Below are 50,195 nucleotides of genomic sequence, written 5' to 3'. Positions count from 1 at the left end.
TATTGAAAGAATATAGAATATGATAAGATGTAATACTTATTGAGCGTTTGCCCTGGGATAATATAACAAAATCCGTTTTATTTATCAGAACGACATAGGGAATAATTGATGCGATGGAAAAAGTGAAAATAACTGCTGCAGATATTATTTATAAGTTTTGCAGTGTATATCTGCAACAGTATTTTAGTTTATCTATTGCCGAATGGTAATCTGAAACGTCTCTGTACATTCTTTCAATGCTTGTTCATGATTGACCGCACTTTCTACACAAATGATTCTTCCATAGCTTGAGTCCTGCCAATGCACGATGTGTTCTTTTACTGTTTCCGCCAAATCCAGTAATTGCAGGCTGTTTTCCAGTTCGTTAGATTCTGTACCTATGATATGCAATCGTATCTGTACATTTCCATTCTGTACACCACCGCATGGAGCTTTCCAGGCAATAGGTAGAAATTCAATGTATATGGCAGGTCTTTTATTTGATATGTCACTTGCCTCGTTCAAGATCTCCGGTTTCCATAATCCGAAATCTTTGAAAACACACTCTTGGATATTTTCATTGGTGATTTCTCGTAAGCGGCTCACCATTGCCTGATAAAGTTCTTTTTTCATGATTCAAGAAATTAATGATAATATGGATACTAAATAATATCTGCAAATTAGGGTATTTATGTGTGGATAGAAAAATAAGTGTGAAGTGCCTGCATAGTTCTATGTAACTGTTGCATTATAATTTGCCGATTGCCAAGGGTGACCCTTATGTTTGCATCCGTATTTGAATTAATAACATAAATGTATGTAATGATGAATGAAGAAACAACTACAATGAAACAGAAAGCAGAACTTCGAGCTTCCGGACTTCTGCTGGATATGGGAATCTCTATCCCTGTTCGTCCTTTACGTTTCATGACAAAGCGAAAGCGGTGTGGGATTACCATGCGTACCCCCGCACTAGGTGGACTTATCCGGATTTCCCGTAAGTATTTGAGTCTGGGGGTGTCGGTCGATGAAATGCGGGAATATACGTTTGACCAGAACATGGAGTTTGTTGCTGAGCGTGGCAAGGAAATCAGTGAATTGGTGGCCTGCGCCATCGTCAGCGGTTATATCACAGGGCGAGTGTTTAATAAAGTAGTAGCTTGGTGGTTGCGTTGGCGTGTGCATCCGGCCTATTTGCAGGAAGCCATGTTGCAGCTATTGCTTTTGCTGGACATAAAGTCTTTCTCGACTACTATCAAATCGGCGCAGATGATGAATGTGATGACTCGCCGTTTGAGCCATGGAACAACAGGGAGTTAAAGGGACATACGGAAGGCCCTCATAGCCCGTTCGGATTAATTTGGCAGATAGCTTCTGCTACAGGTTGGACGCCTCACTATATTATGTGGAATATCTCATATCCCATGTTACTGCTAATGGCGGCAGATGCACCAAGGTATGTGGATGCGAAAGAGGCACAGAAAAAAGCACGTAGGAATTACCGCAAAGGTAAGCAGGCGCTTGACTTTTTTCAGACCAGATTATCAAAAGATGAATAAATATAAACCTAAAATAGAATCATATGACTAGAGGATTGAGAAATAATAATCCGGGTAACATTCGTCATGATGGTACACGGTGGCAGGGAGAAATAATTCCCTCAACGGATTTTGCATTCAAACAGTTCAAAACGATGGCATATGGCTATAGAGCCATGTTGAAGTTACTACGTAATTATTCGTTGTTGCATCATTGCTATACTATCCGTACGATGGTGAGCCGATGGGCTCCACCTTCGGAGAACGATACGAAAGGCTATATTACTACTGTCGCGAAGATAGCGGGCATCGACCCCGACCGGCGGATTGATGTTTATGATCGTCATCTCATGTGTTCGCTGGCCGGAGCAATGAGTCGGGTGGAGAATGGAGTACCGGCTGTTATGGCTGATGTTGAAGCCGGTTGGGATTTACTTTAACGGATAGGGAACGATGGATATGTTCATGCAAATATTGGCTATGCTATTCCCGGCCGGAATAGGCTCAATCGTAACTTGGATGTTTAGCCGTAATCTCTATCGTGCTAAAAAAAAGAAGGAAGTACATGATATTTATCAGGTGATGTACAATGATGTATGTACAACTTTAACTCATATCAAAGATGAAAACAGAAAATTATATCAGATTGTGGAGCGGTTTGAGAAAGCGGTACTCAAAGCTACGGATTGTTGCTATTGGGATGATTGTCCTATGCGGCATGAGTTGCAGGAGTCAGCAGAACTTGCAAGTACAGTCAGATTATCAGGGCGACAGTCTTTGGTCAAGAAAAAGGGTGGAACTGGCACTCATGCCCGTGCCGCCAAGCCGGGCAAAACTCAAATTGATAATACCACAGATTGAATCTCTTCCGGTTGGAGCCGGATATATGTACCAGAGTGATCGTGCCACAATAAACATCACTAAAGCAAAAGGGGATACCTTGTATCTGACAGCTACTTGTGACAGTTTACAACGGGAGTATTTACGGTTGGAAGAGGAGTTGCTCCGGTTTCGTGATTCTTCCACGCACCAGTCGGTTTCTCTTATGACAAGAGGACCGACCGGATGGCAGTCATTTTGGATATACTTTGGAAAATGCTCGGCTATTATTTTTTCTTTTGTCTTGATAGTAAAAGTAAAGAAAAGTAACAGTTTGTTTTGTTGAATGAAATTAAAAAAGGAAGTTCTGTGTAAATGAATTATATTCATAAACGCAGAACTTCCTTTTTTGCTAGACATCGTAATCCGGGAATTTAGTGATTGCGTTGAGGTAGTTATAGAATGTTTTCTCTGAGATATGATAGATTGGGTATTATACCGTCTAAGAATTTCTCTGTTGGATAAACCTGACCGTGAGTACTTGTCATAAATTCGATTTACGTCTTTTACTCTCTCCTCGTAGCTTTTGCCTTTCATTTCGTTTTTCATAATCTAATTTTTTGAGGTTTCTATTCTTTTATTTCAATTCCTTGTCTTTGGTGTTATAAAGATATGGAAAAATAATTATATTATAATAGAAAAAATGAGACTTGTGCAATGCTTACATACATTTATGCAAGCGTTATACTGTTATTTGTTTTCCACTTCTCATCCCTGTATGTTTGCACTGTCGTTTTTATTAATAACTAAAAAATAGATTTATTATGGCACAAATTAATGACGGTCTGACTTTTGGGTTGGACCAGTTTAAATTCAACAATCAAGTATTAGGTTACATTAGTGAGGAAGGTTTGGCTTGGGGAGGTGACAAACCCGAGAAGGTGAAGATTAATGCTGCTCAGGTGAAATCCGGACCGGTGAAGATCATTACCAAGAACAACGGCACTAATGTGATTACGTTTAAGCTTATTCAGCTTGACGGTCCTCATTGCGAAGCGGTGATGGGTGGAAAGACAGAAGCTAATGGTACGTACACACCGCCTGTTGCAGTAACATTGGAAGGTCCTGCCGAAATCGTTTGCAGTAGTGGACATACTATTCGTATCAGTAAAGGTAGTCTGTCTGCCAAACTTTCCGGTAATATCAATGGTAGCGAGGTTCTGGCTATCGAATGCGAACTGGAGATAATGGCTGCTGCTGACGGTGGGGCCGGATATACTATCTGTCCGCCCGCAAGCTCTCCTGCAAATGCTTGATTGAAGGATTGAATGATTACTTATTTTATTAACTAAAAACAAATTAAAATTATGGCACAAGTAAATGATGGTCTTACATATGGATTAGACCAGTTTAAGTTTGGTGAAAAAGTATTGGGTTACATTAGTGAAGAAGGTCTGGCGTGGGGCGGAGATAAACCTGAAAAGGTGAAAATCAATGCCGCTCAGGTGAAAGGTGGTCCGGTGAAAGTGATTACCAAAAACAATGGTACGAACGTGATTACTTTCAAGCTTATCCAGCTTGACGGTGCGCATTGCAAGGATGTGATGGGAGGTACTGTTGCTGCTGACGGTACATATACTCCACCGGCAACGGTAGAAGATTTGGTTGGCGTTGCGGACATCAAATGTGCAAGCGGTCATACTATCCGTGTCTTCAATGGTAGCCTTTCCGCTAAGCTTTCCGGTAATATCAATGGTAGCGAGGTGCTGGCTATCGAGTGCGAATTGGAAGTGCTGGCCCCTGCTGACGGTGGTGCCGGTTACGCCATTTATCCGCCGGCAGTAACTCCTGCATAAGGATTGGTTTTATAAGAAGACCGGAGCTGATATGTCAATCTCTTTAATCAGCTCTGGTCTTTTTTTTACTTGGAATCCTTCTCCGTATTCGGGAATCTTGCACTTGCGTTGAGACAATTGTAAAAAGTCTTCTCAGAGATACGATAGATAGGATAAATGAATTTTCTAAAAATCTCTCTGTTGGTCAAACCTTCTTTTGAGTGCTCGTCGTAAATTCGATTTACATCTATCACTCTCTTTTTATAACTGTTTCCTATAAATTCATACTTCATATATTTGTTGAATAATGGTTAGTTCGTGTGTTGTCCCCTACCTAATACTTAATCACAAAAGTATGAATAAATAACTGAATTATCATCATAAAGCTAAAAAAAATTGTTATGGAAGTCATATTTCAGCTTCATTGACATGAGGCTGTCACTTTGACAAGTAAGAGAGCTTCCACGGGTTGGAAGCTTTTCTTTTAATTTACCCATCGTCAATGTTGTACATTTCTCAATAGAATATTTTGAATAAAGCTTTTTGTTATATAATATTTGACTACTTTTGCATTACAGATAACAAAACAAGTTCTAACTAAAATGGTTATAAGGCATGAAAAACTATTTATTCTTGGCGATAGCTGTTATCGCAATTACTTTTTCCTCTTGTAAGGATGATGATGACAAAGATGCATTGTCTGGTACAACTTGGGTATGTAATGAAGACGACGTTTCGGGTTTCGACGAATGTTCTCGTACTATACAATTTCATACGAATGGAGAATGCTCGGTGGAATTGGTAGAAAAACTGCATGGAGAAGATGAAAGTCGTTCTGCGGCTAGTGGAAAATATAAGTATGCAGATCCTTCTGTATCAATAACTTGGTCTGATGGATATAAAGAGAATGGAACAATTGAAGGTACTAAAATGACTTTGGTTGATGAGGATGGATATTCTGAGATCTTTGTAAAGCAGTGAACGTCAGTAATGATGTAAAATTAAACAATATCAAGTATATGGGAATAATCGATTTGGAAAACATTATGAACAAGTAGTACCTTGCAAAATATACAAGGTACTACTGATAAAGTTAATGGCTTACATTTACACCGTTTATCCGTCGCCAGTAACTTCTACATAAGGACTGGTTTTATAAAAAGACCGGAGCTGATGTGTCAATTTCTTTAATCAGCACCGGTTTCTTTTTGCTTTTTTGTGAGTTGCTGTCATTGATAAATCTTACTTGAACTCTCTATAATTTTTCACATTTACGTTTAATCCGCCGGAGTATCTATTTGAATTTTATTATTCACATTTACATCTATTCCATTATGAGAAACCGAAACAATATTCACGTCTAAGGGTGTCTGGGGAGTCATGTTCATAGAATGTGCACAAGCAGAAGGTATAAACTCGATGTTTCGATATGCTATTATCGACAGTGAAATAGCAATAACTGCCAAGATGAGTTTGGTGTATAAATCTATTTTCATCATAATTGGTAATTTGTTTAAGGTGATTCAATAATAGTCTCGTTGTTCTCTTTCGCCAAATTTAAATGAAGAAAAATCCTATACCAAAGGAAATTAACTAATTTCATGTATGGCTTTTCCTAAAAATATAGATAAGAATAATAGTGATGTTTTTTTATCAATTGATTTTTCTTGAATATAAGGAATTATTTCTGAATCTTTCTTTATCTTTGTGCTATCTATAACAAAACAATTTATTAACTAAAATAGCAACCAATATGAAAAACTATTTATTCTTGGCGATAGCTGTTATCGCAATTACTTTTTCTTCTTGTAAGGATGATGATGACAAAGATGCCTTGTCTGACACAACTTGGGTATGTAATGAGGACGTTTCGGGTTTCGACGAATGCTCTCGTACTATACAATTTCATACGAATGGAGAGTGTTCGGTGGAATTGGTAGAAAAACTGCATGGAGAAGATGAAAGTCGTTTTACGGCTAATGGAAAATATGAGTATGCTGCTCCATCTGTTTCAATAACTTGGTTCGATGGATATAAAGAGAATGGAACAATTGAAGGTACTAAAATGACTTTAGTTGATGAAGATGGATATTCTGAGATTTTTGTAAAGCAGTAAACCTATCAGTAATGAATAGCAAGTGTGAGTTTTTTATAGCAAAACTGGTATTGTTCATGCTATTGTTTGTTTTTAATAATGTAGCAATAGCTCAAATATCGAAGATAAAAACGATTCAGGAAGAGACTCCTGAACAAGAAGTTGTTGCTCCTTATGATAGTTTAAAGAATATTTGTTGGGAGAACTTTCGTAGTCAGGTGGGACAGACTTTGTATTTGAATGATGATGCTGATTATAAAAAAACAGGGGTGTATTTAGGTATTACTACAATGCCTAAGTTTGAGTATTTTGCATTAGTACTTAAGAATAAGAATATGAGGTATTTGCCTGACTCTATAGTGTATAAGTTTACGGTGGGAGAAGGGCAATGTGGCTCAGCTTATGAATCTGTTGTAGGTAAATACTATTATGTGAACCGTCTGATTGAAGATCCAAAGAATAGTCCTAAGAAATCCGGTTTAAATTATTCTTATGAACTTATCATGAAAGATGCTCCTTATGATACTGTATATTATGATTTTAGTTCTTTAGTTAAGTTTTTCGAAACTTTTATTAATACTGGATATATCGAAAAACTGAAACAGAAATATGTTGGTAAGGACCTAATCATTAATAAAGATGATGCCAGTTTGCCCAAAATTGGTACAGGGAAATATGAGGATATTCCTAAGGGGACGCATCTAAAGTGTACAGACATAAGTATTGAGGATGGGAATCGGTATTACATTTTGCTGTTATTACATCACGATAAGTATGGTAACTTTTATGTAAATCTTACTCTTGAAATAGGATTAGAAGAATTGGATACTCCTGAAATGTATAAAGTTCGCTTACAAAAGGAAGCAACTTTGGCTCGAAAATATGGTAAGGTTAATGCAGATCTCATAATAAGGAATCAAGTACGTACCGGATGGAGCAAGGCTATGTGTCGTGAATCTTGGGGTGCTCCAAAATCAGTAAATGTAATGTCTGGTGCGGATGGAACAACAGAACAATGGGTATACTCCTCAAGTTGTTATTTATACTTTAAGAATGGAGTTCTGACTACTATTCAATACTAGTTGATAAATCATTCTTTATTGATAATAAGTCTGTAACGCTTACATATATATATGTAGGCGTTACAGACTTATTTGTGTTATAGGTTTTCCTATGGTATGTTTGTGTTGCTTTAATTGAATAAATGATGTAATATTAAACAATATCAAGTACATGGGAACAATCGATTTAGAAAACATTATGAATAGTAATACCTTGCAAAATATACAAGGCACTACTGATAAAGTTAATGATTTGAGTTCATCAGTCATTAACCTGAATGAAGAGATCCAAAAATTAGAGAACAGTTTGCTTTCAATGCAGAAAGTTTTTGAGCGGGCAATGAGTGCAAAAATAGACCAAACGGAAAATCTAGCAATGATAATTGTACTACGTTCTGAAATTGGAAATTTGAAAAGTGAGTTGGCAGGCTTGACTGCTCAATTGGCGGCAGTAAAGAGTAATGCAGATATTTCGTCTTCAGTATCTCCTGATGATGGTAAACTCTCAAATTTGAAAGCGGTAAGAGAGGATTTGAAATTGATGAGTTCTGGAATGAATGTAGCTATTAATACGGCATCTCTGTTGGGGATAGAGCAGTCTCGACTGACGCAAATTCAAACTAAGCTACAAACAATGATTTCAATTACCAATTCTTTACAGCAGATAGCAAATGTCTTGAATGGCGCAGGAGTCGCTAATACTCTTCTTTTGTCACGAGCAAAACAGGTACTTACTGCGGCAAATATGGCACTTGCCACTTCTTTGGGCATTTCGACAGTTGCTGCACAAGCATTGATGGCTACATTAACTTTAGGACTTTCTGTTGTCATTACGGGGTTAGTTCTGCTATGGGATAATTACACGACTTCGCAAGCCGAAGCTGCTAAGGCAAATGAAGCATTCAGAAGTAAAGTCGCAGATATGTCTGCTTCTACAGTTGCGAATTTCCATAAAATGAGTGGTGAATATGAAGCTCTGGGAGAATCTCTAGAAGATAAACAAAAATATATTGATGAGAATCAAGAGGCTTTCAAACAATTGGGGGTATCTATAACGAGTGTAGCTGATGCCGAAAATCTTTTTAATAGTCAAAAAGATGCTTTTATAGAAAGTATTGAATTGAGAGCTAAAGCGGTAGCAGCTATGGAATTGGCTTCGGAAAAGTATAAAGCATCTATGATTGCAATGATGGAGGCTGAAAGTATGCCTGATAAGAAGACTGTATTTGTTTCACAAGGAATGTTTGGACCGGCTATGTCTTATGAGGTAGACAATTCTGATAAAAGTAAAGCTATAGAAAAAGCTAAAGCACAAGAAGGAGAGGGCACGAAGTATATAACCCAAAGTCTCGCTTTTTCTAATCAAAGTGCGGAAACACTGAAAAAAGCAGATATTAAGGCGGCTGATACAGTAGTGAAAGGATCAATAGAAGCTATTGAAGCAAGTATAAAAAGAAAAAAGGAAGCTTTATCAAAGGTCACAAGTAGGGGGGAATATAATAAACTGATGGCTCAGATAAATGCGGAACAATCTAAACTAGATAAAATAACTGGCGCTAATATCCGTACAGTTACACCGGAAGAACAAACTTCATTTATAGAACAACTCGGACAGGCGGAACTTAAAGCAAGAAGAAAAATAACAGCAATGACTATTGCTGCTATTGGGGATGAAGCTAAAAAAGAAAGAGAGCAGGAGGAATTAAATCATCAATTGGAGTTAGATAGGATTGATAGAGAAGAGAATGATCGTATTCAGGCGATTAAAGAGGCGAGGAAAAAAGGTATTAAGGTAGATAAAACTGTCGAGGACATAGTTAAAAATCAGGCTAATGAACAACGTGCTATAGAGAATAAAAGAACGAAAGAGCAACAAAATAGGATTAATGAAAATGAAAAACAAGGTGTGAGAGACTTGCAGGACGAAATAAACTCCCATTCAGCATCAACTTTAGAAAGGCGTCTAAAAGACATAGACAAAACCTATGATGAATTGGTTAAAAGAGCAAATAAAGATCCGGAAATGATTGAATCCATCAATAAGAACAGGGAAGCTGATAAAGATATAGAAAGGAACCGTTCTAAATTAGATGTGCTGGATAATGCGGAGCAAATAGAACTCCAGCGTCAAGAAATAGCAACTCAAGGCTTGGAGATGGATGAGTATGTAGAGCAGCAGCGTAATGATATTATGTTGAAATATGCAAAAGAACGATTGGCAATTTTGTCCACAATGAATGATGAACAGAGCCTACAAGAAAAAGAACAATTAGAAACTACTATTGCTGGCCTTGAGAAGCAAGGTAAAAAGCCTAAGTCTATAAAAGGAATATTAGACGAGAAGACGATGAATTCATTAGTGAAACATTATCAAAAACTTGGGAGTAGCGAAGAGGAAGCTAAAGAGAAAGCTGCGGATTTTGCTACTACTTTTCAAGGACGGATGCAGACTGCAAGCGAGGTTGTCGGCTCTTTGAAAGGAGCATTTGGTGGACTGGATGAAGGATTGGATATGGCTTTGGATGCTGTTGGCAGTATTGCGGATGGGTTTGCTAATGGGGGACTCGTGGGTGGTATTGCGGCTGCAGCTGAACAAGTAATATCTGTAACTGCCGGATTGATAGGAGCGAAAAAAGAGATGGATGCCGGAATGGTAGCTCGTTATGGTGTCTGGATGGAGGCAATGGATGATTTGATAGATAAACAGATCGGCTTATTGGACAAGTTGGGAGGTAATAACTTCGGCAGTAACATAAGGAAGACCGCAGAAGATATCGGTAAACAGATTGCTGCTAGCCGTACAATGCTGGGAGAAGCTGGTTCTGCAGGCTCTTCGGTCGGTAGTCATTCATATGGTTATCGTTTGAATCGTACACTCAAAGACTATAAATCAGAATTAAGACAAATAGGAATAAATACTACCACTTGGGGGGAGATGAGCGATGACCAGTTAGTGAAACTCCGAGAAATTCCAAATCTTTGGGCGCATATCCCGAGTCAGATGCGAGAGTACATAGAAGCTATGGCTGAAAGTAAAGAGAAACTCGCAGAGTTTAATCAAGAAGTACAAGATACTGTATTGGGTTTTTCTTTCTCCGATATAACCGGTATGATTGTAGATTCCTTCACAGATCCTTCAATTGATAATGCGTTGGATAAGCTATCACAAAATATAGACGGAGCTATTGGGGATATTATTAAAAAGACATTGGCTCGGAATATGTTGACGGAAGAGATGAATAAACTTGTGAGTAAATTATTCCAGTCCATGGATAAAGGAAATTATAATTATTCTCTTGATTCTAAGGCTGCGTCTGATTTTAAGAAACGTGTGATGGAATTAGGCCAACAATACAATACTGCATGGGAAACAATGAAAGAAAGCTTCTCTGAAGCCGGTATCGACTTGGAAGGAAAAGAGAAAGAAGAAAATTCCGAGCAGTCCGGTCGTTCCGGCTCCTTCACCACCATGTCTCAGGAGCAAGGAACAAAACTCGAAGGATTATTCACCTCTGTTCAGGATCATGTGAGCAGCATAGATACTACTGTTTTCGACATCAGCCGTTCTATGTACGAAGCATCGGACTCATTGGTTGCTATTGTACGCAATACAGGCTATTGCTACCATTTGGAACAGATGGCGGCAGATATATCAGAATTGAAACGTGATGGAATTAAAATGAAATAATTATGGAAAAGATTTTAGAGGGATTATTGCTTATCAATAATCAGGATGTGTATCTACAGTATGGAGCTTTCCTTACAGAGGACAAGCAAGGTGATTATAGTAACTACTCGGCATTACTCAAGCCGCCTTCCATGAAGGATTATCCTGCCGTCGTTTATCGTGAACGGGATGGCGAAGAATTGCCGGAAGTATTGCCTCAGCCGAGATTCGAGGCGCGGGATGTGACTTTGTATTTTGCTATCGTAGCGGAGACAACACAGAACTGGTTGGAGCGTTATACCGGTTTTGTCAATCTTCTCAAAAGTGGATGGCTTCAAATACGATTGCCGGAAATTGATAAGACTTACCGGATGTATTATAAGGAATGTAGCAGTTATGATCAACTGACTTTCCTCGAAAAGGATGGTTTGTATGCTGCACGCTTTAAAGTTAAGTTGCGGGAACCGGTTCCGAGTGTATAATAATTGAAAAAATGAAATGACTTATGGAATTAAATATTTATGATGGAGAGGGTATTTTGAAATTTACCGCTCCTGCCTCTTCTTCCTGTACCTGGAGTCATGAACTGATGTCAGAAAATAGTCTTTCGGTCAGTTTTACGTCTCCTGAACTTTTGACTTTCTCGGTCAATGATTATATGGAAGTCGCGGGCATCCGTTTTACTATTCGTAGCGAGTATCGACCACAGCAGAATAGTACGTTGGAGTACAGTTACAGTATGCATTTCTACGGACCGGAGCATGATGCGGAACGGGTGAAGATGTTGAATCTGACAGACGGACAGTTTGAATCCCAGTTCTCACTGGATAATAATGCGGCGGCCCATCTGCAGAAAGTGGTGGATAATTTGAATCGTATCGACGGCTCTGATACATGGAAAGTGGGTGAAGCGGTTGACAACGGCAAACGAAACATTGAATACAGCAACGTGAATTGTTGGGATGCTCTTGGCATGATTGCCGAGACTTTTGAAACGGAATGGTGGATAGACGGACATCACGTAAACTTGACCCGTTGTGAACGTGGAGATGCAGTAAGCCTTGGCTACGGACAAGGACTGACTAAGATGGCGCTTGCTGAAAATAGCAATGATGTGAAATTCTTTACCCGGTTGATTCCTTTGGGCAGTACCCGCAATATCGACCGGAGTAAATATGGCTTTTCCCGGTTACAACTTCCCGGGCGGCAAAAGTATGTAGAACAAAATATTCATTATGGATTATATGAACAGGTGGAGGAAGCTGCTTTCTCCGAAATTTACCCCAAGCGTGTCGGCAAAGTGTCTGACGTCCGCTATGTTGAGAAGAAGAATGAGAATGGACCGTATACAGTTTATTACTTCAAGGATAAGGATTTGAATTTTAATCCGAATGATTATGAACTTCCCGGTTTGGTGAAACATGTCAGTTTTCTGAGTGGTGAATTGAACGGGCGTGATTTTGAAGTGAACTATAATAGTAGTACGCGTGAATTTGAGATTATCACGACGTTTCCTGACGAGAGGACACAGATTCCGGGCGGTCATATAATTCCTGCGTCTGGTAATGAATACATCTTGTGGAATATCAGTATGCCCGATGAGTATTATATACAGGCTGAAAAGGAATATGAAGCCGCCGTGCGTGATTATCTGCAAAAGGGAAGTGTCGATACGATTATTTATCGTTGTGACATGGATTATATTTACGTGGATGCCAATCAGGTACCCCTCGTTCCGGGGCAACGTGTCCGATTGTTGAGTAACGAGTATTTCGGTGAAACGGGATACAGGGATACACGTATAACGAGAATCTCACGTAAACTCGATAATTTGTCCGGCGCTACTATCGAATGTACGAATAAGGTAGGGAAGGGCTGGAAGAAAAGCATTGATACAGGGCTGAATGATTTGAAGTATGTAGTGGCCGAGAATTTTAAACAGGCTATTGTTGAAGTGTTGAAAACTTGGGATACAAAGACTCCGACCAATTATGATGTGTTTTCATCTTTGCGTTCCCGGAAAGAAATTGATGAACGTGCCATCAGCAAGCTGCGTCCGGATGAAAGCAATTATTTTCTTAAACTCTTAGGCGGGTTACTTATAGAACAAGGGCTTTCGGTAACGGGAGGATTGACAACCGATACGTTTACCGCAACGGAAGTCACTACTCAAATCATGCATATTCTTGATAAACTGGTAGGTAAGGAAGCTTCATTCTCCGGTGCTGTTTCTTCCTATGATTATGCTGAAAAGTTTTTGGGATGGCTGATTTCTCCTTCTGGTGATGCGGAATTTGATAATGTGCGTGTTCGTGGCTTTTTGGAATCGGACGAGTTGCGATATAACCGGGTCGAAGTGGTCAGTGGGGAACGTTGGAATGCTTCGGGAGGTGGCATTATCGCTTCTGTGGATGAAGAGAACTGCCGGATTAGGCTGAAACTTGAGCCGGGGGAGGTTGCCTCGGTGGCAGTCGATGATATTTGCAAGGCTACCTTTAATGATGCGACAGGTTTTCAGACGGTTTATTTCCGGGTTACGGAGATAGTGGATGAGGCTACGTTTGCTTATGTGCTTCGTGACGGAACGACGCATCATCCGTGTGCATTGATGCATTTTGTTTGTTATGGCAATTTTACGAATCTTTCCAGACAGTGCTCATGTTATGAGACACAAAGTTATAAACGTTATTTGTCGGGAGTCAATAACTGGGAGATTACAAAAGATTGCATTGTGATGCAGTTGGGAGATTTGTCGAATCTGAAACTGTTTGGTATCAATATGGAAGGACATAGTGCCTATCTGTGTAATGTGTATCTGACAGGAACAATCAGGCAATTATCTTCTGATGGTGTGACAGAAACGCCAGTTCCCTGTTTTAAAGGTGAATATGTAGCAGGAAGTTCCTACTATTATTATGATGAGGTGGTGTATAACGGAAGTACATGGCTTTGTATTTCTGAGAATCCGACGGAACAGGAACCGGCGGAAGATGCTGCTGACTGGAAACTGCTTGTAAGGAAAGGAATAGACGGTAAGGATGGAAGCCTGCTTCGCCCCCGTGGAATATGGCAAACTGGAGTTGACTATGTAAATGATGCCATGTATCGGGATACGGTAATTTATGATGGCAACAGTTATGTTTGTAAAGTTTCCCATACCTCGGGTATTGTTTTTGATTCTGCGCAATGGAGTAATTTTAATGAATTTGTCAATGTGGCTACTCAGGTCATGCTTGCGGAAAATGCTTCTATTGATGTGTTGGGCTCTTCTTCTATATTTGTAGGTGATCAGAATAAGACACAAGGCTGGGAGATGACAAAAGGAGCGATTAAGCATAATGTGAGTGGGCTGGAACTGACAGCAGACGGGCGGCTGGTAGATCCGGACGGATTGGAATTCTCGGTGGGCGGTATTGAAAATGCACTTCAAGACACTATGAAGGGAGGTGAGAATTTAGTTCCTAATAGTGATTATGCCGAACAGGAAGAAGTACACCCGGGATGGGATGAGAGTCTTAATGGTACTGTTTCTGCGGTAGGATGGGGTGATTATGATGCAAGTGTCGTTAATCCGGAGAAAGGGTATCATGCACATTTGAATACGACACGATTTGATTTTCCGGTTTTTGAGTTTAAGACTGTGTACTCTAAGCCGGGTGGTTTAAGCTATGTAAATTTAGATAGTGTTTATGGTTCATGGACAGTTGATGGATTATATCATAAATCGCCAGCAATTACTCATAATCAAATAGCTAGGGAACAAATCTATTTTTATACAGAGTCTCCAAATACTGTAGTTCAGTTTGAGATAAAGACTAGCTCTGAAACAAACTATGATTGGATGTTTATTGGAAAGTTGGATGACGCTGCTGCTACATATTCAACTGCAGCGGGGAAAATCTCAGGTAATCCGGCTTCAACTGTTGTTTCCATAATGGTTGCGGTCCCTGGTAGACATTTCGTTATTGCTGGATATCGAAAAGATAGTTCTACTAGTACGGGAAGTGACTGTGGTTGGTATCGTATTGTGTCCGGTTATATAATTTCAAGTGTTAATTTATCACGAGCTTCAAAAGTGTCTGTTGATATTGAGCGTTATGTTAGAGAATTAAAAGTTGGAGATGAATATCAACTTTGTTTTGAAGTGTATGCCAGTACGACGTCGCTTTGCTTTTCCTATAGTATTGATGGAAATACTGGACAAAAGAGATTTACAACAGATGAGTTGAATAAGTGGGTAACTGTAGTAAAGACATTTACGGTGAGAAGTATAGAGTCTATTCCTAGGTTGGAGTTTATAGTTGATGAAAATACAGGTACCGGATATCTAAAAGGTGTTTCAATAAAAAGACTTAGTGGAGTTGCAAAGGAATTGTTAAAGACTGGCATTGATATTACACGTCGTAAAATTATACTTTCCGCCGATTCGATATTAATGCAAAGTAATTCGGGAGAAGAGTTTGCTTTATTTACTACAGATGAAAATGGTGGTACAAGAATAAATGCGGCTTATATAAATACAGAGAACTTAGTAGTTACTACAGGAGCGGAAATAGGTGGATTTAAGGTTAATGGTTATAATCTGAAAAATATTGGTAATAAAGATTGTTGGATTAGTATAGAACATAAAGAGGGGGATTCAACTAGGTTTTCATCTTTAGGCAATAATATTCCTGCTATAGCAGGATATACTACAGCTGGCTATTTCCAAGCAACAGGTTCTGGTTGGAATAAAGCTCTCATGCTACGTTCTTCAGGAAGTACTTCAAAGGTTGGGATAGTCGGTGGATATCATAATTTAGCAATAGATGCAGTTGGAGGATGCCACTGGATAATGGATGCACAAGATCATTGGTGTATGCCTGGATTATTAGGTATTGTGCGTTTTTTGTGCTCCTATGCTAATAATACATATACTTATTCGATACGAAAAGAATGGGGAAATGGGATACCTGATGTAAGGGTGCTAAACTTTTCTATACCAGATTTATTGATTCATGTTGGTTTTGTTAATACTAAAAATGGATTCTATTCTGTAACAGGACAACCAGTCGGTCCTGCTCCAAAGGAAGGAGTATGGGATTTGAATCTTGTAATAGAAGCTTTGGATCAGAATGGCTTTATATTTTCGTGTTGGTGTAACAATGGAAAGTATATTCCTAGACAAGTTGATTTATATATATATGGAACTCCTCATGCTCAATAATAGTAAATATAATAATGAGAATAGACTTTAAAAATATTCAAGTAAAAGATATCGAAGGAAATAACAGTACCGTCGATATTGCAAAAATGTTAGGTAACGCGATTTATCAGAAAACGGCTGATTTGGGTGAATTAGAACTTGCTCGAGAAATTTATAAAAATGGGGAAGTTGAATTAACACAGGAGCAAGTGGAATGTATTAAGAGTTATGTGAAGACAGGCTTTGTTGCATTTGTCCAAGAAGCCGTTATAGCTATGTTGGAATAGCTGGTAATGTTTGTTATTGGGGGCTGGCAGATTATGTCAGCCTTTTCTTTTATTTGATGACTATCATTATTGTGTTATGTAAGTCTTTTTGTTGTAGAGAAATTATTGATTTTCCATAATAGATTAAACTTGTTTTATTATATTTGCAGTACATGATTTCTAAACAATAATTAAATTATTTATTCTTATGAAAAAGGTTTTGTTATTTTTTGCTTTAGTAGCGATGAGTGTAGTGAGTGTCAACGCGCAAGATAACCTGAAATGGGGTGTGATGGCAGGTATGAATGTCAGTAAATACACTATTACAGGATTTGACAGCAGGATAGGTTTTCATGCAGGTGTAAAAGCAGAATTGGGATTGTCACAAGAAGCGAGTGGCGCATATATGGATTTTGCTGCGTTGTTGACATTAAAAGGTGCGAAGATTGATGCAGGCTCACTTGCAAGTTTCAAGATGAATCCGTATTATTTGGAAGTTCCGGTACATGTTGGTTATAAATATGCAGTAAATGATGACTTTGCATTATTTGGTAGTGTGGGCCCCTACATTGCTGTCGGCTTGTTTGGAAAGGCAAAAGCAAAAGTTGACGGTAATATTGCCGATTTAGGAGAGTTGGGTACTAACTCTGCATCCGAAAATATATTTGGCGATGATGGGTTAAAGCGATTCGATTTCGGTCTTGGCTTGAAAGCAGGTGTTGAGTTCAGTAAGAAGTATCAAGTTGCTATAAGTTATGACTTCGGTTTGGTTGAAGTAGCAAAAGATTTGGGAATGAAGAACCGAAATCTGATGTTGTCATTGGGCTATATGTTCTAAAAATAGACAGTAGATATTCTTTTTGCAACTTTGTTGCACGAATCATTCACTACCTTTGCAGCAACTAAAAGATGAAAGATATGGGACATTGTAGTTGCTGTGCACATGGATGTGCATCTGAAAAGGAAGTTGAAGTTAAGAATTCTATATTTCAAGAATACTGGAAAGCAGGGCTTTCATTTATATTGCTGATAAGTGGTATTATAATGAATGCCCTGGGTTTCTCTTTTTTTCATAAAGAATATGTTGCTTTAATCTGGTATATTGTAGCTTATCTTCCGGTCGGACTTCCTGTTATGAAAGAAGCGTGGGAGAGCATGAAAGAGAAAGACTACTTCAGTGAGTTTACTCTAATGATTGTTGCCACAATCGGGGCTTTCTATATTGGCGAATACCCGGAGGGGGTAGCTGTGATGCTGTTTTATACCATCGGCGAACTATTTCAAGACAAGGCGGTTGATAAAGCAAAACGCAATATCGGCGCTTTATTGGATGTAAGGCCGGAGAAGGCTTTGGTGCTTAGAGATAACAATCTGATTACGGAAAGTCCGAAGAATGTAAAAGTCGGTGAGATTATAGAGATAAAATCGGGCGAGAGAGTCCCTTTGGACGGAGTGATGCTCAACGAAGTTGCTGCTTTTAATACGGCGGCATTGACAGGTGAAAGTGTTCCACGTAATATTCGCGAAGGCGAAGAAGTACTTGCCGGTATGATTGTGACCGATAAAGTGATTCGAATCAAGGTGACAAGACCATTCGATAAGAGTGCGCTTGCCCGGATATTGGAACTTGTCCAAAATGCTTCGGAACGAAAAGCTCCGGCAGAATTGTTTATCCGTAAATTTGCACGTATCTATACACCTATTGTCATAGGACTGGCGATATTGATAGTTATCCTTCCGTTTGTTTATTCATTCATTGACACTCAGTTTGCATTTGTGTTTAATGACTGGCTGTACAGGGCTTTAGTCTTTCTGGTGATTTCATGCCCTTGTGCTTTGGTAGTAAGTATCCCGTTGGGATATTTTGGAGGTATCGGAGCAGCTTCCCGATTGGGAATCTTATTCAAAGGCGGCAATTATCTGGATGCAATCACTAAAATCAATACGGTTGTATTCGATAAAACGGGAACTCTGACTAAGGGAACTTTTGAAGTGCAAGAATGTAAATCCGCATCCGGTATTTCGGAAAAAGAATTGATTAAGCTGGTTGCTTCGGTAGAGAGCGACAGTACTCATCCGATTGCTAAAGCCATAGTGAACCATGCAAAGCTGCAAAATGTAGAACTGCTGCCTGTCACCGATACAAAAGAATTTGCCGGCTTCGGTTTGGAAGCGATGATTGACGGGACTCCGGTACTGGTCGGAAACTGTCGTTTGTTATCCAAATTCAATATTGAATATCCGGCGGAATTATTGCAGGTGACTGATACGATTGTGGTCTGCGCCATCGGAACAGATTATGCCGGTTATTTGTTATTAGCGGATACATTGAAAGAGGATGCAAAGAAAGCTATTGATGACTTAAAAGCATTGCATATCAAAAACATTCAGATATTATCCGGTGATAAACAAAGTATTGTTACTAACTTTGCGGAAAAGCTGGGCATAACCGATGCTTATGGAGATTTGTTGCCGGAAGGTAAAGTGCGGCATCTGGAAGAACTGCGGCAGGACAGGACGAATCAGATTGCATTCGTCGGTGACGGAATGAATGATGCACCGGTACTTGCACTGAGCCATGTCGGCATTGCCATGGGAGGATTGGGCAGCGATGCGGCAATCGAAACTGCAGATGTCGTGATACAGACTGACCAGCCTTCTAAAGTGGCCGAAGCCATCAAGGTAGGAAAACTGACGCGCAGGATTATCTGGCAGAATGTCTCGCTGGCATTCGGAGTAAAACTGCTCGTACTGATATTGGGAGCCGGTGGAATCGCTACCCTTTGGGAAGCAGTTTTTGCAGATGTAGGTGTTGCGTTGCTTGCCATTATGAATGCTGTACGAATACAGAAAATGATAAAATAAGAGATTATGGAAGAGAATATTTATTTGGATAAGTTGGCGCGAAGGGACATCAAGCCAACGGCAATAAGGCTTCTCATACTAAAGAATATGATGGAAGTTGAACGTGCAGTTTCACTGCTCGATTTGGAGACTCTGCTGGATACGGTTGATAAGTCGACTATATCCCGGACAATAGCCCTCTTCCTGTCTCATCACCTGATACATAGCATAGACGATGGAAGCGGTTCGTTGAAATACGCCGTTTGCGATAATTCCTGTAATTGTGTGGTGCAGGACTTGCATTCACATTTCTATTGTGAGAAATGCCACAAGACATTTTGCCTGGAAGGTACGCATATTCCTGTCATTGATTTGCCGAAAGGGTTTGCTTTGCATAGCATTAACTATGTGTTGAAGGGCATTTGCCCGGAATGTTCTTCTCGTTCAGAACTAAACTCTTAGGATAAAAAAATAAGCCGGAACTCCGATAAAGAATATCGTCGAGTTCCGGCTTTCTACTAATATTGTATGTTTACTTGATGTTAGGATTCAGCGTATGCCAGTCCTTGATAGCGGGGATAATTCCCATTTCGATCACTTCGTCACGAAGTTTGCACAGATGTTCGTAGCTCTTTTCCAGTTCTTCCTGTTCGGCAGGAGTTCCGGCTACTTCTTTATAAGTAACTCCGTCTTTAGTAATTGACGTTTCCATTGCCATCATGATATGGTCGAATTTACCGTTGGAAACATAAGTTCCTGCAGGCCAGCGGAAAGGTTGTCCGCCCATAGCGGCAGCGATCATTTCAATAGAAAGATAAGCCGGGCTTTGGAAAGAAGAACGTCCGCGAAGGTCGATGATGTGCTTTCCACCCTGGATGACACGTACTTTCAGAGCTTCCCATTCGGTTAGTGGGAGACGGGTAGTACCGATGAAATCAGTCAGTGGTTCTCCTTTTACTTTGGTTGTAGAAGCGAATACAGCCATTTGTTCGCCATGTCCGCCGTAGGTACGGCAGTTCTGAATGTCGGAAGCGGGGATATGGAAATATCTCACTAATTCGTTTTGCAGACGGGTACTGTCCAGTGCAGCCAATGTAGAAACTTGTGAAGGTTTCAAACCTGAATATAATAAGGTTATCAGACCGGTGATGTCCGCCGGATTAAAGATGACAACGATATGTTTTACATTCGGGCAATATTGACGGACATCCTTACCGAACTGAGCGGCAATTTCTGCATTTCCTTTCAGCAAATCTTCGCGCGTCATACCTGCTTTGCGGGCTGCTCCACCGGAAGATACGATGTATGATGCTCCGGTCAATGCTTCCTTGATGTCGGAAGTATAAGTAAGGTTGACGCCTTCAAAGCCGCAGTGATACAGTTCTTCGGCTACTCCTTCCAAAGCAGGGGCGAATGGGTCATACAGACAAATATTCGGAGTGAGTTTCATCATCATGGCAGTTTGTGCCATATTGGAGCCGATCATTCCGGCAGCTCCTACAATCGTAAGTTTCTCGTTGGTTAAGAATTCCATAAAGCTTAATATATTTAAAGGTGAATAATTTTATCTTTCTTTTTGCCGCTACAAAGATAACATTTTACAGCCTTGATTGTTCATAGCAAATAGTTTTATCCGATAACGAAAAGTTATAGTAACTTGATAGAGAGTTCTGTTGAAAATAGACTATCTTTGTATTTAATAAGAGTAATAAAACAGAGTAGATTAAAAATATGAACATTGAATTAGGAAAATATAATCAGCTTGAAGTTGTGAAGGAAGTGGACTTCGGGGTATATCTTGACGGTGGCGAAGATGGTGAGATTCTGTTGCCAACCCGCTATGTGCCCGAAGATTGTAAGATAGGGGATATTCTGAACGTGTTTCTTTATTTGGATATGGATGAGAGGCTGATTGCAACGACGCTGACTCCGTTCGTGCAGGTCGGTCAGTTTGCCTGTCTTGAGGTGTCCTGGGTGAATCAATACGGGGCTTTTCTGAATTGGGGACTGATGAAGGATTTGTTTGTCCCGTTCAGAGAACAGAAGATGAAGATGCAGGTGGGACGTAAGTACGTGGTTCATGCGCATTTGGATGAAGAAAGTTACCGTATTGTGGCTTCGGCAAAGGTGGAACGTTATCTGTCGAAAGAGCAACCGGAGTATGCTTCGGGTGATGAGGTGGATATCCTTATCTGGCAGAAAACGGATCTGGGCTTTAAAGCTATTATAGATAATAAGTATAGCGGCTTGCTGTATGAGAATGAAATATTCACTTCGCTGGAGACAGGGATGGAGATGAAAGCTTTTGTGAAGCAAGTGCGTGAAGATGGCAAGGTGGACTTGATTCTTCAGAAACCGGGTTTTGAGAAGATTGATGATTTTGCGAAAACATTGCTGGACTATATCAAGGAACAGGGGGGACGAATCAATCTGAACGATAAAAGTCCTGCCGAAGATATTTATGATACGTTTGGTGTGAGCAAGAAAACTTTCAAGAAAGGGGTGGGCGATTTGTATAAGAAACGTCTGGTTGTCTTGCATGAGGACGGCATTACTCTGGCGGAATCCTAAACACAATAGGGAAATCCCTACATACGAATAGAGAGAATCATTGGGGTGGGGAGTTTCCTCACCCTATTTTTGTGGTATCAGATTAGAGATATTAATAATAAAAAACTAAATAAGCTATGCGTAGGATAATAATAACTTTCTGTATTCTGTTCGCTGCTCTTTCCTTAAAGGCACAATCCCTTAGCGGAATCCGCATTGACGGTGGAAATACCCCGATTCTTGTTTACTTTGGCGGCAATCAGATGTGTCTGCCGACCACTACTTGCTTTGTTGCCAACCTTAGATCAGGATATTATACCGTTGAAGTGTATGCTACTCGCTTTACCCGTCCGGGAGAACGAGTATGGAAAGGGGAGAGGTTGTATAATGAACGTATTTATTTTGATGGAAACGGTGTAAAAGAGATAATGGTGGATGACCGCAACGGGATTCGCCCGGACAACAGACCCGGACGTCCCGGACAGGGAGGACATCGCCCGGATTATGGTCATTATGACGGGGTGATGGACAACCGGCTTTTCCAGACGTTTCTCAATAATGTGAAGAAAGAGCCTTTCAAGGATGACCGCATCGCGTTGATAAATACAGCTTTGGCAAGTTCGGATTTCACTTCCGGCCAATGTCTCCAACTGACGAAACTTTATACTTTTGATGATGACCGGATGGAGATAATGAAGATGATGTATCCCCGGATTGTTGATAAAGAGGCCTTCTTCACAGTAATTTCTACGCTGACATTCTCTTCGAATAAGGATAAGATGAATGAGTTTGTGCGGAACTACGGAAGACGCTGATATTTGCTAACTAGTTAAAACTATATCGTTATGAAAAAGATACACGCTGTTTTGTTTTTGTCGCTGATTCTTTTGTGCAGTGCTTGCTTCACGTCCAGTAATATGTCCGGTAAAATGTTGATGAGCATTCAGCAGGGAATGACACCGCTCGAGGTTCGTAATGTGTTTGGGTCAGAACCCGACTTTCGCCGTTTCGACGGAAATTCGGAAGAATGGGAGTATCGCCGTTATTCAACAAGTGCCAATGCCGGCTGGTCTATTGTGCTGATTCAGTTCACAGACGGACGGGTATCGGGAATGGATTCTTTTAAAGACAGAAGCATGGAGATGAATGCTGCTACGGTAGTGACCCCTTCGCCAACGGCTGTTACTACTGTCGGAGCTTTTCCGAACCGTTATCCGGTGGAAGAGATTCGCGTAATGTCCGACTCGGAGTTTGAAAAGTTCCATGACAAGTTGAAGTTTACAATAATGGGTGATGAACAGAAAAAAATGATTGAGAGGATGTTGCAAAAGCATGATGTCACTTCTGCTCAATGTGTGGAAATGGTGAAGGAGATCTCTTATACTCCCGACCAGGTGGAGATGATGAAGAAGATGTATCCGTATGTAAGGGACAGACAGAATTTTAACAAGGTGATTAATATCTTATTCTCTGATACCTATAAAGATGAAGTGCGTAAGTTTATCAAGGAGTATCATCAGAATAATAAATGATAGGAGATTGAATTATGAAACGAATACTGTTTTTACTCTTTGCTGTCGGTCTGAGTGCCAGTATGACCGTGATGGCTGGAATGAGCACCGGCAAAGTGCGTAAGGAGACACGTTTCCTTACAGATAAGATGGCATATGAATTGAGTCTGAGTACTCAGCAATATAATGACGCGTATGAGATTAATTACGACTTTATTTATTCTGTCCGTAATATAATGGATTATGTGGCACGTGGCTATGAATGGGCGTTAGACGATTATTATGAAGCATTGGATATTCGTAATGATGACCTTCGCTGGGTATTGAGTGATGTGCAATACCGCCGGTTTATGGGAGCCGATTATTTCTATCGGCCGATATACGTAACCGGAGGAAGATGGAGTTTCCGCGTTTATGTCAATTATCCGAACCGTAACTTGTTCTACTTTGGTGTACCATCTCATTATCGTACATATTGTGGAGCGCATTACCGCCCGTATATTCATCTTACGAGTTATTATAGGGGCAGGTATACTGATTTCCACCATTATTCTACTCCGCATCGGGTGAGGGATCAAAGAGTATATCACTCTTATCGCCGTTCGGATTTTGGCTCGGTTCATTTCCGTCCGAATTCTTCTACCCGTCCGCATAATGCGCCGACTCGTCCGGGAGTGGCTGTACGTCCGGGAAATTCTACCAGACCGTCCAACCCGTCCGGAAATAGAAAACCGAACAAGGACGTTGTGCCTGATAGAAACAACAACAGAGGGGAAGGTAGTTCCAATCGTCGTCCGGAAACGAACTCCGGCTCATCAAATTCCGGTCGTAGACCGGCAAGTGGTAACTCGGCTACTTCCGGTTCTAATCGTGAAAGCGGACGTACAAACAGCAGTTCGACTGTCAGTTCAAGCAGGCGAAGTGAAAGTAGCTCCTCTGGCAGAAATAACAGTTCCGAAAGAAACAACAGATCTTCCAGCCGGAGAAACAATAGCAGTTCAAGCCGTAGTAGCGGCAACTCCAGTTCAAACCGCAGCAGTTCCGGTTCTAGCCGGGACAGTAACGCTGGCTCTACCCGAAGCAGCAGTTACAGCCGAAGCAACAGTTCTACTCGAAACAGCAGTTCCAGCCGGAGTAATGTTTCCAGCGGACAAACAGAAAGACGTTCTTCTTCAGGAAGTACGAGAAGTAATAGCAGTAGCTCTTCCCGTTCGTCCGAAAGAAGTAATGGTTCAAGAAGATAACCTATTCCTTTATTATTAATATCATTATCATTACTCCTCAGCGGTAGGAGAACTAGACTCCGGTTTCTCGCCAGCTAGACTATTCCGGGCGTTGCCCGTAACTTGGGTATCGGGGCGGATTGTATCCGCCCCGATTTCACGCTCTATTATTTATCCCGCTTTTATTTTAACGAGCTTTTATTTTACGAGTGATAAGTAGTCTCCATAACCCTCTTCTTTCATCTTCTCTTTCGGAATAAAACGAAGTGAGGCACTGTTGATGCAATAACGGAGTCCGCCCTTTTCTTTCGGCCCGTCAGTGAATACATGTCCCAAATGGGCATCACCGCTTTTGCTGCGAACTTCTGTGCGAACCATTCCATACGTAGTATCTTTCTTCTCTGCAATCAGCTCTTTCTGAATAGGTTTGGAGAAACTAGGCCATCCACAGCCGGAATCGAATTTATCGGTAGAAACAAACAAGGGTTCTCCGGTAGTGACATCTACATAAATGCCGGGGCGATGTTCATCCCAATACTCATTCCGGAAAGCCGGCTCCGTTGCGTTCTTCTGTGTCACTGCATACTGTTTTGCCGATAATTTTTTCCGTAGAGTCGCATCATCCGGTTTTTGATAACTTTTTGTTTGGGGAGCATTGGCTTTCCGTGCCATTTCAAATAAAGCAGGATTGATATGGCAATACCCGTTCGGATTCTTATCCAGGTAATCCTGATGATAGTTTTCTGCCGGATAGAAATTGGCTAACGGCTTTACTTCTATTGCAATGGGAGTTTTATATTGGTTCGCCAAAGTCTGAATAGCCTGATTGATAACGGGAACATCATCCTTATTTGTATAGTAAATCCCTGTCCTATATTGCGTACCACGATCATTCCCTTGTTGGTTAAGGCTGGTAGGATCTATCGTTTTAAAGTAGAGCTCAAGAAGTAAACTTAAATCTATAGTTTTAGGGTCATAGATCACTTTCACTGTTTCGGCTGCATTCGTTTCTCCCGAACATACCTGTTGGTATGTCGGATTAGTGATAATGCTATTGGCATATCCCACTTGAGTGCTTTCTACCCCTCTGATTTGTTTCAGGAAATGTTCTGTTCCCCAGAAGCATCCCCCTGCAAGATAAATTTCTGCTGCGATAATAAAATGTTTCATATCCGTTGGTTCTTTTTATAGTAACGGATGAACCGACGGATATGTTTTAAGAGTTGTGCAGGATTTAGAATGAATAGGTAGTAAACTTTCTATTTCTCTGTTCTTACATAAATAATAAGCGCTTTTTCAGCAGTTCAATGATTTGTGTCCGTAATTTCCCGGGTTGGATCGGTTTGGAAGTATATCCGTCAAAGCCACCATTCAGAATGCGTTGTTCATCTTCTGCGTAAGCGAAGGCGGTAATTGCTATAACAGGAGTTTCGGGAGACAACTCATGTATCTTTTTTGTCGCTTCGTATCCGTTCATTTTAGGCATATTGATATCCATCAGTACAATATGCGGATTATGCTCTTTAAACAGTTGTACGGCTTCCTCGCCATCCCATGCGTGGATTAATGTATATTCTTTTTTGAGTACGGATTCAAATAATTTATAATTACTGTCATTATCTTCTGCAATCAGTATGCTGAGCTTTTCCTTACTGTCTACGTGACGATAAGCTTCGTGTTCCTTGATGTTTAGCGATACTTTTTCAGTAGGGATATAAGGCAATGTAAACCAGAAAGTCGTTCCTTCTCCCTCTTTGGAAGTTACTCCTATCTGTCCGCCCATGTTTTCAACGATAGTCTGGCAGATTGATAATCCTAGTCCTGTGCCTTGTACAAAATTGTTGAGTTTGACAAAACGTCCGAAAATATTTCCCAGTTGTTCTTCCGGAATTCCGCTACCTGTGTCTGTTACATAAAAATGCAGGAAATCATCGTTATCTTGCAGATGGTATCCGAATTGGATACTACCTTTCTCTGTGAACTTCATCGCATTGTTGATTAGGTTGCTGACTACTTGTGTCAGCCGGTTTTTGTCTGTACTGATACTGCATTCCGGCATTTCCCGGTTATATATAATCCGGACATTCTGATTTTTATTCCTCATTCCGGCCGAGTCTTCCAGATTGAAGAACAATTCGTTAACATCCACATTGCTATATACAAATTCCAATGTGCCGGCTTCAATCTTAGAAAGATCAAGAATGTCACTAATCAGTTGGAGAAGTAGATTATTGTTGTCTTCGATAATGTGTATATATTCCTGTTTCTCTTCTTCGTCTTCCTCTTCTGTCGAAGCCAGAATGCCCGAGAAACCGACTATGGCATTCAGCGGAGTACGAATCTCATGACTCATATTTGCCAGGAAGGCAGATTTCAGCTTATTGGATTCTTCCGCTTTCTCCTTGGCTCTAATCAAGGCTTCCTCCATCTCTTTTCTTTGAGTGATGACTAATGAAGAACCTACAAGCGTCTTAGGTTTGCCGTTTTCATCTCTGTCATCTACTGTAGCTTGTACTTCCACCCATTCATAATGCAATGAATTTCCTTTTTTAGGAACAATCCGGAATTCTTCTTTAAGTTTTGAAACCTCTCCATTGATGAGCCGCTGATAAGCTGCCGTTATTCGTTCCTTGTCTTCTTTGCAGATATTGGAAAAATAGGAAGTGTCGGAAACCGATAAATGCTGTTCGCCGACTATTCCCTGTTCTTGGATGACTTCAACAGGGCGATTGACATCACATAAGATTGTGTTTTTTTCCAAGTCCCATTTCCAGGGAGTGATATCGGCTACATCAAGTGCAGCGGATAATTTATGATTGGTGGAGTGGAGTATTTGCTGGGTTACTACCAGTTCTGTGTTGTCTACGCAAAAGACATCAATAAAGCCTTTCTGTTTGGAAGGGGTGATGATAACAGTCAGATAGGTTTGTTTTTCTTCAACATAATATTGGAAAGTAAGTTCCCTCTTGTTATTAAGCGAATTGTACATGTTGATAAGTTGTATATTATCGGACTTGCTGAGTTCGCTTTGCTTCTTTCCTATTATTTTGCCTTTAGGTATGATGTACTTTTCGAAAATCGGATTTACTTCGCGATAGATGAAATCTATAATATGTCCTTCCGCATCGTAAATCAGTTCTTCCTTGGCATATAAAATAGGCATGTTTTCTATTAAGCTGCTGTAATTCATCATCGCATCCAGACGTTTACCCCGTTCGGTGGCGATTTTTCTAACCCACATCAGATATAAGATACCTGAAAGCATAATAAAACAAATAATGATAATATAGTGCCAGTTTTGCTCAAAGAACGTTGGCGGCTTCATGCTGAAGACCGTATCGGACGGACAACGGCTTATCTGTAGTCCGGAATTTTGTAAATCGATATAATTGATGTATGGGCAGGGTGGCCTCATTTCTATAAATCGGGTTTTCCCGATTTGTGGCTTCGCCAGTACTTGTTGAATCGTTTTTATAATATAGTTTTTTATGACATTATTCGGCCAGAAACATCCTCCAATCAATCCGTTTGTTTCCAGGGCATTGTTGTGCAGTGTGAAGATGGGAGCTTTAGAGTAGTTGCTTAATAGCCTGGATATATTGGAGGTAAGAATGGCATTACCTTGTTGCTGCTCTTTTTTAAACCAGGAAAGAAACAACACCCCGGTTTGGGAGTCGAACATTTTTAAAGAATCAATCAGGGCATCATTCGTAATATCGCCTGCAATCAGGTGTTCAATCTTGACGGTGGGGTATTCGGTGTGTATCAGTTCATTGACTTCTTCCCGGTATTGCGCACTGATACAACGCCTGTCCGAAAGGAATACTAACTTCTTCATGTGTGGAATAAGCGTATCCATCAATTTCACCGTTTCTTTGATGTAGAAAGGGGTGTAAAGGACAGTCAGAGGTATGCTGCCCTGATAGTCTGCCAGTGATTTTCTATCCTCTTCGGGAATAACCCTCTTTTTTAAATATATGCTGTCGTCACCTGTATATTTCCTTTCTGCACAAAGGATAACCGGTATATTTTTCCAATGCTTCTCGATGTCCTTGTTTAGTAATACCCATGACGAATTTCCTAATAAGACAATTAGTTTGGGAGGAGTATTGCCATATCTTTGAAATAGATTCTCCTTGTATTCTTGCAAGGCTTCCTCATCGTTGATGATAAGCATATTCATATGTTCCGTATGGATATCTACATGGCTTTTCGCTGTGCTGTATTCTTTGTATATCGGATCTATGAAGTCGTTGCTCCATAATGACATCTCTGTATAAGAGTTGATAATTAGAATACAATCGGATGATAAATTGTTCTGTTGGGTTTGGACGGCATAACAGAGGGAATGAAACATTCCCGTTATAAAAAGGAGTAATATTAATACTTTCTTGAAATATGATACCTTCATTTGTAAGTTTGTTTTGATTGCTCTTTATTTTGTTCAAATTTGCCGAAAGATAAGGCTTATTATTCAATAAACAGTAAATAAAAGAGAAATAATGTAGAGATTAAATATTATTTCCCAAAATGGATGTCTTGCTTTGCGTGGGGGATTAATAAAGAGACTGCACCATGTTGTGCCTGTTTTTTAAGACACGGATGGTGCAGTCTCTCATTTATTGTGTAGAGATTTTATTCTATAATCTGTCCTTTATAGAAATCCAGGATTTTAGTGCAGAACAAATAATCATATTTAGCTTGTAGTCTGTCTGAAAGTGCTTTAGTCAGATTCAGTTTTGATTCATTGTATTCCACAAAAGTGGCCTTGCCGTTATTGAACTTTTCACTCATGAGACGGAAAGATTCTTCATTGGCTTTCACTGCAACTTCACTGGAATTATATTTGCTTTCTGCCGCTAAAGCATTGTACCAGGATTGTTGAATCTCCTTGTAGAGCGTTTTTTTAGCATTGTCCAATTGCAGTGTAAGATTGTTTTGCTGTAAACGGGCTGTCCGTACCTTATTGCGTGTGGAAAAACGGTTGAAGAGTGGAACACTAAGATTGAATCCTACATATTTATTCAGGTTGTTTTTCATCTGACTGCCGAATCCCCCTTCTGATTTTCCGTTAACTGTATAGTAATTACTTCCCAAACCGGCGCTAAAAGATAACTGTGGGTAGAAGTTACTTTGCGCAAGACGGATGCTGTTGATACTACCTTGTAACTTGTATTCTGCCGATTTTATACTTGGCTTGTAGGCAAGTGCCTGCGTATAAATATCATCCGGCGGAGTTAGAGGAGTAAATTCCAGTTCTTCTTTGGGATTTTCAAGTACAAAACCTTCCGGTGTCGGTAATTCCAAGAGTTGACTGAGGTCAAGTAATGATAATTTGTATTTATTATCGGACTGTACAGCGGTCATTTCATCTTGTGCTACACGGGCTTGCGCTTCAGCCACTTCGGACGGAGATGCTTTGCCTACTCCGAAAAGTCCTTGAATACGCTTCAGTTGGTCTTTGCTCAAATTTACTTGATTATGGGCAACTTTGCTTAATTCAAAATTGAACAATACTTGCAAATAAGCAGAAGTGACATTTATGGCAATATCCTCTTTGGCTTTGTTGAGGTCTTCAATAGCCGCTTTCAGATCCAGTTTAGCAAGCGAGTATTGATTAGACAACTGCAAACCAGTAAATATAGGAACGTTTGTGCCTAAACTAAGGCTCGTATTAGCACTGTTAATATTGCTATATGAGTTATCTACCGGAGAAGCTGTACGTCCCCAGCTCCAGTTCTGACTGGCACTACCACTCAAATTAGGGAGACGTGCCCACTTGGTTGTATGCACATCTATCTTGCTTATTTCAGTATTGTTGGCGGACTTGCGAATCTCTATATTATGCTCAATGGCATAGTCAATACATTGTCGCAGTGTCCATGCTTGCGACGAGTTGTTGTCCTGCGCCTGAATGGAAATTATTCCGATTCCTGAGAGCAGAAGTACTGATATGGTTTTACGGATTGTTTTCATTGAAGTCTATTATTTGTCTTTTTTCTCAGCACCACGTATTTTATCCTGTGCAGTTATCCCTTTTTTAATTTCTATCTTGATACCGTCGCTCATCCCTGCGGTCACTTGAGTACGTTGGAACTTCTGTTGAGGTACGGAATCCGTCATAAGATATACAAAAGTAGAATCCCCGCTAAATTCGACAGTGCTTTCAGGCACTGCCAATACCTGATTGGCACGTTGCAACACGATTTCTGCATTGGCGGAGTATCCGGAACGGATTTGTACGGAATCGGGAACAGAAATGGCAGCCTTGATTTCGAACTGGTTGGCTCCGTTGGTTTCCACTCCTTTGGGAGATATATATTCCAGAATTGCGTTGAAAGTCAAATTCTGCAAAGCACCGATTGTCAGTTTCAACGACATACCTTCATGGATGCGCCCCACTTCCGTTTCATCAATATTGCCACGGAAAATGAGATCGTTCATGTTGGCTACTGTGGCAATGGTTGTTCCATCGTTGAAGGTATTGCTCATGATAACGGAGTTACCGGCTTTTACCGGTACGTCCAGAATCAATCCGTCAATAGTGGAACGGATCATGGTGCTACTGAATGAAGCACTGTTTTTGGTAATGCCTTCTTTTACGATTTCGAGATTATCTTTTGCGGTCTGTCTCTCTTCACGCGCCTGTTTGACGACAACTTCGCTTTTCTCATATTCTTCCCGGCTGATTAGCTGGTCTTCATATAACTTCTTGACGCGGGCAAAATCAGTTTCAGCCTGTGCCGCATTAATCTCTGCCAGGCGGACGCGGCTTTCAGCCGAGTTCAGTTGCCCGAGTTCGGGGATAACCTTAACTTTGGCTATCACTTCACCTTTCTTTACGCTTTGTCCTGCTTCTTTGTACAATTCGTCTATGATGCCGGAAATCTGCGGTTTGATTAAGATTTCATCTCTTGGTTCCACCTTCCCGGTAGCTACTGTAGTCTTTTGCAAGTCAGTTATTTCCGCCTTCACCGTTTCATAAACAATGACCTTGGGCTGGGATTTCTGATAAAGGAATACGAACGTTCCAATAAGGATTATGGCAATGATTACCAATAATGCGATTTTCAGATACTTTTTCATCTTGGATATATGTGTTTAATTTTTAATTCTTCGTTCTCAACTCTTCATTCTCAACTTCTACTCGTCGCGGATTGCTTCAATCGGTCTGATAGCCATAGCCCGGTAAGCGGGTGCCAGTCCTGCCAACATTCCTAATGCAATCAACAAGGCACAAGTACCGATTGCCAGTCCGAAGCTGACTTGGAAATGAGTATCTCCACCACCTGAATTTGCAGCCATTTCCACTAGTTGCAGTATCATGACGGCAAAGGAGATTCCGCACATCCCGGCAATGGTTGTCAATACCATACTTTCTGACAGGATTTGTTGCATGATGTCTTTCGGACGTGCACCGATTGCCCGACGGATACCGATTTCGGTAGTGCGTTCTTTCACGGTTACCATCATGATATTAGACACACCGATGGCACCGGCCAGCAGAGTTCCCAAGCCGACCATCCAGACTAATATATTAATGCCGGTAAATAAATTATCAACCATTGAAAACATAGCTTCTGCATTCAGGTACATAAGCGCCTGTTTGTCATTGGGAGCAATATAATGTGCGGCTTTGATAATCTCTTCCATTTTCGGTTGCAGGTCAGACACTTTGACTCCATGCTTTGCGGTAAAACAGATAACATCAATTCGTCCGCCCAGGTTGTACGTTTGTTGCATGGTAGTGAAGGGCAGGGTGACAGCTTCCGAAGCCCGTCCCTGTATGTTCATGTCTCCTTCGGAAGAAGACATACCGATAATCCGGTAATAAATTCCGTCTACACGTATGTATTTCCCGCACGGGTCTTCTCCTGCTTTGAAAAGACTTTCATAAACCCGTTTCCCGATAACACACACTTTGCGCGCTTCCTTAATATCTACATCATTGATAAATCTGCCATAAGCCATTTCCTGTGATTCAATGTGAAGATAGTCGGGATACAGTCCTTTTACGCTGCAATCATATTTTTTATCTTCATATACGGCTTTCGACCCCCAACGGGCGATAGAAGGAGTAATGACTTCCACATCTTTGACTTGCGAACGCAGGCGTTCAATGTCGACAGCTTCCAGATTCCACCATCTTCCTTTACGGAAACCTTTGTAGGCTTCACCCGTTCTTTGCGAAGCAAGGAAGCCGGAGTTGGTGGCGAATCCTTCAAAGTTCTTTTTCATCATATCTTCCAATCCCTGCCCGCCACCGATAAGGGCGACAAGCATGAAGATTCCCCAGAACACACCGAAGGCAGTCAGCAGGCTTCTTGTTTTATTTCTTGTGATGGTTATGAGGATTTCCTCACAGGTATCCATGTCTATTTTCATATTCTTAATCTGCTCTAAGTGCTTCAATCGGCCGGATGCTGACCGCTTTGCGGGCAGGGAACAATCCGGCTAACGTACCAGCTATTACTAATGTAAGTGTAGCCTGTATGGCAATTCTTATATCTACGGTAGGATTCAGGAAAACCGTTTCCGTCCACACTCCGGTATCCATTGTCTGATTCCCGAAGGCATTGTTCATCCATTCGGTCACTCCGATGCCGGCCACCATGCCGATGTATCCGAATGTGGTGGTGATGATGATACTTTCTACAATAATAAGCCAAAGAATAGATCTCGGTTTAGCTCCTAACGCCTTGCGGATACCGAACTCGCGTGTACGTTCTTTAACGGTGATCAGCATGATATTGGACACCCCTACAATGCCGCTTAAAAGAGTGAAGATACCGATAACCCAGATTCCGGTGCGTAGAATGACCATGCCTTGCTGTTGTTGTAGATAATTGGTGAATCGGTTCCATATCCAGATAGCGCTATGGTCGGTAGGGTCAAAACGATGGTTGGCACCTAGAGCTTTTCGGTATTCTTTCTCAAAGTTCTCATTTGCTTCGATTGTTTCCAGATTCTTTGTAGCAATGGTCAGACAGTTCAGCTTGTCGCCTTTATTATAGATAGTTTGCAGAGTGGAAAAAGGGATGAGAGCGGGATTCTCCCCGCTGTCTCCTTTGTCGTTGCAGAGTCCTACTACCCGATAGACAACATTTCCCATGTTGACAAATTGCCCGATAGGTTCGATATGTGTCTTATTAAAAAGTATTTCAGCCGTTTTCTTATGAAGGACGATTACTTTCCGTCTTTCTTTTATATCCGTCTCATTAATGAAACGCCCTTTAAAAAGCTTTATAGTCTCCATTTCTATATGGTTAGGGAAGACTCCCGCCAGTCCGACACTGGCATACTCCGAACCGAAGCTGATGTTGACGGAACCTTGCCAGATCGATGCTCCTGTCGTAATGACATTATTGGAGAAATGGGTATCGGTGATCTGGAAATCCTTGTTGTCCAGTTGAATCTGTCGCCCCTCTTTTAGTCCGTCGTAAGACTTGGAAGTCCAGCCCGGATAGATTTTAATACTGTTCAGTGCACGTTCCGAAGCCGATTCTTCGAATGCGTGAATCAGCCCGTTGCCTGCACCCAGCAGGACGATAAGCATAAAGATACCCCATGCCACAGCAAATCCGGTGAGAAACGTCCTCAGTTTGTTGCGCTTGATGGTACTGTATATTTCTTGCCAAATATCAATCATGATAATGTTTGTATAGTAGGTGGTGGATTTGGATTTATTTCATGATGCCGTCCTTGCCGAAAGGAGAGGCGTCGTGGTCGATGTTATCCTCGATTCGTTCGATAATACCATCTTTGATATGTATAATCTTGTCTGTCTGGTTGGCAACGCCACTCTCATGAGTGACGACTACAATCGTCATTCCCATTTTATGCAAATCTTTCAGAATCTGCATCACTTCTACGGAAGTCTTGCTGTCCAAGGCTCCGGTCGGTTCGTCCGCCAGGATAATTTGTGGCTGGGTGATGAGTGCACGTGCGATGGCTACACGTTGTTTCTGCCCGCCGCTCATTTCGTTGGGCATATGATGTGCCCAGTCTTTCAAACCCAGCCGGTCGAGATATTCCAGTGCAAGCGCATTTCTTTTTTTGCGACTTACCCCCTGATAGAATAAAGGAAGTGCTACATTTTCTACGGCATCTTTAAAGGAAATCAGGTTGAACGACTGGAAAATAAATCCTATCATACGGTTCCGGTATTCGGCGGCTTTGGTCTCGCTCAGGTTTTTGATAAGTACATTGTTCAGGTAGTACTCTCCGGTGTCGTAATTGTCCAGTATGCCTAATATGTTGAGTAAAGTAGATTTGCCGGATCCGGATGCTCCCATAATCGAAACAAATTCACCTCGTTCGATATTGAGGTTGATACCTTTGAGTACATGGAGAGGCGCTCCGTTGTTGTAGGTCTTGTTGATGTCTGTTAGTTGTATCACAATTTTCTTTATTTAGTTTCTGTTTTCTAATAATTTTCTACTATTAGACGACTGCAAGATACAAAAAGTTGCAGAGAGAGTGAACTTTTTTTGAAAAACATTTTGTAAACTCAATCTTCTTTACGTAATTTGTGTGCAGTAAACTTAATGATTAACTAACCCTTTTAAATAAAAGTATCATGAATTCAAACATGGAAAAGCCCTACGTAGTAGGTATTGACATAGGCGGAACGAACACCGTCTTTGGAATTGTTGACGCACGCGGAACTATTATTGCCAGCAGCTCAATCAAAACTGCCGGTTATCCTACTGCCGAAGAGTATGCTGACGAAGTTTGCAAGAACCTGCTTCCGTTGATTATCGCTAATGGCGGTGTTGACAAAATCAGAGGTATCGGTGTCGGTGCTCCGAATGGCAACTACTATACAGGAACGATTGAATTCGCACCGAACTTGCCTTGGAAAGGTATCCTTCCACTGGCTGCTATGTTTGAAGAAAGACTGGGTATTCCCACTGCTCTGACAAACGACGCTAATGCTGCCGCTATCGGTGAAATGACTTATGGTGCTGCCCGTGGTATGAAAGACTTTATCATGATTACGCTGGGTACCGGTGTAGGTAGTGGTATCGTTATCAACGGTCAGATGGTATATGGTCATGACGGTTTTGCAGGCGAATTGGGTCACGTGATTGCCCGTCGCGAAGGTCGTATTTGTGGTTGTGGCCGTAAAGGTTGTCTGGAGACTTACTGTTCGGCTACCGGTGTAGCACGTACAGCTCGTGAATTCCTTGCAGCTCGTACCGATTCCAGCTTGCTTCGCAACATTCCGGCAGAAAACATCACATCAAAAGATGTATATGATGCAGCCGTACAGGGCGATAAACTTGCACAGGAAATCTTCGAATTTACAGGTAATATTTTGGGTGAAGCATTGGCAGACGCTATTGCATTCTCTAGTCCTGAAGCTATTGTATTATTCGGTGGTTTGGCCAAATCGGGTGATTATATCATGAAACCGATTCAGAAATCAATCGACGAAAATGTCTTGAATATCTATAAAGGCAAGACAAAATTGCTCGTTTCCGAACTGAAAGACTCTGATGCTGCCGTATTGGGTGCCAGCGCTTTGGCTTGGGAACTGAAGGATATTAAAGAATAATATCAATTTTATAATAAAGGTAATGAAAGTCCCCGGGAACTATTGTTTCCGGGGACTTTCTTTTTTCATCTCTGTCGGAGAAGGACCGGTGAGGAAAAAGCAGCATTTGATGGCCAATAAAAAAGGGAACTTCATCTTGAATGAAGCTCCCTTTTTTATTTCGAATCTTAGAGTTAATCTTAGTTGTTAACTCTTTTTTCTTTGATTCTGGCTTTCTTACCGGTAAGAGCACGCAGGTAGTACAATTTAGCGCGACGAACTTTACCTACCTTGTTCACTTCGATGCTGTCGATAGCCGGTGATTCGATTGGGAAAATTCTTTCTACACCGATAGTACCTGACATTTTACGTACAGTAAAACGTTTTTTGTCTCCGTGACCGGCGATTTTGATAACAACACCACGGTACAACTGTACACGTTCTTTGTTACCTTCAATAATACGATATGCTACTGTTACAGTGTCTCCTGCTTTGAAGCTCGGGTGCTGTTTTCCGGTAGCAAATGCTTCTTCTGCAATTTTAATTAAATCCATTGTTGTTATTATTAAATTGTTTCATCGTTACAACGCAACATACCAAGTATCTCGTCTCTTGACAGCGATTGCGCGAAAGCGGTGCAAAGTAACGAATTATTTGGCAGATAGCCAAATGTTTTTTGTATATTTGTAGCTGTGAACAAGAAAAGGCTTGTTGGGTTACCAATAATAAATAAAGATGGAAGTAAGCATACCAAATATACAATACCAAGCTCAATTTGACGAAATCAAATTAATAATTGATACACGTAAGAAGCGAGCTTATAAAGCTTTAAATAATGAGATAATTCTTAGTAATTGGGAGATTGGGCGGTATGTCTCCGATAAAATAAGGTCTGCCAAGTGGGGGAGCAAGGTCATAGATATGCTTGTTGTATATCTCAAAGAGAAAATCCCCGGTATCAAAGGGTATGAAAAACGTTCTATTGAAAGAATGGTCAGATTCTATAATGAATATTCTACTGTAGAATTTGCGTCAGCCATTCCGACGCAAATCAAAGAACAGGCAATTGCGTCAGACGTTCTGACGCAATTTGGTGACGATGCTGCTGTACTCTTTTTATTGGTACAAGTGGGCTGGTCTGCCCATCTTGAGATAATGTCCGGATGCACGTCTCCTGAAGAACGCATTTTCTACATATTATTAAGTAATAGAGAAAACCTTACTTATCAGGAACTTCGCAGGCAGATTGATGCTTGTGTTTATGAACGGAGTTTATTAGGGAATACGCATCAATCACTAGCATTGGAAAAAGCATATCCGGATGCCGGGCGGATTTTCAAAGACACATATATGGTTGATTTTCTTGGTTTGCCTGAAAATCATAGTGAGAGAAGTCTTCAGGCTGGCTTAGTGAAACAGATGAAGAATTTTATATTAGAATTGGGAAAAGATTTTTTGTTTGTGGATGAGGAGTATCGTGTGCAGGTCGGAATGAAAGACTTTCGGATTGATTTGCTTTTTTTTCATCGTGGACTGCGATGCTTGGTTGCGATGGAGATTAAAACGAATGAGTTTAGACCGGAATATCTGGGGCAATTGGATTTTTATCTTGAAGCGTTAGACCGGGATGTAAAAAAAGAAAATGAGAATCCGAGTATAGGAATATTATTGTGTAAAAGTGCAGATAGTCAAGTTGTTGAATATGCATTAAGTCGTAGCTTAAGTCCCACAATGATTGCAGAGTACAAGCGGCAGTTAATCCCCAAGGAAATATTGCAAAAGCATTTAAAAGAGATTCTTGATAAATAATAAAAATAGCGAACATGAAACAGACTTATGTAAAGTATCTGATAGTGGCAGCGTTGGCAGGTGGTTTCCTGTTCACGTCCTGTCGCTCGACACGGGAGGTTGCGGCTCACTATCAAGTGGCAAAAGTGGAAGGTAGTATGATTAAGGTTGATTCTTCCTGGGATACTAATCCGGACAAAAAAGCTGCCGAAGTATTAAAGCCCTATAAGGATAAGATTGACGGGATGATGTATGAAGTCATCGGTACCAGTGAAATGAAAATGGATAAAGGGGGGCCTGAAAGCCTGCTTTCCAATCTCGTAGCAAGCGTCTTGCAGCAAGCTGCCGCTCCGATGTTGGGCAAACCTGCCGATATGGGCCTGGTGAATATGGGCGGATTACGCAATATCCTGCCGAAAGGTGAAATCACAGTAAGTGAAATCTTTGAAATACTTCCTTTTGAGAATTCCCTTTGTATCCTGACAATGAAAGGCTCGGACATGAAACGACTTTTTAAAGCGATTGCTTCCCTGCGCGGAGAAGGTGTAAGTGGTATTCGTCTGGAAATCACGAAGAATGGAGAATTATTAAATGCTACAATTGGCGGCAAACCCGTGGAAGACAACCAACTCTATACGGTAGCTACCATCGACTATCTGGCAGACGGCAACGGACGGATGGACGCTTTCCTGCAAGCAGAGAAACGCGAATGTCCCGATGGCGCTACTTTACGCGGCCTATTTCTCGATTATGTCCGGAAGCAGACTGCCGAAGGCAAAATGATTACTTCCAAACTGGACGGACGCATTACCATAAAATAAGAAGGAGAATCTAAAAATATTGAATATGAAAAGAATTCAGATATCATTCCTGTTATGCCTTGCATTGAGCTTTGCTTTTTCCATATTTGCGCAGGATACCAAGGAACTTATACTTTTACAGACCAGCGACGTACATAGCCGTATCGAACCTATCAACCAGAAAGGCGACCGTAATTATGATGAAGGCGGCTTTGTCCGCCGGGCTACTTTCCTTGACCGGTTCCGCAAGGAACATAAGAATGTCCTGTTGTTCGATTGTGGAGACATTTCCCAAGGCACACCTTATTATAATATGTTTCAGGGAGAAGTGGAAGTCAAGTTGATGAACGAAATGGGGTACGATGCCATGACTATCGGCAACCATGAGTTTGATTTCGGCCTGGATAATATGGCACGTCTTTTCAAAATGGCAAACTTTCCGGTAGTTTGCGCCAACTACAACCTCGATGCTACCCCCTTGAAAGGCATCGTAAAGCCTTATGTAATCCTCGAAAGATACGGCTTGAAGATTGGTGTATTCGGCTTGGGAGCTAAGCCCGAAGGTTTGATTCAGGCGAATAAATGTGAAGGAGTAGTTTATGAAAACCCTATCGAAGTATCGAATGAGATAGCAGCCTTGCTGAAAAAGAAAGGGTGTGACGTGATTGTATGCCTGTCCCATCTGGGCATTCAGATGGACGAACGCCTGGTTGCGAAAACACGCAATATCGACGTGATTTTGGGCGGACATTCGCATACCTTTATGAAAGGTCCGAAAACTTATTTGAATATGGACGGAAAAGAGGTGCCCCTCATGCACTCAGGAAAAAGTGGTGTGCGTGTGGGTCGTCTCAATTTGACTTTGAAACGTAAATGAAGATAATTCCCTCAATTTTAGCGATTTTAATTCTATTCTCGGTCGGACAAGCCACAAGCTCGGCTCAGAATGTTACCACCACTGCCGAACCACTGTTAGTTTATAAAGCTCTTCAGGATGAAGATTGCCGTCATTGGGTAGACTCGGTGATGAACAAACTCTCCTTTAAAGAGAAGGTGGGGCAGTTATTTATCTATACCATTGCACCGGTAGATACCAAACGGAATCTGGAGCTGCTGCGCGAAGCTGTCGATACTTATAAGGTAGGCGGACTCCTTTTTTCCGGTGGGAAGATGCAAACCCAGGTCGACTTGACAAACCGGGCGCAAAAACAGGCGAAAGTACCTGTTATGATTACTTTCGACGGAGAATGGGGGCTGGCGATGCGTTTGCGCGGAACGCCTGTTTTTCCAAGAAATATGGTATTGGGATGCATCCGTGACAATCAACTGATTTATGAATACGGGAGAGAAGTAGCCCGTCAATGCCGGCAGATTGGAGTGCAGGTTAATTTTGCTCCGGTAGCGGATGTGAACATCAATCCCAAGAACCCGGTCATCAACACCCGTTCTTTCGGAGAAGACCCGGTGCAGGTTGCAGATAAAGTAATCGCTTACGCTTATGGCCTGGAAGGTGGGGGAGTATTATCCGTCTGTAAACATTTTCCCGGTCATGGAGACACCGATGTCGATTCACATAAAGCGCTTCCGGTGCTTCCTTTCACTCGCGAGCGTTTGGACAGCGTTGAACTGTATCCCTTTAAAAAAGCGATTCGTGCCGGACTGGGCGGTATGATGGTGGGACATCTGCAAGTGCCTGCTATCGAGCCGATAGGCGGACTTCCTTCTTCTTTGTCCCGTAATGTCGTCTATGATTTGCTGACGGACGAGTTGGCCTTCAAAGGGTTGATATTCACCGATGCCCTTGCTATGAAAGGAGTGTCCGGCAACGGCAACGTCAGCTTGCAGGCACTGAAAGCCGGTAATGATATGGTACTTGCTCCGCGCAATCTGAAAGATGAAATTCCTGCCGTGCTCGAAGCCGTTGAAAAAGGGGAACTGAGCAAAGAGGATATTGAAAATAAATGCCGTAAAGTATTGACCTATAAGTATGTGTTAGGACTCAAGAAAAAGCCGTTTGTACAGTTGTCCGGTCTGGAACAACGAGTCAACAGCCCTCAGGCACGTGATTTGATTCGTCGGCTGAACCAGGCGGCAATTACCGTTCTGAATAATAAGAATCATATCCTGCCGCTCCACGCCGACAAGGCGCAGAGGATTGCATTGCTCGAAGTCGGGAAACCGGGAGAAACGGAAACATTGGCGAAACAAATGTCCCGCTATGCGTCACTGTCACGTTTTCGTCTCCGTCCTAATCAGACAGAAGAAGAAAACCGGCGACTGCGTGATTCGCTGGCTGCTTATAAACGAATCGTAATAGCCGTAAGTGAACAACGCCTGGCTCCTTATCACCCGTTCTTTGCAAAGTTCGCTCCCGAAAGTCCGGCTATTTATCTCTTCTTCACTCCCGGGAAAATGATGTTGCAGATTCACCGGGCGGTATCTGACGCTTCGGCAGTGGTATTGGGGCATAGTCACAATAGCGACGTACAGCGTCAGACGGCTGACATATTATTTGCCAAAGCTACCGCGGACGGCCGATTATCAGCAAGTCTCGGCGGATTGTTTCCGACAGGTGCGGGAGTGACTATCACTCCGGAAAGCCCTTCGCACTTCATTCCGGAGGAATACGGACTTTCATCCGCCCTTCTTAAAAAGATTGACACCATTGCCTTGGACGGTATTCAGCAGGGTGCCTATCCCGGTTGCCAGGTGGTAGTCCTGAAAAACGGTCATATCATGTTTGATAAGGCATTCGGTACTTATGCGGGAAAAGGAAGTCCCCGTGTCGAATCTACGGACATCTATGACTTGGCTTCCCTTTCCAAGACAACGGGAACGCTGCTCGCCGTCATGAAACTCTACGATAAGGGGCGTTTTAATCTGACTGATAAGATTTCCGATTATTTGCCGTTTCTGCAACGTACTGATAAGAAGGATATAACGATTCGGGAAATCCTGTACCATCAGTCCGGACTGCCCCCCTGGCTTCCTTTCTATCAAGAAGCCATTGATAAGGACAGTTATGACGGGAGACTGTTCAGCGCACGCAAAGATGCACAGCATCCGGTGCGGATTGGGACAGCTACGTGGGCGAACCCGAAATTCAAGTTTAAGAGTGAATACATATCTCCTGTCAAGACCGGAGATTATACAGTTCAGATTTGCGACAGCCTGTGGTTGAACCGTTCTTTCCGGAAAGTGATAGAAGAGAAAATCGTGGAAACTCCGTTGAAGCAGAAACGTTACGTATATAGCGATATAGGATTCATTCTGTTGGGAATGTTGGTGGAACAGTTGGCGGGTATGCCTATGGAAGCCTACTTGCAGCGTGAGTTTTACGGGCCGATGGGGTTGGAGCGTACCGGCTATTTGCCTTTGCGCCGTTTTGCCAAATCAGAAATCGTTCCTTCCAATAAAGACCGTTTCTTGCGTAAAGAGACCTTGCAGGGATTCGTGCATGATGAGGCTTCCGCCTTCTTCGGCGGGCTGGCGGGGAATGCCGGGCTGTTCTCTACTGCCCGTGAAGTGGCGCATATCTATCAGATGTTGCTGAATGGGGGAGAGATAGACGGAAAACGTTATCTGAGCAAAGAAACCTGTCAGCTATTCACCACAGAAGTGTCAAAGATAAGCAGGCGAGGCTTAGGGTTTGATAAGCCGGATATGCAAGATTCAAAGAAGGGAAATTGTGCATCCGTTGCTCCTGCCGGAGTGTACGGCCATACCGGATTTACCGGTACTTGTGCATGGGTGGATCCCGAGAACGAACTAGTGTATGTTTTCCTGAGCAACCGCATCTATCCCGATGTTACCAATCGTAAACTCAATCAACTGCATATTCGCGAACGGATACAGGAAGCGATTTATGGCGCGATGAAGAAAAAATAATCCTTCCGATAAAAAATAAAAAGAAATGCCCTTCCACCTGTAACGGTAGAAGGGCATCTTTTTATTATTAACGTAATATTCTGACAGTTGTAGTTCTTTTTTAGAACGATACACCCAGGCGGAAGCCGAAGTTGCTCAATCCGTCTACACTGTAATGCAGTACGTCAGCCTTGTTGGTACCATAGCTGTAGTACAATGCAAAGTGCAAGCCCGGACCGTACACCCAAGGGAATACGTTGACACCCACTTCAGGAGAAGCATAGAATCCCCAACTGTCTTCTCTTGCTTCAAGCATATTGAAGTTGGAGCGGATTTTCGCATATTCAGCACCTAATTTTGCGCTGACATAAGGTTGGAAAGAACCGCCGCGGTTCCATTGGTAGCGTGCAGCAGCACCGAAAGGCAACTGGAACATAGTATGTTGCTGGTCGGTAGTTACATCGCCGCCTGCCATTTTAAACGTTTCACGACCTACGTATTCGTGGTTGCTGTGATAGTTAAGGAAAAGTCCCAAACCGATGTTGGGAGTTACAAAATAACCACCTTCGAAGTTCATACCCCAACCACTTGCTTTGTCAGCGAAATGATTACTTAGCGGGGCATTGAACTGCCAGTCGATGTTGGCATATCCATTGTCTGATAACTGTGCCTTGGCCGGCATGGCGAAGGCGATGGCAATAGCCGCCAAGGCTATCACCTTGAAGTATATATTTTTTCTTGTTTTCATAACAGTTGTAGTTGATTATTTGTTAGTAAGATAAGGTGACTGAGCGAATGACTGGTTGACAGCCTCCACTGCGAGAGTGCGGTTGATAGCTTTGGAACCAGTGTCAAATCCGGTCAGGTAGCTTGTCCATACAATAGGCAGTTTTTTGCTTTCACCTTGTTCGGCTTGCAAGTTCACCATTTCTGTCAGGAATGAGTTGGTACTATAGCTGTAAGTCACAGCATACGGGTAGTACCATCCGCCACCCCAGGTTCCGCCCCAGTAGTTCGGGCCCCAGTAACCGGGATATCCCCACCACCATTCCGGCTGTGCGTAGCTGGTGAAATAATAAGTACTTGCGATGTAGCTCACTTGAATACCGAGGTCAGCGCTTTCTTTGTCGGCAGCGGCCGTATATCCTCTGGCTTCCATGTTTTCCGTGTAAGCAGCCAAAATTTGTTCAGCGCCTTCTCCTTCGAGATATTCCGGTTCTTTACTGTCACTGATCACCAGGATCTGAGGTGCCAGAAAGAAAGTAGGAACTTTGAAGTCAGCTTTCTCGTCGTGGTTAGTGTATACCAGATAGTTGTCATCCAGCTTACCCATGTCCGGGTCTTTTTCGCAGGAAGCGAGTGCAAAGACCGCCAATAAAATAGGAATTAATTTCTTCATATCTTTATAATGTTTAGGTTATATAAAATCATGCCCTGGTACCTTGGGGCTTTTGTTACAAACAACAAGAAAAAAAAGAAAAGGTTCGCCTGAAAAATTATTTTGCCGGAAAATTAACATCTTTCTTTTTGTTCTTTTCTGTAAGAACAATGAGCAATCTGCCCATGTTCAGGCGGATTGCTCATTGTTTTACTGTTTGCGGGAATTTGTTTGAAAATCCGTTGTTAAAACAAAGGTCTTAGTAATTCCGGTATTTCAACTTTATCAAGTTCCAGTTCGTTCACCCGTTGTTTACCCGCTTGGGACAGATGGAAATACATTTGCCGGCGGTCTTCGTTTCCGAGTGTCCGGATGATTAGCTCTTTTTCCTCCAGTATCCGGAGCATTTTTGATGTATGCGACGGGCTCAAGTCTGTTTGTTTTGCCAGGTTGGTGGCTGTCATTCTTTCCGTTGAGCACTTGAGGCAGCACAATATCATAGCTTCGTTCAGTGATATCCGGTAGACTTTTTCAAATGCAGATTCAAAGTTTGTCATGGCTCTGAATACATCACGCATTGCACATATTGTTTTCATATCTTATTGAATATATTTTATTAATTCTTCCTGTTAAATAAACAGATTGACGTTGGCATTGTCCGCTCGTTCCATATACGTTGCTACGCCGCCGATGGTCACATCGTCCAGGAGTTCTTCTTTTTTCACTCCCATCACATCCATCGACATCTGGCAAGCGATGAATTCGACGCCGTTTTCCAGAGCTTGCCGACGCAGTGATTCGAGTGAGTCGATTCCTTTCTCCTTCATGATATACCGCATCATCTTTCCGCCTATTCCGCCCATGCTCATCTTTGAAAGTTTCAGCTTCTTGGAGCTTGAAGGCAGCATCATACCAAACATCTTTCCAAAAATATCTTTCTCCACTTTCGGCTTATGCAACTTTTTGATGACGTTCAATCCCCAAAAGGTAAAGAAGATTGTGACTTTCTGTCCCGTGGCTGCTGCGCCATTAGCGAGCACAAAGGTAGCTAAAGCTTTATCTAAATCATCACTAAACATGATAAAAGTTTTTCCTTTGCCATCACAAGTAGTAACAATATTACATGATTTTGGTTCTCCTTTTTCTATAATAACAACAGATTTTCCACCGGATGTTTCTTTCGAAATCAGTTGGTTGCCGGTCGAGCTGCACCATGCGGCGGCGTCACGTGGGAATCCCGGATCAGTTGCCGTAATCTCCACCCGTTCGCCCGAAGCCAGTCCGTCCATAGTCTTTTTCATCTTCAGAATCGGGCCGGGACATTGCAGTCCGCAAGCATCCACCCGTATTGTCTGGGCGGTTGCGGCGGGGGTGGCAGGTTGTCCGGTTTGTGCCGTTGTCTCTTGCTGTGCGGGCGTTTCCAGCGTTTCATTCTCATTTTCTTCGTGCAGGATGATAGGGGCAGTAGCGGCACGGTAAGTTTTCAGTCCGCCCGACAGATTACGTACCTTGTCAAATCCGTGTTGTGTCAAGATACGGTAGGCGAGATATCCCCGTAGCCCGACAGCGCAGAACGTATAAATCATCCGGTCTTTCGGCAGTTCCGACAGCCGGTCGCGAAGTTCATCCAACGGGATATTCACGGCTCCCGGCAACGTTCCTAAAGCAAATTCATCCGAAGTGCGGACATCCAGCAGGAATTTGTTCTCCATTTCAATGTCTCTCAATTCTCTCCAATACACAGGATTCGTTCTGCCTGTAATAATATCTTCTGCCACATAGCCCGCAAGTGCTACCGGATCCTTGGCGGAAGAGAACGGGGGCGCATAAGCCTGTTCCACTTTCATCAGGTCGTAGATGGTTCCCTCATGCTTGATGACAAGCGCAAGTTCGTCAATCCGCTTGTCCACTCCGTCATAGCCCACAATCTGTCCTCCGTACAGCCGTCCTGTCTGCTTGTCGAAAGTGATTTTTATACTCATCGGCATTGCATCCGGGTAATATCCGGCGTGGGAAGACGGATGAATGGTAGACGACATATAATCAATTCCTTCCAGCCGCAATCGTTTTCCGGGCAATCCGGTAGAGGCCACCGTCATGTCGAAAACCTTGGCGATGGAAGTGCCGATGGAGCCTTCATACGGAATCTTCGCTCCCAGTATATTGTCTGCGACGATACGCCCCTGGCGGTTGGCGGGTCCGGCAAGATAATTGAGCCAGGGCTTTCCGGTAATCGGATGGCGATATTCAATCGCGTCGCCAATCGCATAGATGGATTCGTCGGACGTTTGCAGGTAATCATTCACGGCAATGCCGCCGGCAGCGCCGATAGTCAGTTCGGCAGCCCGTGCCAGATTCGTTTCCGGACGCACCCCGATAGATAAGATAACGATATCGGCTGCAATAGACCGGCCGTTCTTGAAGTTGACCTTCAATCCTTTGCCGTTCCGTTCAAAAGAAGCTACGGCTTGTTCCAAATATAAATTCACCCCCTTGTCCATCAGGTGTTGATGAACCAGCGAAGCCATCGAAAAGTCGATGGGCGCCATTACTTGGTTGCCCATTTCCACAATCGACACTTTCGCCCCTTGCGCATGCAGGTTTTCCGCCATTTCGAGTCCGATAAATCCGGCTCCTACCACTACGGCTTTCCGCGGAGCGTGGCTGTCGATATATGCTTTGATTTTATCCGTATCCGCAACGTTTCTCAGCGTGAAGATTCCGCTCAGGTCTATCCCCGGCAGGGGTGGACGTACGGGGGAGGCACCGGTTGATATTAACAACTTGTCGTAACTCTCTTCATACGTGTCCTCGCTGCTTTGCCGCACCGTGACCGTCTTTCTTTTCCGGTCGATAAAAATCACTTCATTTTCCGTGCGGACATCTACGCGGAATCGTGTAGAAAATGCTTCGGGAGTCTGGACGAACAGTTTTTCGCGTTCTTCGATAACTCCGCCTATATAATAAGGTAGCCCGCAATTGGCATACGATATATATTTCCCTTTTTCCAAAAGAATGATTTCTGCCGATTCGTCTACTCGTCTGATTCGGGCAGCAGTGGTAGCTCCGCCTGCAACGCCTCCGATAATGATTATTTTCATATATTTATTTTGTAAATAGTTTCCTATGGAAATAACGAACTACGTAAGCAAAATGTTCATGGATTCATTGAAAAAACTTATATTTGCACACCCTGTTTTTTCATTCTTCTATTTTAATACAGGCAAATTGTATGAGTAAGATTCTTATTATTGACGATGAAGTCCAGATTCGCAGCCTTCTGGCTCGTATGTTGGGGCTCGAAGGGTATGAAGTGTGTCAGGCAGGTGACTGTAAGGCTGCCGTCAAGCAATTGGAAGTCCAATCGCCCGATGTGGTTTTGTGCGATGTTTTTCTTCCGGACGGAAATGGTGTGGACTTGGTGTTGAACATCAAAAAGACGGCTCCCAACGTAGAAGTGATTCTTCTTACCGCCCATGGCAATATCCCCGACGGTGTGCAGGCTATCAAGAATGGTGCGTTTGATTATATAACGAAAGGAGACGATAACAATAAGATTATCCCTCTGGTGAGCCGTGCCGTAGAAAAGGCGAAGATGAATCTCCGCCTGGAGAAACTGGAAAAGAAAGTCGGGCAGATGTATTCGTTCGATTCTATTCTGGGGGAATCGAAAACATTGAAAGACGCTGTCTTGCTGGCGCAAAAGGTGTCCGTGACAGATGTTCCTGTATTGCTGACCGGAGAAACCGGAACGGGAAAGGAAGTGTTTGCACAGGCCATACATTATAACAGCAAACGCAGCAAGCAGAATTTTGTGGCGGTCAATTGTTCCTCTTTCAGTAAGGAATTGCTGGAAAGCGAAATGTTCGGGCATAGAGCCGGCTCGTTCACCGGTGCGGTAAAAGATAAGAAAGGGCTTTTTGAAGAAGCCAGCAACGGAACTATCTTTCTGGACGAAATCGGTGAGATGGCATTTGAACTGCAAGCTAAGTTATTGCGTATCCTCGAAACTGGTGAATATATAAAGATAGGCGACACCAAACCGACACGGGTCAATGTACGTGTCATTGCCGCCACTAACCGCAACTTGCAGGAAGAAATCAAGGCAGGGCGGTTCCGTGAAGACTTGTTCTACCGCCTTTCCGTATTTCAGGTACATCTTCCTGCGCTTCGCGAACGTGCAGGAGATATTAAGATTCTTGCTGCCGCCTTTGCCAAAAGATTTTCTGAAAAGCTCTCGTATGCAATCTGTGAAATGACTCCCGCCTTTCTTCATGCATTGGAGCAACAGCCCTGGAAAGGGAATATCCGCGAACTGAGAAACGTAATCGAACGCAGTCTGATAGTTTGTGAAGGCGGGCGATTGGATGTCTGCGACCTTCCTTTGGAGATTCAGAACAGTCACTATGAATGTTCGGACGATACAACGGGCAGTTTTGAACTGGCTGCGATGGAGCGCAGGCATATTGCACGTGTGTTGGAATATACAAAAGGGAATAAGACGGAGACAGCCCGCTTGTTGAAAATAGGGCTTACTACGCTATATCGGAAGATAGAAGAATATAAGATTTAGATAAATGAATGCCCCGCGCTTCACAGCGCAGGGCATTAGCATACAAACAAACAAAAATAAAACATAGTGTGGTATTAGGGATGACGGCTCCTGATAACTAAAGTGGGAATCCCTGAACGCTTTCTTGGGAATTAGCTATCAATATACCGTCCCACACTATGTAGTTTGCGCATATCCTTGATTTACATACAAGAAGTCTTTTCTCCTTTGAAGCCCAAAGAAACCAATGCCATTCGTTGTGGTTAGAACACTGCAAGTCGGAAATTGTTTCGGCATCCGGAATGGGATAATACCCGGCTATGATTGTTGATAAGAAAGTGGGAATGATTAATATCCTGGCTGGCATATACCGGTTTGCAATCTTCTCCAATAGATACCTCTCGAAGCCCTGCAAAATGCCGGAGTGAAAACTTTGTCCAACTCCATTGTATCTTTCTGTTGGTAGGTTCTTCCCATAAAAGTTTTGTTGAGTTTTGCCCTCATACCCTCATAAATTGCTTGAATCCCCTTGTTCATCGTTGTTTCCTCTATGGTAGCAGGTCGTTTTATCCCCCTGATAGTAACTTTTGCTCTCATACTGATTTTTTACTTTTAGCAAGTAATATTCTTGTAATCAGTGTGATATATGTTTCCTTGTGCTAAGTCTGTATACTCCATGCCGGCTGCTTTTTGTGCCTGATTTGCTTCATATAGCCTCTAATCTTATGCCTGTTTCGGTTTCAAGTACCCGTTTTTCTTCTTTTTCTCCTATATATCATACGTAAAGCCCTTATATATTATATGTCGGTTCCTTATATGTCATACGTAACTTCCTTATATATTATATGTCATTCTTTGTATGTTGTATGTCAATCCTTTGTTATTCTAATGTTTTCCCTTCATCATGTGTAGGGGCTCACAATTGTGGGCTTTTTTGTTCATATATGTGGTCGTATCTATCTACGGCTGTCAGCTTATTTGTTTACAGAAGTGAGCCCTTCCACATGGCTAAGGGAGGATGTACAGATGGCTAAGGAAAGATGTCCGGACAATAGTGGGATGACATCTTGATGTCTGCTTTGTGTGTTGTAAAGTACCGCTTGATGATATGAAATTAAGCGGTACATTCCTTCATGTTTACCTTGACAAATGTTGCTGTTTAATAATTCTTCTGTTTCAGAAGTGTTGCTTTCCTTATGAGAAATGATTGATAAATGCATGAGAAATACACTGTTTTTAGGCTAAAGTGGTGGAAAAAGTATGAGAAATCCCGTTTTTGATTTTATTTCTCATAGTGCTATCTTGTTGATTTATATGTAATTACGGTGTATGTTATGAGAATATGAGAAATGTTTTCTTTTTCTTGGTTCTTCGTCAAATTTGGTGGTAAGTTTTTCTCCGCTCATTTAGCTAATTCAGTCAGTGCCTATATTTTCTTATGAAAGTGAGTAAAAAGGGATAATTATTAACTTGGAAATAAAGAGATAAAGAATTTACCACCAAATTTGACGAAGAACCTTTTTCTTTGCAGAGGGGCTGAGCAGCGTAACCCCATCGCCCGTTGAGTTTAACTCATGAATGCGTTGCCTTTAAGCCGAAAATGCTAATTGGAGGGAGATTTGAAAGTCGCCTACGTATAACCCAAATAATTTCATGTCTCATAGTCATTTCCTTGTCAATATTGTTTGCTTGCTAAAT

At 42.0% G+C, this 50,195-nt stretch carries 43 protein-coding genes; 26 read left to right on the top strand and 17 right to left on the bottom strand.

Annotation, left to right across the window (positions count from 1 at the left end):
- Positions 1-192: 192 nt before the first annotated feature.
- Complete coding sequence (locus RDN93_RS11770; protein ID WP_308745714.1) at positions 193-612, bottom strand: hypothetical protein; 420 nt, start codon at positions 610-612, stop codon at positions 193-195.
- Positions 613-825: 213 nt separating this feature from the next.
- On the opposite strand from RDN93_RS11770, the gene RDN93_RS11765 reads away from it, so the two are divergent.
- From RDN93_RS11765 to RDN93_RS11735, 6 genes are all read left to right on the top strand, one after another.
- Positions 826-1,299, top strand: coding sequence for a hypothetical protein (locus RDN93_RS11765; protein ID WP_308745713.1), 474 nt, complete (start codon positions 826-828; stop codon positions 1,297-1,299).
- A gap of 262 nt (positions 1,300-1,561) precedes the next feature.
- Positions 1,562-1,957 (top strand): structural protein P5, encoded by a 396-nt coding sequence (locus tag RDN93_RS11760; protein WP_175631486.1) that lies wholly within the window; start codon positions 1,562-1,564, stop codon positions 1,955-1,957.
- Between the two features lie 13 nt (positions 1,958-1,970).
- Positions 1,971-2,378, top strand: coding sequence for a hypothetical protein (locus RDN93_RS11755; protein WP_308745712.1), 408 nt, complete (start codon positions 1,971-1,973; stop codon positions 2,376-2,378).
- On the top strand, positions 2,311-2,682 hold the full coding sequence (locus tag RDN93_RS11750; RefSeq protein WP_308745715.1) for a hypothetical protein: 372 nt from the start codon (positions 2,311-2,313) through the stop codon (positions 2,680-2,682). Before RDN93_RS11755 ends, RDN93_RS11750 begins: the two co-directional genes overlap by 68 nt.
- A 478-nt stretch (positions 2,683-3,160) precedes the next feature.
- A complete protein-coding gene (locus RDN93_RS11740; RefSeq protein ID WP_175631489.1) occupies positions 3,161-3,652 on the top strand; it encodes a hypothetical protein in 492 nt (163 codons plus the stop codon).
- A gap of 51 nt (positions 3,653-3,703) precedes the next feature.
- A complete protein-coding gene (locus RDN93_RS11735; RefSeq protein WP_195663321.1) occupies positions 3,704-4,192 on the top strand; it encodes a hypothetical protein in 489 nt (162 codons plus the stop codon).
- 65 nt (positions 4,193-4,257) lie between these two features.
- On the opposite strand, the gene RDN93_RS11730 is transcribed toward RDN93_RS11735, so the two are convergent.
- Positions 4,258-4,464, bottom strand: a complete 207-nt coding sequence (locus RDN93_RS11730) for a hypothetical protein (RefSeq protein ID WP_308745711.1) — start codon at positions 4,462-4,464, stop codon at positions 4,258-4,260.
- A 322-nt stretch (positions 4,465-4,786) separates the two neighbouring features.
- On the opposite strand from RDN93_RS11730, the gene RDN93_RS11725 reads away from it, so the two are divergent.
- Complete coding sequence (locus RDN93_RS11725) at positions 4,787-5,152, top strand: hypothetical protein (protein WP_308745710.1); 366 nt, start codon at positions 4,787-4,789, stop codon at positions 5,150-5,152.
- A 296-nt stretch (positions 5,153-5,448) separates the two neighbouring features.
- On the opposite strand, the gene RDN93_RS11720 is transcribed toward RDN93_RS11725, so the two are convergent.
- The gene (locus RDN93_RS11720) at positions 5,449-5,670 is read right to left on the bottom strand and encodes a hypothetical protein (RefSeq protein WP_308745709.1); all 222 of its coding nucleotides are present in this window, start codon (positions 5,668-5,670) and stop codon (positions 5,449-5,451) included.
- A gap of 254 nt (positions 5,671-5,924) precedes the next feature.
- On the opposite strand from RDN93_RS11720, the gene RDN93_RS11715 reads away from it, so the two are divergent.
- The 9 genes from RDN93_RS11715 (at position 5,925) to RDN93_RS11675 (ending at position 19,751) form a co-directional block, all read left to right on the top strand.
- Positions 5,925-6,287, top strand: coding sequence for a hypothetical protein (locus tag RDN93_RS11715; protein WP_308745708.1), 363 nt, complete (start codon positions 5,925-5,927; stop codon positions 6,285-6,287).
- Between the two features lie 11 nt (positions 6,288-6,298).
- A complete protein-coding gene (locus RDN93_RS11710) occupies positions 6,299-7,348 on the top strand; it encodes a hypothetical protein (RefSeq protein ID WP_308745707.1) in 1,050 nt (349 codons plus the stop codon).
- Between the two features lie 151 nt (positions 7,349-7,499).
- Positions 7,500-11,015 carry a hypothetical protein gene (locus RDN93_RS11705; RefSeq protein ID WP_308745706.1) on the top strand — a complete coding sequence of 1,172 codons (3,516 nt, stop codon included), beginning with the start codon at positions 7,500-7,502 and terminating at the stop codon, positions 11,013-11,015.
- Between the two features lie 2 nt (positions 11,016-11,017).
- Complete coding sequence (locus RDN93_RS11700; RefSeq protein ID WP_195663326.1) at positions 11,018-11,476, top strand: hypothetical protein; 459 nt, start codon at positions 11,018-11,020, stop codon at positions 11,474-11,476.
- 23 nt (positions 11,477-11,499) lie between these two features.
- The gene (locus RDN93_RS11695) at positions 11,500-16,200 is read left to right on the top strand and encodes a hypothetical protein (protein ID WP_308745705.1); all 4,701 of its coding nucleotides are present in this window, start codon (positions 11,500-11,502) and stop codon (positions 16,198-16,200) included.
- Between the two features lie 14 nt (positions 16,201-16,214).
- On the top strand, positions 16,215-16,466 hold the full coding sequence (locus RDN93_RS11690; protein ID WP_308745704.1) for a hypothetical protein: 252 nt from the start codon (positions 16,215-16,217) through the stop codon (positions 16,464-16,466).
- A 187-nt stretch (positions 16,467-16,653) separates the two neighbouring features.
- On the top strand, positions 16,654-17,283 hold the full coding sequence (locus tag RDN93_RS11685) for a porin family protein (RefSeq protein ID WP_308745703.1): 630 nt from the start codon (positions 16,654-16,656) through the stop codon (positions 17,281-17,283).
- An 80-nt stretch (positions 17,284-17,363) separates the two neighbouring features.
- Positions 17,364-19,310 (top strand): heavy metal translocating P-type ATPase, encoded by a 1,947-nt coding sequence (locus RDN93_RS11680; protein ID WP_308745702.1) that lies wholly within the window; start codon positions 17,364-17,366, stop codon positions 19,308-19,310.
- Positions 19,311-19,316: 6 nt separating this feature from the next.
- Positions 19,317-19,751: a transcriptional repressor gene (locus RDN93_RS11675; RefSeq protein ID WP_308745701.1), complete on the top strand. Its 435-nt coding sequence runs from the start codon at positions 19,317-19,319 to the stop codon at positions 19,749-19,751.
- 70 nt (positions 19,752-19,821) lie between these two features.
- Here RDN93_RS11675 and RDN93_RS11670 read toward each other — a convergent pair whose 3' ends face one another.
- Positions 19,822-20,823, bottom strand: coding sequence for a malate dehydrogenase (locus tag RDN93_RS11670; RefSeq protein ID WP_308745700.1), 1,002 nt, complete (start codon positions 20,821-20,823; stop codon positions 19,822-19,824).
- Positions 20,824-21,020: 197 nt separating this feature from the next.
- Between RDN93_RS11670 and RDN93_RS11665 the strand changes: the two genes are divergently transcribed.
- From RDN93_RS11665 to RDN93_RS11650, 4 genes are all read left to right on the top strand, one after another.
- Positions 21,021-21,860 (top strand): S1-like domain-containing RNA-binding protein, encoded by an 840-nt coding sequence (locus RDN93_RS11665; protein WP_308745699.1) that lies wholly within the window; start codon positions 21,021-21,023, stop codon positions 21,858-21,860.
- Positions 21,861-21,976: 116 nt separating this feature from the next.
- The gene (locus RDN93_RS11660; RefSeq protein ID WP_308745698.1) at positions 21,977-22,654 is read left to right on the top strand and encodes a DUF4476 domain-containing protein; all 678 of its coding nucleotides are present in this window, start codon (positions 21,977-21,979) and stop codon (positions 22,652-22,654) included.
- 30 nt (positions 22,655-22,684) lie between these two features.
- A complete protein-coding gene (locus RDN93_RS11655; RefSeq protein WP_308745697.1) occupies positions 22,685-23,371 on the top strand; it encodes a DUF4476 domain-containing protein in 687 nt (228 codons plus the stop codon).
- A gap of 14 nt (positions 23,372-23,385) precedes the next feature.
- Complete coding sequence (locus RDN93_RS11650; protein WP_308745696.1) at positions 23,386-24,594, top strand: hypothetical protein; 1,209 nt, start codon at positions 23,386-23,388, stop codon at positions 24,592-24,594.
- Between the two features lie 177 nt (positions 24,595-24,771).
- Here the strand turns inward: RDN93_RS11650 and msrB are convergent, their stop codons facing one another.
- From msrB to RDN93_RS11615, 7 genes are all read right to left on the bottom strand, one after another.
- The gene (gene msrB / locus RDN93_RS11645) at positions 24,772-25,743 is read right to left on the bottom strand and encodes a peptide-methionine (R)-S-oxide reductase MsrB (RefSeq protein WP_308745695.1); all 972 of its coding nucleotides are present in this window, start codon (positions 25,741-25,743) and stop codon (positions 24,772-24,774) included.
- Between the two features lie 103 nt (positions 25,744-25,846).
- Positions 25,847-28,984 (bottom strand): ATP-binding protein, encoded by a 3,138-nt coding sequence (locus RDN93_RS11640; protein WP_308745694.1) that lies wholly within the window; start codon positions 28,982-28,984, stop codon positions 25,847-25,849.
- Positions 28,985-29,208: 224 nt separating this feature from the next.
- Entirely contained in the window at positions 29,209-30,549 is a 1,341-nt protein-coding gene (locus RDN93_RS11635) for a TolC family protein (protein ID WP_308745693.1), read from the bottom strand.
- Positions 30,550-30,558: 9 nt separating this feature from the next.
- On the bottom strand, positions 30,559-31,659 hold the full coding sequence (locus RDN93_RS11630; protein WP_308745692.1) for an efflux RND transporter periplasmic adaptor subunit: 1,101 nt from the start codon (positions 31,657-31,659) through the stop codon (positions 30,559-30,561).
- 57 nt (positions 31,660-31,716) lie between these two features.
- Positions 31,717-32,958 carry an ABC transporter permease gene (locus RDN93_RS11625; protein ID WP_308745691.1) on the bottom strand — a complete coding sequence of 414 codons (1,242 nt, stop codon included), beginning with the start codon at positions 32,956-32,958 and terminating at the stop codon, positions 31,717-31,719.
- Positions 32,959-32,962: 4 nt separating this feature from the next.
- Positions 32,963-34,222 carry an ABC transporter permease gene (locus tag RDN93_RS11620; protein ID WP_308745690.1) on the bottom strand — a complete coding sequence of 420 codons (1,260 nt, stop codon included), beginning with the start codon at positions 34,220-34,222 and terminating at the stop codon, positions 32,963-32,965.
- A 34-nt stretch (positions 34,223-34,256) separates the two neighbouring features.
- Positions 34,257-34,973, bottom strand: a complete 717-nt coding sequence (locus RDN93_RS11615) for an ABC transporter ATP-binding protein (RefSeq protein WP_308745689.1) — start codon at positions 34,971-34,973, stop codon at positions 34,257-34,259.
- Between the two features lie 179 nt (positions 34,974-35,152).
- Here RDN93_RS11615 and RDN93_RS11610 point away from each other — a divergent pair, with 179 nt between their 5' ends.
- The gene (locus RDN93_RS11610; protein WP_308745688.1) at positions 35,153-36,133 is read left to right on the top strand and encodes an ROK family protein; all 981 of its coding nucleotides are present in this window, start codon (positions 35,153-35,155) and stop codon (positions 36,131-36,133) included.
- 179 nt (positions 36,134-36,312) lie between these two features.
- Here RDN93_RS11610 and rplS read toward each other — a convergent pair whose 3' ends face one another.
- Positions 36,313-36,666 (bottom strand): 50S ribosomal protein L19, encoded by a 354-nt coding sequence (rplS, locus tag RDN93_RS11605; protein WP_167959626.1) that lies wholly within the window; start codon positions 36,664-36,666, stop codon positions 36,313-36,315.
- Positions 36,667-36,847: 181 nt separating this feature from the next.
- Here rplS and RDN93_RS11600 point away from each other — a divergent pair, with 181 nt between their 5' ends.
- From RDN93_RS11600 to RDN93_RS11585, 4 genes are read left to right on the top strand one after another with little or no spacing between them, the layout of a single operon-like run.
- Complete coding sequence (locus RDN93_RS11600) at positions 36,848-37,921, top strand: PDDEXK nuclease domain-containing protein (protein WP_308745687.1); 1,074 nt, start codon at positions 36,848-36,850, stop codon at positions 37,919-37,921.
- 14 nt (positions 37,922-37,935) lie between these two features.
- A complete protein-coding gene (locus tag RDN93_RS11595) occupies positions 37,936-38,721 on the top strand; it encodes a 5'-nucleotidase (RefSeq protein WP_308745686.1) in 786 nt (261 codons plus the stop codon).
- Positions 38,722-38,746: 25 nt separating this feature from the next.
- The gene (locus RDN93_RS11590; RefSeq protein ID WP_308745685.1) at positions 38,747-39,577 is read left to right on the top strand and encodes a metallophosphatase; all 831 of its coding nucleotides are present in this window, start codon (positions 38,747-38,749) and stop codon (positions 39,575-39,577) included.
- Entirely contained in the window at positions 39,574-42,588 is a 3,015-nt protein-coding gene (locus tag RDN93_RS11585) for a glycoside hydrolase family 3 N-terminal domain-containing protein (RefSeq protein ID WP_308745684.1), read from the top strand. The genes RDN93_RS11590 and RDN93_RS11585 overlap by 4 nt, the downstream gene beginning before the upstream one ends.
- Before the next feature lie 100 nt (positions 42,589-42,688).
- Here RDN93_RS11585 and RDN93_RS11580 read toward each other — a convergent pair whose 3' ends face one another.
- From RDN93_RS11580 to RDN93_RS11565, 4 genes are all read right to left on the bottom strand, one after another.
- On the bottom strand, positions 42,689-43,315 hold the full coding sequence (locus RDN93_RS11580) for a porin family protein (protein ID WP_308745683.1): 627 nt from the start codon (positions 43,313-43,315) through the stop codon (positions 42,689-42,691).
- A 15-nt stretch (positions 43,316-43,330) separates the two neighbouring features.
- Positions 43,331-43,966 carry a DUF4136 domain-containing protein gene (locus RDN93_RS11575; protein WP_308745682.1) on the bottom strand — a complete coding sequence of 212 codons (636 nt, stop codon included), beginning with the start codon at positions 43,964-43,966 and terminating at the stop codon, positions 43,331-43,333.
- A gap of 224 nt (positions 43,967-44,190) precedes the next feature.
- Positions 44,191-44,541 (bottom strand): winged helix DNA-binding protein, encoded by a 351-nt coding sequence (locus tag RDN93_RS11570; RefSeq protein WP_308745681.1) that lies wholly within the window; start codon positions 44,539-44,541, stop codon positions 44,191-44,193.
- Between the two features lie 33 nt (positions 44,542-44,574).
- Positions 44,575-47,046, bottom strand: coding sequence for an FAD-dependent oxidoreductase (locus RDN93_RS11565; RefSeq protein ID WP_308745680.1), 2,472 nt, complete (start codon positions 47,044-47,046; stop codon positions 44,575-44,577).
- A gap of 131 nt (positions 47,047-47,177) precedes the next feature.
- Between RDN93_RS11565 and RDN93_RS11560 the strand changes: the two genes are divergently transcribed.
- Positions 47,178-48,518 carry a sigma-54 dependent transcriptional regulator gene (locus tag RDN93_RS11560; protein ID WP_308745679.1) on the top strand — a complete coding sequence of 447 codons (1,341 nt, stop codon included), beginning with the start codon at positions 47,178-47,180 and terminating at the stop codon, positions 48,516-48,518.
- A gap of 327 nt (positions 48,519-48,845) precedes the next feature.
- Here the strand turns inward: RDN93_RS11560 and RDN93_RS11555 are convergent, their stop codons facing one another.
- The gene (locus RDN93_RS11555; RefSeq protein ID WP_308745678.1) at positions 48,846-49,094 is read right to left on the bottom strand and encodes a hypothetical protein; all 249 of its coding nucleotides are present in this window, start codon (positions 49,092-49,094) and stop codon (positions 48,846-48,848) included.
- Positions 49,095-50,195: the final 1,101 nt, after the last annotated feature.

Origin of the sequence: uncultured Bacteroides sp., from assembly GCF_902491285.1 — a bacterium.
In the GTDB taxonomy this organism is placed as follows: domain Bacteria; phylum Bacteroidota; class Bacteroidia; order Bacteroidales; family Bacteroidaceae; genus Bacteroides.
Note: the sequence above shows the minus strand (reverse complement) of the source record. Positions and strands in the feature narration are given on the sequence as shown.

What these genes read in the sequence shown, in the direction of transcription:
- RDN93_RS11685 (WP_308745703.1), top strand. Translation starts at nt 16,654, where the DNA reads ATGAAAAAGGTTTTGTTATTTTTTGCTTTAGTAGCGATGAGTGTAGTG.
- RDN93_RS11590 (WP_308745685.1), top strand. Translation starts at nt 38,747, where the DNA reads ATGAAAAGAATTCAGATATCATTCCTGTTATGCCTTGCATTGAGCTTT.
- RDN93_RS11760 (WP_175631486.1), top strand. Translation starts at nt 1,562, where the DNA reads ATGACTAGAGGATTGAGAAATAATAATCCGGGTAACATTCGTCATGAT.
- RDN93_RS11620 (WP_308745690.1), bottom strand. Translation starts at nt 34,222, where the DNA reads ATGATTGATATTTGGCAAGAAATATACAGTACCATCAAGCGCAACAAA.
- RDN93_RS11675 (WP_308745701.1), top strand. Translation starts at nt 19,317, where the DNA reads ATGGAAGAGAATATTTATTTGGATAAGTTGGCGCGAAGGGACATCAAG.
- RDN93_RS11560 (WP_308745679.1), top strand. Translation starts at nt 47,178, where the DNA reads ATGAGTAAGATTCTTATTATTGACGATGAAGTCCAGATTCGCAGCCTT.
- RDN93_RS11635 (WP_308745693.1), bottom strand. Translation starts at nt 30,549, where the DNA reads ATGAAAACAATCCGTAAAACCATATCAGTACTTCTGCTCTCAGGAATC.
- RDN93_RS11755 (WP_308745712.1), top strand. Translation starts at nt 1,971, where the DNA reads ATGGATATGTTCATGCAAATATTGGCTATGCTATTCCCGGCCGGAATA.
- msrB (WP_308745695.1), bottom strand. Translation starts at nt 25,743, where the DNA reads ATGAAACATTTTATTATCGCAGCAGAAATTTATCTTGCAGGGGGATGC.
- RDN93_RS11625 (WP_308745691.1), bottom strand. Translation starts at nt 32,958, where the DNA reads ATGAAAATAGACATGGATACCTGTGAGGAAATCCTCATAACCATCACA.
- RDN93_RS11770 (WP_308745714.1), bottom strand. Translation starts at nt 612, where the DNA reads ATGAAAAAAGAACTTTATCAGGCAATGGTGAGCCGCTTACGAGAAATC.
- RDN93_RS11715 (WP_308745708.1), top strand. Translation starts at nt 5,925, where the DNA reads ATGAAAAACTATTTATTCTTGGCGATAGCTGTTATCGCAATTACTTTT.
- RDN93_RS11650 (WP_308745696.1), top strand. Translation starts at nt 23,386, where the DNA reads ATGAAACGAATACTGTTTTTACTCTTTGCTGTCGGTCTGAGTGCCAGT.
- RDN93_RS11695 (WP_308745705.1), top strand. Translation starts at nt 11,500, where the DNA reads ATGGAATTAAATATTTATGATGGAGAGGGTATTTTGAAATTTACCGCT.
- RDN93_RS11705 (WP_308745706.1), top strand. Translation starts at nt 7,500, where the DNA reads ATGGGAACAATCGATTTAGAAAACATTATGAATAGTAATACCTTGCAA.
- RDN93_RS11575 (WP_308745682.1), bottom strand. Translation starts at nt 43,966, where the DNA reads ATGAAGAAATTAATTCCTATTTTATTGGCGGTCTTTGCACTCGCTTCC.
- rplS (WP_167959626.1), bottom strand. Translation starts at nt 36,666, where the DNA reads ATGGATTTAATTAAAATTGCAGAAGAAGCATTTGCTACCGGAAAACAG.
- RDN93_RS11730 (WP_308745711.1), bottom strand. Translation starts at nt 4,464, where the DNA reads ATGAAGTATGAATTTATAGGAAACAGTTATAAAAAGAGAGTGATAGAT.
- RDN93_RS11630 (WP_308745692.1), bottom strand. Translation starts at nt 31,659, where the DNA reads ATGAAAAAGTATCTGAAAATCGCATTATTGGTAATCATTGCCATAATC.
- RDN93_RS11700 (WP_195663326.1), top strand. Translation starts at nt 11,018, where the DNA reads ATGGAAAAGATTTTAGAGGGATTATTGCTTATCAATAATCAGGATGTG.
- RDN93_RS11595 (WP_308745686.1), top strand. Translation starts at nt 37,936, where the DNA reads ATGAAACAGACTTATGTAAAGTATCTGATAGTGGCAGCGTTGGCAGGT.
- RDN93_RS11580 (WP_308745683.1), bottom strand. Translation starts at nt 43,315, where the DNA reads ATGAAAACAAGAAAAAATATATACTTCAAGGTGATAGCCTTGGCGGCT.
- RDN93_RS11555 (WP_308745678.1), bottom strand. Translation starts at nt 49,094, where the DNA reads ATGAGAGCAAAAGTTACTATCAGGGGGATAAAACGACCTGCTACCATA.
- RDN93_RS11655 (WP_308745697.1), top strand. Translation starts at nt 22,685, where the DNA reads ATGAAAAAGATACACGCTGTTTTGTTTTTGTCGCTGATTCTTTTGTGC.
- RDN93_RS11600 (WP_308745687.1), top strand. Translation starts at nt 36,848, where the DNA reads ATGGAAGTAAGCATACCAAATATACAATACCAAGCTCAATTTGACGAA.
- RDN93_RS11665 (WP_308745699.1), top strand. Translation starts at nt 21,021, where the DNA reads ATGAACATTGAATTAGGAAAATATAATCAGCTTGAAGTTGTGAAGGAA.
- RDN93_RS11640 (WP_308745694.1), bottom strand. Translation starts at nt 28,984, where the DNA reads ATGAAGGTATCATATTTCAAGAAAGTATTAATATTACTCCTTTTTATA.
- RDN93_RS11610 (WP_308745688.1), top strand. Translation starts at nt 35,153, where the DNA reads ATGAATTCAAACATGGAAAAGCCCTACGTAGTAGGTATTGACATAGGC.
- RDN93_RS11725 (WP_308745710.1), top strand. Translation starts at nt 4,787, where the DNA reads ATGAAAAACTATTTATTCTTGGCGATAGCTGTTATCGCAATTACTTTT.
- RDN93_RS11710 (WP_308745707.1), top strand. Translation starts at nt 6,299, where the DNA reads ATGAATAGCAAGTGTGAGTTTTTTATAGCAAAACTGGTATTGTTCATG.
- RDN93_RS11670 (WP_308745700.1), bottom strand. Translation starts at nt 20,823, where the DNA reads ATGGAATTCTTAACCAACGAGAAACTTACGATTGTAGGAGCTGCCGGA.
- RDN93_RS11735 (WP_195663321.1), top strand. Translation starts at nt 3,704, where the DNA reads ATGGCACAAGTAAATGATGGTCTTACATATGGATTAGACCAGTTTAAG.
- RDN93_RS11660 (WP_308745698.1), top strand. Translation starts at nt 21,977, where the DNA reads ATGCGTAGGATAATAATAACTTTCTGTATTCTGTTCGCTGCTCTTTCC.
- RDN93_RS11720 (WP_308745709.1), bottom strand. Translation starts at nt 5,670, where the DNA reads ATGATGAAAATAGATTTATACACCAAACTCATCTTGGCAGTTATTGCT.
- RDN93_RS11570 (WP_308745681.1), bottom strand. Translation starts at nt 44,541, where the DNA reads ATGAAAACAATATGTGCAATGCGTGATGTATTCAGAGCCATGACAAAC.
- RDN93_RS11765 (WP_308745713.1), top strand. Translation starts at nt 826, where the DNA reads ATGAAACAGAAAGCAGAACTTCGAGCTTCCGGACTTCTGCTGGATATG.
- RDN93_RS11585 (WP_308745684.1), top strand. Translation starts at nt 39,574, where the DNA reads ATGAAGATAATTCCCTCAATTTTAGCGATTTTAATTCTATTCTCGGTC.
- RDN93_RS11740 (WP_175631489.1), top strand. Translation starts at nt 3,161, where the DNA reads ATGGCACAAATTAATGACGGTCTGACTTTTGGGTTGGACCAGTTTAAA.
- RDN93_RS11565 (WP_308745680.1), bottom strand. Translation starts at nt 47,046, where the DNA reads ATGAAAATAATCATTATCGGAGGCGTTGCAGGCGGAGCTACCACTGCT.
- RDN93_RS11680 (WP_308745702.1), top strand. Translation starts at nt 17,364, where the DNA reads ATGGGACATTGTAGTTGCTGTGCACATGGATGTGCATCTGAAAAGGAA.
- RDN93_RS11690 (WP_308745704.1), top strand. Translation starts at nt 16,215, where the DNA reads ATGAGAATAGACTTTAAAAATATTCAAGTAAAAGATATCGAAGGAAAT.